Source organism: Dyadobacter sp. SRI_021 (assembly GCF_057586235.1).
The window spans coordinates 1-57,671 of the sequence record NZ_JBYCZM010000013.1 but is presented as its reverse complement, the minus strand read 5'-3'; the positions used below and the strand labels follow the sequence as shown (position 1 = coordinate 57,671).

The 57,671-nt window shown below is 49.2% G+C and carries 45 protein-coding genes, 1 tRNA gene and 1 pseudogene (1 of these 47 running past the window's edge); 21 read left to right on the top strand and 26 right to left on the bottom strand.

All coding sequences use genetic code 11. The annotated features are described in order from the left end of the window. From AC2YIT_RS28105 to AC2YIT_RS28055, 11 genes are all read right to left on the bottom strand, one after another. On the bottom strand, positions 1-859 hold the 5' portion of the coding sequence (locus AC2YIT_RS28105; protein WP_430850389.1) for a DUF1501 domain-containing protein. 623 nt of this gene lie to the left of the window's left edge; only the first 859 of its 1,482 coding nucleotides appear in the window; its start codon is at positions 857-859; its stop codon lies beyond the left edge, outside the window. A gap of 306 nt (positions 860-1,165) precedes the next feature. Continuing rightward, on the bottom strand, positions 1,166-3,919 hold the full coding sequence (locus tag AC2YIT_RS28100) for a DUF1553 domain-containing protein (RefSeq protein ID WP_487281387.1): 2,754 nt from the start codon (positions 3,917-3,919) through the stop codon (positions 1,166-1,168). A 278-nt stretch (positions 3,920-4,197) separates the two neighbouring features. After that, complete coding sequence (locus AC2YIT_RS28095; RefSeq protein WP_487281386.1) at positions 4,198-5,766, bottom strand: RagB/SusD family nutrient uptake outer membrane protein; 1,569 nt, start codon at positions 5,764-5,766, stop codon at positions 4,198-4,200. 26 nt (positions 5,767-5,792) lie between these two features. Next, positions 5,793-9,176, bottom strand: coding sequence for a TonB-dependent receptor (locus AC2YIT_RS28090; protein ID WP_487281385.1), 3,384 nt, complete (start codon positions 9,174-9,176; stop codon positions 5,793-5,795). A gap of 225 nt (positions 9,177-9,401) precedes the next feature. Further along, positions 9,402-10,514 (bottom strand): FecR family protein, encoded by a 1,113-nt coding sequence (locus AC2YIT_RS28085; RefSeq protein ID WP_487281384.1) that lies wholly within the window; start codon positions 10,512-10,514, stop codon positions 9,402-9,404. A gap of 194 nt (positions 10,515-10,708) precedes the next feature. Further along, a complete protein-coding gene (locus tag AC2YIT_RS28080; protein WP_430850399.1) occupies positions 10,709-11,284 on the bottom strand; it encodes an RNA polymerase sigma factor in 576 nt (191 codons plus the stop codon). A gap of 310 nt (positions 11,285-11,594) precedes the next feature. Continuing rightward, the gene (locus AC2YIT_RS28075) at positions 11,595-14,504 is read right to left on the bottom strand and encodes a PVC-type heme-binding CxxCH protein (protein WP_487281383.1); all 2,910 of its coding nucleotides are present in this window, start codon (positions 14,502-14,504) and stop codon (positions 11,595-11,597) included. Positions 14,505-14,605: 101 nt separating this feature from the next. Further along, on the bottom strand, positions 14,606-15,490 hold the full coding sequence (locus AC2YIT_RS28070) for a sugar phosphate isomerase/epimerase family protein (protein WP_487281382.1): 885 nt from the start codon (positions 15,488-15,490) through the stop codon (positions 14,606-14,608). 79 nt (positions 15,491-15,569) lie between these two features. Beyond that, positions 15,570-15,929 (bottom strand): YraN family protein, encoded by a 360-nt coding sequence (locus AC2YIT_RS28065; protein WP_430850405.1) that lies wholly within the window; start codon positions 15,927-15,929, stop codon positions 15,570-15,572. 19 nt (positions 15,930-15,948) lie between these two features. Continuing rightward, the gene (locus AC2YIT_RS28060; RefSeq protein ID WP_430850407.1) at positions 15,949-16,281 is read right to left on the bottom strand and encodes a type II toxin-antitoxin system RelE/ParE family toxin; all 333 of its coding nucleotides are present in this window, start codon (positions 16,279-16,281) and stop codon (positions 15,949-15,951) included. Next, the gene (locus AC2YIT_RS28055) at positions 16,247-16,477 is read right to left on the bottom strand and encodes a hypothetical protein (protein ID WP_430850409.1); all 231 of its coding nucleotides are present in this window, start codon (positions 16,475-16,477) and stop codon (positions 16,247-16,249) included. Before AC2YIT_RS28055 ends, AC2YIT_RS28060 begins: the two co-directional genes overlap by 35 nt. A 182-nt stretch (positions 16,478-16,659) precedes the next feature. On the opposite strand from AC2YIT_RS28055, the gene lipB reads away from it, so the two are divergent. The 10 genes from lipB to AC2YIT_RS28005 all read left to right on the top strand — a co-directional run bounded on the left by lipB (position 16,660) and on the right by AC2YIT_RS28005 (position 28,100). Continuing rightward, the gene (lipB, locus tag AC2YIT_RS28050) at positions 16,660-17,382 is read left to right on the top strand and encodes a lipoyl(octanoyl) transferase LipB (protein WP_487281381.1); all 723 of its coding nucleotides are present in this window, start codon (positions 16,660-16,662) and stop codon (positions 17,380-17,382) included. Continuing rightward, positions 17,382-17,795, top strand: coding sequence for a hypothetical protein (locus AC2YIT_RS28045; protein WP_430850413.1), 414 nt, complete (start codon positions 17,382-17,384; stop codon positions 17,793-17,795). The genes lipB and AC2YIT_RS28045 overlap by 1 nt, the downstream gene beginning before the upstream one ends. A 290-nt stretch (positions 17,796-18,085) precedes the next feature. Further along, a complete protein-coding gene (locus AC2YIT_RS28040; protein WP_487281380.1) occupies positions 18,086-18,820 on the top strand; it encodes a 3'-5' exonuclease in 735 nt (244 codons plus the stop codon). A 10-nt stretch (positions 18,821-18,830) separates the two neighbouring features. Then, on the top strand, positions 18,831-21,218 hold the full coding sequence (rnr, locus tag AC2YIT_RS28035; RefSeq protein WP_487281379.1) for a ribonuclease R: 2,388 nt from the start codon (positions 18,831-18,833) through the stop codon (positions 21,216-21,218). A gap of 54 nt (positions 21,219-21,272) precedes the next feature. Continuing rightward, the gene (locus tag AC2YIT_RS28030; protein ID WP_430850419.1) at positions 21,273-21,644 is read left to right on the top strand and encodes a GxxExxY protein; all 372 of its coding nucleotides are present in this window, start codon (positions 21,273-21,275) and stop codon (positions 21,642-21,644) included. A gap of 88 nt (positions 21,645-21,732) precedes the next feature. Further along, positions 21,733-22,632: a 3-keto-disaccharide hydrolase gene (locus tag AC2YIT_RS28025; RefSeq protein ID WP_430850421.1), complete on the top strand. Its 900-nt coding sequence runs from the start codon at positions 21,733-21,735 to the stop codon at positions 22,630-22,632. A 114-nt stretch (positions 22,633-22,746) separates the two neighbouring features. Beyond that, positions 22,747-24,399: a gliding motility-associated ABC transporter substrate-binding protein GldG gene (gldG, locus tag AC2YIT_RS28020; RefSeq protein WP_430850423.1), complete on the top strand. Its 1,653-nt coding sequence runs from the start codon at positions 22,747-22,749 to the stop codon at positions 24,397-24,399. A 109-nt stretch (positions 24,400-24,508) separates the two neighbouring features. Then, a complete protein-coding gene (gene dnaN, locus AC2YIT_RS28015; protein ID WP_430850425.1) occupies positions 24,509-25,633 on the top strand; it encodes a DNA polymerase III subunit beta in 1,125 nt (374 codons plus the stop codon). 185 nt (positions 25,634-25,818) lie between these two features. After that, complete coding sequence (locus AC2YIT_RS28010) at positions 25,819-26,193, top strand: BlaI/MecI/CopY family transcriptional regulator (protein ID WP_430850427.1); 375 nt, start codon at positions 25,819-25,821, stop codon at positions 26,191-26,193. A 2-nt stretch (positions 26,194-26,195) separates the two neighbouring features. Continuing rightward, a complete protein-coding gene (locus AC2YIT_RS28005) occupies positions 26,196-28,100 on the top strand; it encodes a M56 family metallopeptidase (RefSeq protein ID WP_487281378.1) in 1,905 nt (634 codons plus the stop codon). A gap of 53 nt (positions 28,101-28,153) precedes the next feature. Here AC2YIT_RS28005 and AC2YIT_RS28000 read toward each other — a convergent pair whose 3' ends face one another. Both AC2YIT_RS28000 and AC2YIT_RS27995 read right to left on the bottom strand, forming a co-directional pair. Then, complete coding sequence (locus tag AC2YIT_RS28000) at positions 28,154-29,230, bottom strand: 2Fe-2S iron-sulfur cluster-binding protein (protein ID WP_487281377.1); 1,077 nt, start codon at positions 29,228-29,230, stop codon at positions 28,154-28,156. Positions 29,231-29,360: 130 nt separating this feature from the next. Continuing rightward, positions 29,361-30,575, bottom strand: a complete 1,215-nt coding sequence (locus AC2YIT_RS27995; protein ID WP_430850433.1) for a pyridoxal phosphate-dependent aminotransferase — start codon at positions 30,573-30,575, stop codon at positions 29,361-29,363. A 182-nt stretch (positions 30,576-30,757) separates the two neighbouring features. On the opposite strand from AC2YIT_RS27995, the gene AC2YIT_RS27990 reads away from it, so the two are divergent. Next, the gene (locus AC2YIT_RS27990; RefSeq protein ID WP_487281376.1) at positions 30,758-32,284 is read left to right on the top strand and encodes an RtcB family protein; all 1,527 of its coding nucleotides are present in this window, start codon (positions 30,758-30,760) and stop codon (positions 32,282-32,284) included. 3 nt (positions 32,285-32,287) lie between these two features. Here AC2YIT_RS27990 and AC2YIT_RS27985 read toward each other — a convergent pair whose 3' ends face one another. The 4 genes from AC2YIT_RS27985 to AC2YIT_RS27970 all read right to left on the bottom strand — a co-directional run bounded on the left by AC2YIT_RS27985 (position 32,288) and on the right by AC2YIT_RS27970 (position 35,356). Continuing rightward, positions 32,288-32,497, bottom strand: coding sequence for a prevent-host-death family protein (locus AC2YIT_RS27985; protein ID WP_430850437.1), 210 nt, complete (start codon positions 32,495-32,497; stop codon positions 32,288-32,290). Beyond that, the gene (locus AC2YIT_RS27980; RefSeq protein WP_487281375.1) at positions 32,494-32,754 is read right to left on the bottom strand and encodes a type II toxin-antitoxin system RelE family toxin; all 261 of its coding nucleotides are present in this window, start codon (positions 32,752-32,754) and stop codon (positions 32,494-32,496) included. The genes AC2YIT_RS27985 and AC2YIT_RS27980 overlap by 4 nt, the downstream gene beginning before the upstream one ends. A 28-nt stretch (positions 32,755-32,782) precedes the next feature. Beyond that, entirely contained in the window at positions 32,783-34,030 is a 1,248-nt protein-coding gene (locus AC2YIT_RS27975) for a BamA/TamA family outer membrane protein (protein ID WP_430850441.1), read from the bottom strand. Between the two features lie 114 nt (positions 34,031-34,144). Beyond that, positions 34,145-35,356, bottom strand: coding sequence for an NADP-dependent isocitrate dehydrogenase (locus AC2YIT_RS27970; RefSeq protein WP_291201438.1), 1,212 nt, complete (start codon positions 35,354-35,356; stop codon positions 34,145-34,147). 116 nt (positions 35,357-35,472) lie between these two features. Here AC2YIT_RS27970 and AC2YIT_RS27965 point away from each other — a divergent pair, with 116 nt between their 5' ends. Both AC2YIT_RS27965 and AC2YIT_RS27960 read left to right on the top strand, forming a co-directional pair. Further along, positions 35,473-36,057 carry a 5-formyltetrahydrofolate cyclo-ligase gene (locus AC2YIT_RS27965; RefSeq protein ID WP_487281374.1) on the top strand — a complete coding sequence of 195 codons (585 nt, stop codon included), beginning with the start codon at positions 35,473-35,475 and terminating at the stop codon, positions 36,055-36,057. A 209-nt stretch (positions 36,058-36,266) separates the two neighbouring features. Beyond that, positions 36,267-37,277 carry an aspartate-semialdehyde dehydrogenase gene (locus AC2YIT_RS27960; protein WP_487281373.1) on the top strand — a complete coding sequence of 337 codons (1,011 nt, stop codon included), beginning with the start codon at positions 36,267-36,269 and terminating at the stop codon, positions 37,275-37,277. Positions 37,278-37,348: 71 nt separating this feature from the next. Here AC2YIT_RS27960 and AC2YIT_RS27955 read toward each other — a convergent pair whose 3' ends face one another. Next, complete coding sequence (locus tag AC2YIT_RS27955; RefSeq protein WP_487281372.1) at positions 37,349-38,566, bottom strand: NADH-quinone oxidoreductase subunit D; 1,218 nt, start codon at positions 38,564-38,566, stop codon at positions 37,349-37,351. Positions 38,567-38,568: 2 nt separating this feature from the next. Next, on the bottom strand, positions 38,569-40,137 hold the full coding sequence (locus tag AC2YIT_RS27950; RefSeq protein ID WP_430850449.1) for a glycoside hydrolase family 10-like protein: 1,569 nt from the start codon (positions 40,135-40,137) through the stop codon (positions 38,569-38,571). Between the two features lie 326 nt (positions 40,138-40,463). Here AC2YIT_RS27950 and AC2YIT_RS27945 point away from each other — a divergent pair, with 326 nt between their 5' ends. Beyond that, entirely contained in the window at positions 40,464-42,278 is a 1,815-nt protein-coding gene (locus AC2YIT_RS27945) for a glycosyltransferase (RefSeq protein ID WP_430850451.1), read from the top strand. Positions 42,279-42,326: 48 nt separating this feature from the next. Here AC2YIT_RS27945 and AC2YIT_RS27940 read toward each other — a convergent pair whose 3' ends face one another. Both AC2YIT_RS27940 and AC2YIT_RS27935 read right to left on the bottom strand, forming a co-directional pair. Then, positions 42,327-42,644, bottom strand: a complete 318-nt coding sequence (locus tag AC2YIT_RS27940; protein ID WP_430850453.1) for a type II toxin-antitoxin system VapC family toxin — start codon at positions 42,642-42,644, stop codon at positions 42,327-42,329. Positions 42,645-42,726: 82 nt separating this feature from the next. Then, a complete protein-coding gene (locus AC2YIT_RS27935; protein WP_430850455.1) occupies positions 42,727-42,978 on the bottom strand; it encodes a hypothetical protein in 252 nt (83 codons plus the stop codon). Positions 42,979-43,139: 161 nt separating this feature from the next. On the opposite strand from AC2YIT_RS27935, the gene prmA reads away from it, so the two are divergent. From prmA to AC2YIT_RS27915, 4 genes are all read left to right on the top strand, one after another. Continuing rightward, positions 43,140-43,976: a 50S ribosomal protein L11 methyltransferase gene (gene prmA / locus AC2YIT_RS27930; RefSeq protein WP_487281371.1), complete on the top strand. Its 837-nt coding sequence runs from the start codon at positions 43,140-43,142 to the stop codon at positions 43,974-43,976. A gap of 38 nt (positions 43,977-44,014) precedes the next feature. Beyond that, positions 44,015-48,697 (top strand): hypothetical protein, encoded by a 4,683-nt coding sequence (locus AC2YIT_RS27925; RefSeq protein ID WP_487281370.1) that lies wholly within the window; start codon positions 44,015-44,017, stop codon positions 48,695-48,697. Between the two features lie 154 nt (positions 48,698-48,851). Beyond that, positions 48,852-49,502, top strand: coding sequence for a glycerol-3-phosphate 1-O-acyltransferase PlsY (gene plsY, locus AC2YIT_RS27920; protein WP_487281369.1), 651 nt, complete (start codon positions 48,852-48,854; stop codon positions 49,500-49,502). Between the two features lie 66 nt (positions 49,503-49,568). Further along, positions 49,569-50,975 (top strand): dipeptidase, encoded by a 1,407-nt coding sequence (locus AC2YIT_RS27915; RefSeq protein ID WP_487281368.1) that lies wholly within the window; start codon positions 49,569-49,571, stop codon positions 50,973-50,975. 144 nt (positions 50,976-51,119) lie between these two features. Here AC2YIT_RS27915 and AC2YIT_RS27910 read toward each other — a convergent pair whose 3' ends face one another. After that, positions 51,120-52,346, bottom strand: coding sequence for a tetratricopeptide repeat protein (locus AC2YIT_RS27910; RefSeq protein WP_430850465.1), 1,227 nt, complete (start codon positions 52,344-52,346; stop codon positions 51,120-51,122). A gap of 170 nt (positions 52,347-52,516) precedes the next feature. Between AC2YIT_RS27910 and hpt the strand changes: the two genes are divergently transcribed. The 3 genes from hpt (at position 52,517) to AC2YIT_RS27895 (ending at position 54,652) form a co-directional block, all read left to right on the top strand. Beyond that, entirely contained in the window at positions 52,517-53,044 is a 528-nt protein-coding gene (gene hpt / locus AC2YIT_RS27905; RefSeq protein ID WP_487281367.1) for a hypoxanthine phosphoribosyltransferase, read from the top strand. Positions 53,045-53,083: 39 nt separating this feature from the next. Continuing rightward, positions 53,084-54,484 carry an MBL fold metallo-hydrolase RNA specificity domain-containing protein gene (locus AC2YIT_RS27900; RefSeq protein ID WP_487281366.1) on the top strand — a complete coding sequence of 467 codons (1,401 nt, stop codon included), beginning with the start codon at positions 53,084-53,086 and terminating at the stop codon, positions 54,482-54,484. Between the two features lie 84 nt (positions 54,485-54,568). Then, positions 54,569-54,652, top strand: a tRNA-Leu gene (locus AC2YIT_RS27895). Positions 54,653-55,445: 793 nt separating this feature from the next. Here the strand turns inward: AC2YIT_RS27895 and AC2YIT_RS27890 are convergent. The 4 genes and pseudogenes from AC2YIT_RS27890 to AC2YIT_RS27875 form a co-directional block, all read right to left on the bottom strand. Next, a pseudogene (locus AC2YIT_RS27890) lies at positions 55,446-56,180 on the bottom strand (recombinase family protein); the annotation flags it as partial. Between the two features lie 57 nt (positions 56,181-56,237). Then, a complete protein-coding gene (locus tag AC2YIT_RS27885) occupies positions 56,238-56,399 on the bottom strand; it encodes a hypothetical protein (RefSeq protein ID WP_454523545.1) in 162 nt (53 codons plus the stop codon). 150 nt (positions 56,400-56,549) lie between these two features. Beyond that, the gene (locus AC2YIT_RS27880) at positions 56,550-57,107 is read right to left on the bottom strand and encodes an antirestriction protein ArdA (RefSeq protein ID WP_454523546.1); all 558 of its coding nucleotides are present in this window, start codon (positions 57,105-57,107) and stop codon (positions 56,550-56,552) included. A gap of 274 nt (positions 57,108-57,381) precedes the next feature. Further along, on the bottom strand, positions 57,382-57,671 hold a 290-nt coding region (locus AC2YIT_RS27875), incomplete at its 5' end, for a HEPN domain-containing protein (protein ID WP_487281365.1).

Below are 57,671 nucleotides of genomic sequence, written 5' to 3'. Positions count from 1 at the left end.
GGAAAGCCATTTCATACTGGCTGATCCGCGTCAAAATCTCGGGGTCCTGGACTTCCTCGTAAGTCTGTCGGTTAATTTCGTTGATCGCATCGATCGTCTTTTTACGGATATTCCGGTTCATTCCATTGGGATCGGTCACGTACAGAACGGGGTCGCCGCCGGTACGGCATTGCACGCCCTGATAAACCGATGGCAGAAAACCACTTCCGTACACACTTTTACCCGCATCGGGCTGGCGACCGCCGGAAGCCAGCACGATAAAACCTGGCAGATTGCGGTTTTCGGAACCCAGGCCATACACCGCCCATGCACCTAAACTAGGACGCCCCAATCGCGGGCTGCCCGTGTGCAGGAGTAGCTGTGCAGGCGCGTGGTTGAACTGGTCGGTGTGCATCGCTTTCAGGAATGTGATCTCGTCAGCGACGGTCTGCAAATAGGGCAGGTAATCCGATAACCAGGCACCGGATTGGCCATATTGTGCAAATTTCCCCTGGGGCCCGAGCATTTTAGGCACGCCCTGGATGAATGCAAACTTCTTACCTTCCAGAAACTCGGCAGGGCAGTCCTTTCCATGATATTTGACGAGCTCGGGCTTGTAGTCAAAAAGTTCAAGCTGTGACGGTGCGCCGGCCATGTGAATGTAAATCACCCGCTTGGCTTTCGGCGCAAATTGGGGGATACCGCTCGCAGCAAGCGATTCCGAAGCACCCGCGGCGTCGCCGGCTTTCGACGAGCCGCAGGAGCCCAGCAGCGAGCCAAGGCCTAATGCTCCCAGCCCAAAGCCAGCCGATTGCAAAAAGTGGCGGCGTGTTTGACGCTGCACGTCAGCGTATTGTAGTTCTTTTAGTAGTTTTTCCATTGCAGACTTGGTTACCTTGCCCCCAGGGTTGAAAACCTGGGTTAGGAAATGTGGTTACGGGCCGATGACCCTTTCTTTGCCTTTTTTAAGCCGTCGACTAAAGTCGACGGTAGTAGATAGGTTCTTTCTATTCCACGCTCGCCTGGCGAGTCGCCTTGCTTTTCTCCTTATCAATTCACCGAGGTAATCTCTCCGACCCTCAATCTATTTCCGTTGACTTCAGTCAACGGAAAAGGGCCGAAGCCTAGTCCGAAGTCGGGCCTTAGTTCGAAACGAAACCCGTAACCGGATAGCGTCTACGCAGTTCTACTCCTTCGTTACTACGTTATCCAGATTCAGCAATACGTTCGCTGAAACGGTCAACGCGGCCAGCTCCGGTGACTTCTCTTTTCCATACACCAAAATACTATCCACCTCCGAGGGCCTCTGCCGGTACTCGTTGAGCGCATCTTTATATACTTTCATCAATACATTTAAACTCTTCTGCTCAATAGGTTTCAACGTGAGCAAGCGGTAACCTTCTTTGAGCTGCTGCTCGGGCGTCTTGCCGCGGGTCTTCATCTTGGATGCCAGTTTTTCAGCCGCTTCGAGATACACTGGGTCGTTCAAGGTTACCAATGCCTGCAATGGGGTATTGGTAATGATTCGTCTCGATTGGCAGAATTCACGGCTCGGCGCATCGAAGGTCGTCATCGACGGATACGGGGCCGTTCTTTTCCAATAGGTATAAACTCCCCGGCGGTATTTGTCCTCTCCTTCACTTACTACCCAGCTCTCGCCGCTGTATGGCGACTGCCAGATTTTGTCGGGTTGAGGCGGCATTACACTCGGACCGTACATTTTATTGGAAATAAGCCCGCTGCATGCGAGTGCCTGGTCGCGCACCTGCTCCGCACTCAGGCGTACACGTGGGCCGCGCGAGAGCCACACGTTGTAAGGGTCTTTTTCTTTCCGGTGTCCGTCGGAGCGCGAATCCTGCCGGTACGTGGCCGACATGACAATCGTTTTAAGTAATTTCTTGACGCTCCATTTATAATCATCCATAAACGAGACTGCCAGCCAGTCGAGCAGCTCGGGGTGAGAAGGCTCTGCACCTTGCGAACCGAAATCCTCCACGGTTTCCACAATTCCCCTTCCAAAGAGCTGTTCCCAGAAACGGTTCACGATGACGCGCCCTGTTAATGCATTGTCGCGGCTCACGATCCATTTGGCGAGACCAAGCCGGTCGCGGGAGGCATCTTTTGGGAAAGGAGCAAGGAGTTTAGGGACATCAGGTTTCACTTCAGGACCTTTCACCATCCAATTTCCCCGAACAAACACATTGGTTTTCCGTGCAAAATCACCTTTCCCTTCCCACAGTACAGGCATACTCTCTGTCGGCCGCGTCAATGTGGTGGCGTAGTCGGAGACGATCTGCTCATAGCCCGGCTGACCGGCCCCCGGCAATGCTTTTTGAAATGCTGCCCAGCTAATACGCACCCACTCTTCGGGGGCCTTGGGGCTACTTAATGAGAGGTAAATGTCGTGTTTTCCGCTGGTCTTCATGATCGGGGCCACGATTACCGTGTCACGGGTTGGCACTTTGATGGTCGAAAGAACAGGACCGTCGAGCTTATCCAAATGCAATGTCAGCACCGCGTTTTCTGCCTTTGTACCGATATTCATCAGCACGTTGTCTGCGCCGGTTAGATTTACCTGCGGAATGCGCGCATTGCCCTTGTCTTTCACGCCATAATACGAAATCACCAGCACGGTCGATTGGTCGCCTTTCACAAAGTTGTGCGCATTGATTTTCGGCTCCACCACCTTCATGAACTGCGTTTTCGCTTCCAATTCTTTCGGGTCGTATTTCCGCACCCATTCTTTTACCCGCTCGAAACGAAGAGAATCGTCCCCCTTGTAAAACCGAAGCTTCGGCCATTCGTCCCAAACATCCTCGTCACGCGAGTTGTTGAAGAAGGCTGCGTACTTGTAATATTCGTCGTGCGGAATAGGATCGTAAGGGTGGCTGTGACACTGTATGCAGGCAAATGTAGTTCCTTGCCAAACTTCCCAGGTAGTATTCACCCGGTCAATCAATGCAGCTGTACGAAACTCTTCGTCGTCGGTTCCGCCCTCGTTGTTCGTCATCGTATTCCGGTGGAAACCAGTGGCTATCACGTTTTGCTCAATGGGAAAGCCGTCTTTCTTTTCCGGCAAGAGGTCCCCCGCTAGCTGTTCGATCGTGAACCGGTCGAACGGCTTATCTTCATTGAAAGACTTGACCACATAATCGCGGTAACGCCACATCGTGCGGCCGCCGTCACTTTCGTAGCCCTTCGTATCGGCATAGCGTGCAAGGTCCATCCACATCGACGTCCACTTCTCCCCGTATGCAGGTGATTTAAGCAGTTTGTCCACCACTTTTTCGTAGGCATCGGGCGATTTGTCATTCGAGAAGTCCTGAACGTCTTTTTCTGTCGGAGGGAGCCCGGTAAGATCGAGGCTCACGCGCCGGAGTAGTGTGGCGCGATCAGCTTCTGGCGAGGCTTTCAAGCCTTCTTCTTTCAGCTTTTTGGCAACAAAATGGTCGATTTCATTCTTTGCCCACGCTTTGTCACCGCTACTAAGCAAACCAAACAGGTTGGAAAACGTATTCAGAGATGGTACATCCGGCCTTTCTATCTTCTTATAAGCCCAATGTGTTTCCCATTTCGCGCCCTCATTAATCCATTGTTTCAGGATAGCGATTTCCTTGTCGTTCAGCGGCGTGCCGTTTTTGGGCATTTTCTCGTCGGGATCGTCCGTTAAAATGCGTCGGATCATCTCGCTGGCATCCGCGTCTCCACGCACAACGGGTATCTTGCCCGATTTCCCGGGTTCCAGCATTTCGTGCTCGAATAGAAAACTTACGTCGCCCGCTTTTTTCACGCCGCCATGGCAGCCCATGCAATGCTTGTTAAGAATCGGCTTCACATCGGCATTGTAATCCACCTTCTTTTCCCATGGCAAGCCATTCCACGAAAAGTACATTACCGGCACCGCCACCACCACTAAACCGATCAAAAATCTGGTATGCATTGGTTTAATTTTAAATAATTATTCCCACAAGAATTACAAAAATACCAAGAGGCTTATCAATCCGGAAACAATTGTTTATACAAACTTTTAAAATGTTTACACAAATTGTCATATAACGATTGATATCCCTTAAAAAACTATTCAATATAATCGAAAAACCCCGTCGCGACACGACTTAATGAACAAGCAGCACATTTGAGTTATCCTGCTGATTTCATGGCCAAAAGATTGAATTTAAATAAAATTACCCACTAAATCTGGTCAGCGACGGGTATTCGTTATTGCCAAATGGCATTCTGCTTTACATTGGGATTACCCTGCAGTTCTTTTTGCGGCAGCGGCAGCACGTAATCGCGCTCCTTGGGCGCACGGTCGAGATTGTACTTCTCCGCAAAATGCCTGATTTCCTTGCCGAGATAATCTACCGGCCCCCCCAATTTGCTTTTCCGGCGCAGTTCAGGGTACATTACCTGCTCGAAAACAAATTCCTGCATCCGCTCGTGAATGATGGCATCACGTAAGGCCGATTGACTGAGACCCTTCAATGGAGCCAACCCGGCACGGGCACGTACCTTGTTAATCGAAGCGAATGCGTCGCCCTGACCGCTCTCGTTACACGCCTCCGAGTGCCCCAGCAGGATATCGGCCAAACGAATGTAAATCGTGTTTTTCTCGGTGGCCGCATTGCTTTTATCGAGCTCGACGATCTTTGCTGCCCACGCTTTTCCGAAGATCATCTGTGCCGGATCGTTGGGATTCGCATCCGATTTCACCACGCCCCCGAAGCGCGACAGGTTGTAATCAGCCTTTTCGCTCCAATGTACGATCGGATAAGCGCCGTTGATTTTACCGAAACGGCCCGTCGGGTAACTCTCGATAAACGTTCCCTCAATGCGTTTGTCCTTTGGATCATAACTTGCCCGGAACTCCTGCGTAGCGCTGATCCAGCTCCAACCCGATCCGCCCAGTTCGCTGGGGAAATCTTCCGGGTTGAAATGCATCGAATGTACATTGTATTCGTTCGGGTTGGCCGTAGCCGAAACTTGCGCTTCGAAGATCCTTTCGCCCTGATTCTCATGGGCAAGATCAAAATTGTGGGAGAAATCGGTGAACAGCGTGAGGCCACTGTTGTTAATGATATCCTCGCCGGTAGCCTTTGCTTCGGCCCATTTTTCATCCCAAAGCTGGGTTTTCATTAAAATGGATTTCGCGGCCCATTTCGTCGCGCGGCCAATATCCGCGCCGGTGTAGCTGGCAGGCAATAATTCGGCCGCCGCTTTGGTATCAGCATAAATTTGCGCGATCACCGCTGCTTTCCCTCCGCTATTGGATGGCAGTTCCGAGATATTCTGTGTCGATTTCGTCGTCAACGGCACATTATCGAAATAGCTCAACAAGCTGTAATAGTAGAATGCACGTAAAAACAGTGCTTCCCCTTTGACGCGCTTGATCAAAGCCTCATTCGACGGATCTTTCATAGCATCGGCAGTTTCGATGATCGCATTTGCCCGGTTAATCGAGCGGAAGCAGATGCCCCAGTAGGCCTCGATGTATTCGTCGGCCGGGTTGACATTGCCCAGGTTGTATTGCAGCGGCCCTTTCTCCCATCCCACCTGGTAACCTATCAGACATTCAAATACATAACGATCGTAGAAGTAGCCTGAGTATTGCGAATTGAGGTCGTCGTAAACCGCATTCACGCCCAGCACCAGCTCCGCTGCCGTCTTATAAAAAGTACCGGGATTGATGAAATCGGGCTTCTCCTTCAAGTCCGAACAGCCTGCCGCAGCAAACAGTAATGCCGAAAGTCCCGTCAATCTGATTTTATATAAAAATGACTTTTTCATAACAAACTGATTTTCAATCTGAAATATTAAATACCAAGATTAACGCCCACTGTGAACATGCGCGACCGCGGGTAAGCATCGTAATCATCGCCCCGGTTGAGGTTATTCTGCCCCTGGTTGTTCACTTCGGGATCGAAACCTTTATACTTGGTGATCAGGAAGAGGTTTTGCCCGCTCACATACACGCGCGCACTGCGGATATAGGCACTCTTGACGGGGACCGTATACCCGAGCGAGAGGTTTTGCAGCCGCACGAACGAGCCGTCCTGAATGAAGAATGACGACCGGCGGAAAGAAATGAAATCACGGCGGCCATCGATTACCGGGCGGGGCGCATTCGGGTTTTCAGGTGTCCAGGAATCGGTCAGGATATTGGCGATCTGATTGATTTTCTGCACACCATCGCCCATTTCGGATTGTTGCAGGTTGCGAATCTTGTTACCATGCACGCCGCGGAAGAAAACCGCCAGATCGAAACCTTTGTATTTCAGGCTGGTATTGAAGCCCCAGGTCAGTTTCGGGTTCGGGTCGCCGATGATCTTGAAATCGTCAGTAGTGTATTTACCGTCGCCATTCACGTCTTCATATTTGGGGTAACCCGCCTTAGCTGAATAGCTTTTACCTTCTTCGTCGGATTGGAACAAACCGACATAGTTGTACCCGCTCCAAACGCCGATCGGGTTGCCGCCCTGCACCCAACTGCCAAGCACCCCAAGGTGGCCGCTGGTACTGTTGGAAAAGAATGGAGTGCTCATGCCCAGGTCAAGGATTTTGTTGCGCAGGATAGACACATTACCACTCACATCCCACGTCAATGCGTTGGAACTGATCAGCTTATAGCTCGCGGAAAATTCAAGACCCTTGTTGCTGAGTGAGCCGGAATTCAGCATAATGGTACCAAAACCGGTACTTTGCGGAATGGAAACGTCGAGCAACAAGTCGGTGGTTTTGTTTTTAAATGCGTCGATCGTCAGGCTGAGACGGTTGTTCAGCAATGTGAAATCCAGGCCGACATTGAGCATCGAAGTGCCTTCCCACTTCAAATCCGGGTTCGGGATGCGGTTAGGCCCGTAGCCTGAAACAAGCGTAGGTACACCTCCAAAAACGTAATTGTAGGACACCAATCCAGCTACCGAACGGTAACCGGGTATTTGTGAATTACCCGTCAAGCCATAGCTCGCACGGATCTTGAAATCATCAAAAACCTTCCCTAATCCTGAATTTTTGAAAAAATCTTCATTTACCACACGCCAGCCAATTGCCGCCGAAGGGAAAGTGGCCCATTTGTTGTTAGGCCCGAATTTCGACGAACCATCGCGGCGCAGCGTCACAGTAAGCAGGTAGCGGTCTTTCAAATTGTAATTGATCCGCCCTAGCATCGACATCAGCTCCCATTCCAGGCGTCCTGAATTCGGCACCAACGGCCGGCTGCCGTTTTGCATATTCACCGCGTCAATATCGTCGGACGGAAGCCCACGGGTAGCATTGGATTCAAAATAATTGATTTCCTTTTGATAGGTATAGCCGAGTGTAACGTCGAGGTAATGTCCTTTGGCAACTTCCTTATTATAAGTTAAAATATTCTCATTCAGGATGTTATTTGAATTTCGGTTTGCTTTCTGCAACTCGCGCCCATTCTGGCGGCCGATGTAAGTATAGTTGTTGTAAAAAGTCGTACGGCGCGCATTGACGATGTCCAGCCCAAGGCTCGTGCGGAATTTCAGGCCTTCCAGAATATTCACATTCAATGCCGAAGTACCGAAAAGTCGGTTGGTAAAATCTTTATCATAACCCTCCACGGCCTCTGCCAACGGATTGGTCATGAAACGTTGGTCGTAGCTCGCGTACTGGTATCCTCCGTTCTGATCGTAAACCGGGCCGGTAGGGTCGAGGCCCAAAGCTGTGATGACGATACCACCCGGTCCGCCGCGATCGGTAGGCACATTGCTGCTGCCCGAGCGGTTGAACGACCAACTGTTGGAAAGCGTAGCCTTGCCTTTGAGGAAGTCGTTATCAAGGTTCATCCGGAAACCATAGCGGTTGAAATCCGTATTCTTGATAATCCCCTTGTTATTCAAATAATTACCTACAAATGCATAGCGCATTCCCTTGTTGCCGCCGGTGAACGAAAGTTGGTGATTGGACAACCCGCCGGTACGCGAAATCACATCCCACCAATTGGTACCCGCCCCGATCTGTCCGATTTGCGCGTCGGTGTACCGCGGGTTTCCGCCCTGGCTGCGTTCCAGCATGTTAATGTAACGTGCATAATCGGCACCGTTGAGCACTTCCACTTCGCGTGCGATGGTTTGAAACGAATAGGAACCGTCATAATCCACGCGGCTCTGGCCTTCCTTACCGCGTTTAGTAGTAATCAAAATCACACCATTCGCGCCGCGGGAACCGTAAATGGAGGTCGCCGAGGCATCTTTCAGTATTTCAATAGATTCGATTTCGTTGGGGTTAATAGTCGCCATGGCATTGGTAGGCTGCCGATTGCCGCTCGTACCCAACGCACCATTGTCGGGGTAAATAGGAAAGCCGTCGATCACGTAAAGCGGCTCGCTTCCACTGTTAATGGAGTTCGCGCCGCGCACGCGGATGGAAATGCCGCCTCCCGGCGCGCCCGACGTTTGCGTCACCTGCACGCCCGGCGCCCGCGACTGGATCGCCTGGTCCACCGACGTCACCGGCATTTCGCGGATTGCGTCGCCTTTAATGCTCGCCACAGAGCCCGTCAGATCGCTTTTCCGCACCGAGCCATAACCCACTACTACCACTTCTTCCAGTGCCTGATTATCCGGCTGCATGATTACCGACAAATCCGTTTGACCTCCCACGGTTACCTCCTGCGGCTTGTAGCCCACAAAACTGAAAACCAGCACCGCATTCTGCTCGGACACATCGAGCGCAAAAGTGCCCTCCTGGTCAGTAGTAGTTCCTTTTTGGGTCCCTTTAATGATCACGCTAACGCCCGGCAGGCCCGCATTGTTTTCGTCTACCACTTTTCCTTTGACCAGCGCGACATCTGCGGATTTTCCTGGTTCCATCGGCTCACGCGATTCCAATGGCTCAGGAACCGCGCCGGTCTCGGCCGTCAGCAAAATACGGCCTGCCGTTAGTTCATAGGTTATGTGCAGGGGGTCGAGCAGCGTGCTCAATGCGGTCGACAGCTTCTGCCGGTTGATATGTACATCAATAGTCCGCTCGGCACGGATATTCTTCTGACTGTACGCAAACTTCACGTCGGCCTGCCCTTCGATCTCACGCAGGACATTTCTCAATTCCGCATTCTGTGCATGGATCGTCACCATTCTCTCCATAATCTCCTGCGCTCGCCCCTCGCTCGCAGCGTGGGTAAGCGTCGTGAAAACCACTGCAAAAAGGATTTGAGCAAATGTTATTTTCATGATCATGCATAGTGATGCACACCATTTTAACTGTTGGGTTTTTTGCATATTTTTGAAGGTTCTATTTGTGAAAAACAGGACATCCGCCCGCTTACCGTCTGTCCAGGATCTCGTAAGCAGGCATTTCCGAAGCCGGTAGTGGTGGTACACTATCGGTTTCTTTGTTTTAAGTCGGTGGGGTAGCTTTTATAGTTTCATAGTTAAGGGTTTAGGATTTGCAAAAACTTAGTCACAGCCGCGGCCGTTGATGAGAATGCGTGTTCCTTTCACTTCGTAATCGGCGCCATTGGATTTGCAAACGAGTGCCAGTTTGTCGTACAGCTGCATGTCGGTAAGGTCGCCGGTGAAGCTGCAATGCGCGATACGGTCGTTCGCGAAAACGATCTCTATTCCGTAGGCTTCCTGTAATGCGGCTGCTATCTTTTCCAGCTTTTCGTCGTTGAAAATCATTTTTGCCTCCTCGGCAACCTGCGATGTTTTCACGGGCTCCGGTACGAGACCGGTCATGAGGTGCCGGCTTTCGGCGAAATAGGTTACCCGCTGGTTCGGCGTGAGCACTACGCCATTGTCCTGGTTATCAACGGAATTTTCTTCGCTGAATGCCTCGCGGTTTTCAAAAACCGACACTTTCCCGGTCACAACTTCCACTTCCAGCGCTTTATCCTTCGCATTGTTTTTGATTCTGAAACTGGTTCCGAGTACGCGGGTGATGATTTTGCCGCTGTACACGAGGAAGGGCTGGTCGGGATTGCGGGTGATCTCAAAAAATGCATTGCCTGTAAGCTGCACCGTGCGCTTGTCGCCGGTGAAAGTCACCGGGAACACGATTCTAGCTCCCGGTTCGAGGGTTACTGTGCTGCGGTCGCTTAAAGTCAATCTTTTCGGAACGCCGGTCGTGTTTTCTTCGGTGATCAAGCGGCTTTGGGGCGCCTGCACAAACATCTTTTCCTGCATTACACCTGGCCTGCGGGTGCCTTTACCCAGAAATGCCCAGAAGCCGACCACCAGGAGCACCGCTGCAGCTGTGGCCACGTATACCGTAGCCCTGCGCCACCATTGCTTCACAACAGCCCCCTCTTCGTGATCCGCGGCGGGCGTTCCCGTGGCAGGCGTTCCCACGCCGGGCGCTCCCACGCCGGGCGCCCCCGCAACAGAAGTCTCCGCAGCCAGTTTACCCAGTATTCTCTCCTCCATTTCGCGCTTTTCCTCATCGCTGAGCACCGCCATCCCATCGGCATTGAGGCTTTCATACCACCGGTGAATTCTCAGCTTTTCTTCCTTCGTGCAATTCCCTTTCCGGTATTTCAGAAGCAGGGCTTGCCATTCCTTATTGTTCATTGATGTTTAAATCAGGTCTTCGGAATGATAAGCCGGGAAAATGACGCTATTCCCTAAATAAATTTAGAAAATATTTGAATTGTACAATTGAAAACGCGCTTTGCTCGAAAAGTCCTTGGAAAAAGATAATGAGGGGAGAATGGAGGGAAGGGAGGATGGCGGAAGGGAACTGGGTGCTTTCGATGCGCGGGGTGCTAGATCAATCCGGAGACGGCCAGCATCAGGATCATCACTTCCTTTAAATGCGTCCGCACTACCCGCACGGATTTGGTCAGATGGTATTCAACGGCCTTCTCGGATAACCCGTAACGGGTAGCAATGCGTGAAATGGGCCAGTATTCGAGCTTATGCAAACGGAAAATTTCGCGTGTCTTTTCCGGTAAAATGTGCAAGCATTCGTCGATTACCCGCAGCAGCTCATCCAATGCAAGCTGGTTTTCGGTGTTCAAATCCTGCATGCTTTCGAAAGTGCCGTAGTCGTCGAAGTATTCAAAAGTCCGACCTTTCGTGCGGATATAGTCGATGACCTCGTAGCGAACCGCGGAAAAAAGGTAGTAGTTGAGGTTTTCTATGCGTAGGGTATCCCGTTCCCGCCAGAGCCGCAGAAAAATGTCCTGCACGATCTCTTCAGCCGCTTCCTTGTTGCGGAGCTTGCGGTATGCGACCAGGAACATGTCGTACCAATAGGCTTTATAAACCGCCGTAAATGCTTCGGCATCCCCATTTTGCAATGCGAGGAGCAGGTGGCCGGCCTTGTCGTTATCCACCATTACAGCTTGTTTTTGTTAAAGATCAGGAAACAGGATTCTGGCAAAGTTATATTATTTGCTCTTATTATCCAGTAATTAAAACTTGTAATAAAACGGGAACCGGTTGATAACGCGGAGCAATTCGATTGATCATTTCTGGCATAACTCGCTTGAATTCTACTACAAGTCTTTCGGTGCTCTGCACCTTTGGTCTTCGGTATGCGCTCAGCATCGAAGGCACAGAGCGCCGAAAGACTTGTTGCACATGCGGTATTTCATGTGCCCTAGGTGCAGCGCACGCAGGATTTGTTTGAATCCCGTACGTTTGTTTTTATTTAAATTTCAACAAATACCCCGTCAAATCAGCCAAATCCTGCTCATTGAGACCCAATGCGGTAGGTTCCGGCATCAACGACAACAGCATTTTCTCCCGTGTTTTGATCTGATCCGCCTTGATCGTGTGCTGCTCGCCGGCCGCATCTTTTAACACCACATTCGCGCCGTCGCTCATGAGAAAGCCAAAATAGGTATCGCCTTTTTTGGTCACGATGGTGTAGCTTTCATAACCAAAAACCATGCTCGCCGAGGGGTTCACAATGGCATCGAGTAATCCCGCTTTATCGAATTTTTTGTGGATGGTGGTCAAATCCGGTCCGATTTCGGCACCGGTTTTGCCGTGTTTATGGCAGGCGGCACAAGTTGTGGAGAAGATTTTTTCGCCGTGCTCCGGATCCGCATTCATTCTGGATATGAAATCCGTTTTCAAAACTTTGCCGTTTCTGGGAAAAAACTGGCTTGCGACTACGCGCACATTCTGGTCGGGGTTTTTGAAAATGATCTCGCTCACCGATTTGGCAATCGTGTCGGGCAACTGGCCCTGCACACGCATATCCACGAGAATATTACCGCCATTCACGTCCGACGCCATTTGGCGGGCGGTTTCAATGCGCTGCAGCATCGGTTGCGTTTTATCGCTGACGGTCTTTTTCAGGTCGAGCATGCGCTTATATGCAGGCGTCATCACCTGCGCGGTGGCTTCTTCCCAGTTCATCAGATCGGCCCAATCGTTGCTCTTCCGGAAGTTGATCCAGTAAGATGCCTGCGAAGCTACATCGGGCAAAGTGGATTTGGACAGTGCGATCATCGCCTCTGCCGCTTTTTTATCTTTGATAAAACCAATGGCGGTCAGCGCCTTACGCCGCTCCGACTCCGGAACTTTGGCCGAACCAGCCCGTACTTTCAATTCTTCCACGGCCGATACAGGATGTAATCGCCATGCCAGCGTTGCCCGTTGGGGATTCCAATTCTGAGGATCCGCTTTAAATGTCTCGCGCACATAAGCATACACAGGCGCCTCCTTTTTATCCGCTGCCGTTCCAATGGCTTCCAGCATCCATGGGTCTTTACCGTCGTAGTTTTTAATAAGGTTGATAATACTGCTGAATGCCTCCTCGTAAGGTACATCCCGCAATGCGATCCCGACCTCCCGCCGCACTGACGGGTCAGCGTCTTTTGACATTTGTTCGAAATAAGCATTGGCCTTACCCGTCGATTTCAATGCACGGAAAGCGGCCAGCCGGTGCATTGCATTCGGCGACGATAACAACTTCACCACCTCAGCATTGCCTTGCTCGCCTAATTGCGCCAAAAGCCAAATGGCCCGTGCCTGATGGTATGGATTTTCTACCGTCAGTAACTGTTTAACCTCCGGTACCGCCACCTCGCCTTTTGCCCTTAGCCCTTCAAAACCCAATGCACGGACATTAATAGCAGGGTTTTTCAATGCATTAATTAAACCAGCAGTAGTAGTAAAATCCAATTTTGGCGTTGCGAGCTTCCTGCCTTTTGGCGTAATGCGATAAATGCGTCCGTAACCCTTTTTGTCCTTCATAGCATGACCGCCTACGACGGGATCATACCAATCGGCTACGTAAATGGCCCCGTCGGGTCCGACAGCCACGTCCGACGGCCGGAACCATTTGCGGTAATCCTGGTCGGTTTCATACCATTCATACCGCTCCGAAACTTTCGGAAAAGAGCTGATTAAATCCTGGCGCTTCAACTCAAAACCTGCACCCTGCGGCTTCGGCTGGTAGGCAAATATCACATTGCGCCCAGCCTCGCAGCTCAGCAATGTGCCGCGGTAATTTTTACCCAATTCATCTCCTTCATAAAACACAATTCCTGTGGGCGAACCTGCGCCGGAATTGTCTCCGGCCGGCATTACGCCGGGATCTTCCTGGTGCCAGTGCGTGGCGAAAATATCCTGACCGGGACGGCGATCGGCCTGCCAGTAACGAGTGCCATCCGCCGAAAAGTAGCCCGCATTTCCATTTTCTTGTAAAAAAGAGACCCGGCAGGTGATTACCTGGTCGTCGTTATCGTTCTGCCACATATTGCCGTAGCTGTCCAGGCAGACCTCGTAGCTGTTACGGAAGTTGTGACCGAGCACTTTCAGGCCGGTACCATCCGGATTTATGCGTAATGCAAGCCCACCGACCCAAATGCGGCCGTCGTCCGACTTCTGATTGCCTTCATTTTTCTTGTTGTAGGGCGTCCCTCCAACGTAGAGGCTGCCGCTTCGCAATGTCCAGCCACTTTTGTCAGTGACGTTATGCGGACCTGCATTGCCTGTATTGAAATAGTACTTCCCATCCGGCCCGACGATCAGCGAATGCAACGAATGGTCATGATCGAAACCGCCAAAACCGGTCAGGAAAACCTCCCGCTTGTCGGGTTTATCGTCGCCATTCGTGTCCGTGTACACGAGCAGGTTAGGCGCGCAGGAGACGATTGTTTTATTTCCAATGACCGCAATGCCGAGCGGCGCCGTCAGCAACGAATCTTCGACATATACTTTGGAAGACTCCGCCTTACCATCGCCGTCCTTGTCTTCCAGGATCATCACCCGGTCGCCTTTTTGCCTGTGGCTGAGGCGCTCGGCGGGTTTGGTATTAAAATCCCTGTAATTGACCGCCTCCGTGATCCATACCCTGCCTCTGGCATCAATATCCATGTTCGTGGGATTGTAGAACATCGGTGCTTCGGCCCATAATGTGGCTTCGAGGTCATCTGGTACATACAGGCGCGAGGAATCTTCGCCAACGGACATAGGGGCAGCGGACTGCTTCGGTGGTTCCTGCCCGTTTGGAATCAGAACAATGCTAAAAGTGGAAGCGAGCAAAATGCTTCCTGCTAAAATAGTGCTGCTATTTAGCGGTAATGCGCTGCTAATGTTCATAGTGTTGAAATAAAGGGGGAAAAGGAGAAGAGGAGAAAGGAGGAAAGGGAGAAAGGGTAGCTAATTCGAAGAAGAATCCCTTTCTCCATCCTCCATCTATTCTATTTTAAAAATAACCTTTTGAGGTAATCGAGATTATGCTGGTAACAGGGGATAATTTCGGCGCCTTGCGGCGTGGCACCTTCGATCTGCATCCAACCCTCGTAACCGATGTCTTTTACCGCTTTGGCAACACGAGGCCAGTCGAGCGGACCCTCGCCGAGACGCTGGCCGTTTTCTTTCATATGGATTTCACAGATCAGGTCCTTGCCGAGCATGGGTATTTCCTTGAAAATATCATGGCCAGCGTCGGTCGAATTACGGAAATCGTAATACACTTTCACCGCCTTCGAGCCTACCGCATTGATAATATCCAAATGCTCCTGTCCGCTCAACCACGATTCGATACCCAGGGTAATGCCCTGCTTTTCGGCGTGGGGGGCTACTTTTTTCAGGCGTTCGATCACTACTTTTTTACCGGCATCGTCATTTCGTAAGTCGCCCTCCGAAAAGAACGCAAGCAAAATCACCTTCACGCCCAAAGCTTTGGCTGCATCTACGCTGTTCCATACCCACTCTTCTGTTTTCGGCTGCGATTTGTAAGGTACCCGGTTCAACTCGCCAATAGCCAGGCTCGACACCTTCACACCCGTGCGTGCGGACGCGTCACGGATCGCCTGCAAGGTTGCCGGTGCAGAGAGGCCATTTTCGTCCTTACCGGTATTATAGCTCACCTGAATGCCGTGCAAACCGATTTGCTTCGCCCGGTCGAATGCTTCCGGGCTCAGCTGCCGTCCTACCGACCAGTCACAAGCGCCGATCTGGAATTTCGGTGCCGCCGAACGGTCTGTTTGAAGTGCATTGTTCTCATCAAATGCCGCCGACGCCAACAGCAGCGCACTGCTTTTGAGCATTTCCCGCCGGTTAAGCACCAAATCATCTATCATTACAGTCAGATTTTGAAATACTTAAAGAATATCTTCAAAAATGTTTGTGATTTGGTTTCTACTTATGCTGTGGGTAACGTTACCGGCTGAATGCGTCTTCGATATGCCGGATGTCGGTCGAGCCATCGGGTAATCTGAGGATCGAAACAATGTCAAACCGGACATCATTTTCCCAATCGGTATCAAAAATGTACTGTTCGGCGGCACGCATAACGAGCTTTGCCTTGGTCGCATTCACGAATTCTTCGGGCATCCCGAATGCCGTACCGGTGCGTGTTTTTACCTCGACGAAAATCAGCATATCATCTTTTGACACGATCAGGTCGATTTCGGATTGCCAGCTGCGATAGTTTTTTGCGATGATTTTGAAGCCCTTTTCGAGCAGGAAAGATGCCGCGGTAGCTTCGCCCCAGCGGCCGAGGTCGTTGTGTTGTGCCATAATGTGTGTGTTTAGATGTTTAACTGAGATCAAGAGTAGATAGGAGCTCTTTCAACTCTATCGGAGACAAAGATTCGCGTTCGCTTTTATCGAAGATTGTAAGTAAATAAATGGTGGTCTTTGAAACATGGACGTAATAGATCACACGCGCGCCTCCTGACTTCCCCTTCCCTTTGGAGGCGATAGAAAGCCTTTTCTTGTAACAACTCTGCCCTAATGAAATTCCATTTCCAGGATTCTGGGCGAGGAGCAATACCAGATCCCTGAATTCACCGGACAATGAAGGGTATTTCTTTAGACGCTTTTTAAGTCTGGAATCAAACTCCGGCGTCGTTTTTACAAAGTATCTCATTTAGCAACTCTTCTGCGTCCCGGGCTTCGAGTTTGCCTTCTTTGATCAGTTGCAATTCCTCCAATGCAGTTCTCGTGCTGTCTATCACTTCAAACTGAAATGGCGTAAAAGGCTTTACTTTGACATACGGAAGCCGTCTGAGCAAGCCTAAAACAAACTGCGCTTTTTCGTCTTTAATATCTAGTAAAACCTTCATAACCACAGAATTTAGTTGCACTAACAAATTTAACGAACATTTAGCTAATAAATTAGCGTTGTGAAACCGGGACATGTGTGTACAATATGTTTCATGAACCGGATGCTGCCGGCCTGAACATTTAGACGTCACATCTATAAATTGGTAACGCCCTCGTCCCAGAAATTTTTTGAGCATTGATAATGAATACTCTGATCAATAAAAAAGTAGCATTCCGGAATCTCGGCCTGATCGACTACCAGGAGGCCTGGGACTACCAGGAGAAGATTTTTGCCGAGACGCTGGCGATTAAGACCCAAAATCGCTCGCTCGATGCGGAAAACCAGCAACCGACACCGAATTTCCTGCTTTTCTGCCAACACCCACATGTATATACGTTGGGCAAAAGTGGTAAGGCTGACCATTTGCTGCTGGCAGAAAATGATTTGGCTGCCAAACAAGCCAAATACTACAAAATCAACCGGGGCGGAGATATTACCTACCACGGGCCGGGACAAATCGTGGGTTATCCCATCCTCGACCTCGATAATTTCTTTACGGACATACATGTGTACATGCGCACGCTCGAAGAGGCTATTATTCTCACATTAGCAGAATACGGTATTCAAGCGGGACGCATTGCTGGATTAACGGGTGTTTGGATTGATTTCGAGGAGCAAAAGAATCCAAGGAAGATCTGCGCATTAGGTGTGAAGGCCAGCCGCTGGGTGACGATGCACGGTTTTGCATTAAATGTGAATACGGATTTATCGTATTTCGGGAATATCGTGCCGTGCGGGATCGATGATAAGGCCGTTACGTCGCTGGCGGCGGAGTTGGAAAGGGAGATAGATTTGGAAGAAGTTTCAGTAAAATTAAGAAACCATCTGGCACATTTGTTCAGCATGGAGTTGCAAATAGCATAATGAAGAAGGATATTATTTTTCACCCTGTGAAGGGTATACAAGTCGCGATTGTGCGGAGTACCAACGAGTTGAATGCCGAAGAATGGAACGTGATTGTGATTAACCGCAACGATGAGCCGGTAACGAGCGTCTTCGTGACTTCCAAGGGTTACAGTAACAGTGAATCGGGGACGAATACCGATCAACGGACGTCCACATTAAGGCATTTTTTCCCTGAAATAGCGCCCGGCGGGCACGTGGTAGTCGAGCCCATCATGCCCGATGTCTTTCATTTGAATAATGAATTTTGGGTGAGCTATTTTATTGGCAAGCAGATATTTGATAAGAAGTTTATCTTCGTACCGGACAGCATCATCGAGGAAAACATGATGACGATCGATCCGCTTGGGCTAGAAGGGGTTTTGCACGAGTGATCGGTGCGCGGTATGGCGGCATTGGTTGATGTTCATTGATGGTCAGGTATTGTCATTGGTAGTCATGTATTGTCAATTGTTGTCATTGGTTGCCGATCCAGGTTAGTTTGATAAGTTAGCTGGACTACTGGGTAATAAGTGTGCTGGTTTGGTGTATAGCACCTTGCCATTCTCGGCGTTTTCTATAATATTGAAAATCAATATAGAACTACTTCCTCTCCTGCACATCAAACTACAAATGACTATACCTGACAACACCTGACCACTCCGACAACCAAACGCCACGCACTATGACAGAAGATTTCAAACGCCGCGCTAAAAATTTCCTGCTCCTCGACATTGAAACCGTTTGTTCGCACGCCAGCTACGAAGAGCTCCCCGAGCGAATGCAGAAACTTTGGGACAAAAAGGCCCTGACGCTCAAAAAAGGCGACGAAACCATCAGCAATGCTGATTACTTTTACGACCGCGGCGCGATTTATGCCGAGTTCGGAAAAATCATTTGCATTGCCTTCGGCGCTTACTATTGGAACGAAAAAGATCAGATTGCGTTTAAGGTGAGTAGCTTCGCCGGAAACGACGAAGTTCAGTTGCTGCTGCAATTCAAGGCGCTGATTGAAAAATATCCCGCCGACCAGCTGATTCTCTGCGCCCACAACGGCAAAGAATTCGACTTCCCGTTCATTTGCCGACGGATGCTGATCCACCGCATCGAAATCCCCAAAGCATTACAGATTACGGGTAAAAAACCCTGGGAACTTCTCCACCAGGACACGATGGATCTGTGGAAATTCGGTGACTACAAAAGCTACACCTCCCTTGATTTGCTCGCCGCCGTTTTTGACATTCCCGGAAGCAAAAACGAAATGAGCGGCGACCAGGTAACAAAGGTTTACTACGAAGAAAATGATCTGGCTAAAATTTCGCGATATTGCAGAGAGGACGTAGTAGTGCTGGCACAATTGTATCTTCGGCTACATTGCTTTGATCAAATACCCGAGGGAAATATCCTGCGGGTTGAATAATATTTAATACATGAGAGATAAAAAGAGTAAAAAGAAACTGCAACCCGAAAGAAGAGAGGCCACAACGCCTCACCATATTGTTTCTTACATAGATAATTTGAAGGCCGATATTGCCGCATTCTTCGATCTGAATGCCGAGCACGCATTCCGACCCTTCGATGTGCACGACCATTTCGGGGTGCACGACAAAAAAGTGCGGCTCCTGTTCAATGAAATCCTGCACGAGCTGGAACAGGATGGCCGATTGATGTACCATAAAAACGGCACCTATACGGCAGTTCCGCTCAAAACGAAACCTGCCGGGCTGACCGGCCGGGTGGATCGCGTCAACAAGGGCTTCGCATTCGTCATAATCGACGGCCGCGACGACGATATTTATGTGGATGTGGAATTGCTGAATGGTGCCTGGGACGGTGACATCGTGCAGATACAGCCGCTTTCGAGGAATACGCGTAATTCCCGTTCACGCAATGACTCCGGTCGGAACCGGACTGAGGGACGTGTTACCGAAATCGTGGAACGTTCGAATGCGGAGATAGTAGGTATTATTGAGATTAACCCACGTTTCGCAGTTGTTCAGCCTGATAACAAGAAGCTTTTCGACCCTATATTCCTTGAACCGGACGAAGTAGGTGAGGCACATCACGGCGACAAAGTGATCGTCAGAGTTACCGAATGGCCTACGCGCAGGAGCCAGGCAGAGGGTGAAATCGTATCCGTGCTTGGCAAAGCAGGCGACAATGACGTGGAAATGCACGCGATCCTGGCCGAGTTTGGGCTGCCCTACCACTTCCCTGAAATCGTGGAAGCCGAGGCCAAAAAAATTCCCGATAAGATTGCCAAAAAGGATATTGCCAAACGACGTGACATCCGCGATGTGCTGACGTTCACGATCGACCCTGTCGACGCCAAGGACTTTGACGACGCATTGTCGGTAAGATACCTGGATGAAGATGTAGTAGAAGTGGGCGTGCATATTGCCGACGTTTCGCATTACGTTCTGCCTGGTACCGAGCTTGAAAAAGAGGCATTTCGTCGCGCCACCTCCGTTTATCTGGTAGACAGAACCGTGCCGATGCTGCCCGAAAAATTGTCCAACAACCTTTGCTCGCTGCGCCCAAATGAGGACAGGCTGGCATTTTCTGCGATTTTTGAGATTAATTCAAAAGGTAAGCTGCTAAAAGAATGGTTTGGAAGAACGGTCATCCATTCCGACCGCCGTTTTACCTATGAAGAAGCCCAGGCCGTGCTCGACACCGGCGAAGGTGATTTTCCGAAAGAACTGGATACGCTCAACAAATTGGCGAAAATTTTCCGGAAAGAACGCTTCAAAAAAGGAGCTATCAATTTCGAAACACCGGAAGTACGCTTCCGGCTTGATCCGGAAGGCCGTCCCTTGGGCATTTATACGAAAGAACGCCATGATTCGAACAAACTGATTGAGGAATTCATGCTGCTCGCCAACAAGCGCGTGGCGGAATATGTGTACTCGCTTTCCAAAGGCGAGGATAAAAACACGATGGTGTACCGTATCCACGAGGCACCAGATCCAGATCGTTTACAGACCTTCGCCAATTTTGTGGCCAAACTGGGCCTGAAACTGGAAGTAGAAGAAGAGGGTAAAATTGCCAAGTCGATGAATGCGATGCTGGCAAAAGTGGAAGGGAAGCCCGAGCAAAACCTGATCGAATCCCTGGCTGTGCGTACGATGGCCAAAGCGCGGTACAGCACCGAGGATATCGGCCACTTTGGACTGGCGTTCAGGCGATATTCACACTTCACGTCACCCATTCGTCGCTATCCTGACGTGATGGCGCACAGATTGCTACAACATTACCTGGATGGCGGCGGCAATGTGGATAAGGAAGCATATGAAATAGCGTCGAAGCATTCATCAGAGCGCGAGCGACTGGCTTCCGAGGCGGAACGAGCTTCGATCAAGTACAAGCAAGTCGAGTTCATGAGCATGATGGATCCCGAGAAGGAATTCGACGGTATCATCACGGGCGTAACCGAGTTCGGCATTTTCGTGGAAATCACCGAAACTGCTTCCGAAGGCCTCATTCGCATGACCGACCTGGGCGACGATTATTACGAACTCGATAAGGATAACTACCGCATTATCGGCCAGCATACCAAAAAGATTTATGCATTTGGCGATGCTGTGAAAGTGAAAGTGAAGGAGACTAACCTCGCGCGCAGGAGTATGGATTTGTACCTTGCAGGAACCAAGCCGGGGCGTCGGAGCGAATTCAGCCGCCCGAGTTACGATCGGGATGGCGATCGCCGGCCGCGGGAGAGGAAGCCGAGGGAGCCGCGAGGTTCAGGGCGCGTAAAGCGGGGCAGTGGCGGTACTGGAGGTGGAAGCTCGGCTAAGGTAAAGCGGCGGAGGCGGTAGGTGTTACCTTTTCGACTTTTTTACGTCTAAATGGGATTACTAATCCTATTTAAGATGGAAATCATTTACATAGAAGAGTCTTACGCTGTTATTGGCAAATGCATTGAGGTGCATAGAGAGCTGGGGCACGGCTTTCTCGAAATTGTGTATAAGGATGCGCTGGAAATACTTTTCCGGCAAGCGTGCGTATTTTACGAGCGGGAAAAGGAGTATCCTGTGTTTTTCCGAGGAATTCTATTGCCGCATAAGTTCTTCGCCGACTTCGTCGTATTTGACAAAATTATTCTTGAAATCAAATGTGTTTCTTGCCTGACTGACGAACATGTTGCGCAGACTTTGAATTACTTGAAAGTTTCAGGGAATAAGTTAGGGCTTTTGGTGAATTTTGGACGCGGGAAGTTAGAATACAAGCGGCTTGTACTTTAATTTCATGCCACGAAGACACGAATTAAACACGAAGAGCATTCGTGAATATTCGTGCCTTCGTGGCATTCAAAATAAACGAAGCTACTCAATGATTCGAAAACTAAGCTACCTGCTACTTACATTCGCTATTTCATTTGCCACCAAAGCCCAGAAAAGCAACAAAGACAAAGAAGAATGGCAATCCCTCTTCAACGGCAGGGACCTCACGGGCTGGGACGTGAAAATTGCAGGGCACAAGGTGAATGACAACTACAAAAACACCTTCCTGGTCGAGGATAACATGATCCGCGTAAACTACAAGGAATATGATAAGTTCACGACCGAATACGGCCATATGTACTACAACAAGCCTTATTCACATTATAAAATCAGACTGCAATACCGCTTCACCGGCAACCAGGTACCCGGCGGCGCGTCGTGGAATGTGCGGAACAGCGGCATTATGTTGCATTCGCAATCCGCAGCCAGCCTCGGGCTCGATCAGGATTTCCCGATTTCGCTGGAAATGCAGTACCTCGGTGGCCTCAATGCGGGCGAGCGCAACACGGGTAATCTCTGCACGCCCGGTACGATCGTGGATATCGACGGCAAGCTGGCCGAAGCGCATTGCATTAATTCCTCTTCCAAAACCTACAATGGCGATCAATGGGTGGATGCGGAAGCAATTGTACTCGGCGATTCGATCATTTATCACATGATTGGCGGCGATACAGTACTGGTTTACACCAATCCGCGCATTGGCGGCGGCTATGTCGGCAAAACCCATACTTTTAAGGATGGGAAAGTAAGTAATGAGGCCGAATGGATTAAAAAGGACGGGACAAAACTTGGCAGCGGCTATATTGCATTGCAGGCGGAAAGCCACCCGATCGATTTCCGGAATATCGAATTGCTTAATCTGAAAGGCTGTATGGACCCGAGGGCGACGAATTACAAATCGTATTACGTAGCGGCCGACAATTCAACTTGTAAGTATAAAAAGAAATAACCGGCGTCACGAAGGCAATAAAACCTGATTGATTTTCGGTTTTTTATATTTTTGCAGGAATGGACGGTTCGTCTGAATCGTCCATTCTTCGTTTATAAATCAGCCTTTGTGCTAATGAAAAACACCATTACCCGGTTTGCACTGCTCGTGGTTGTCCTGGCCGGGATCAACTGGCTTGCGTCATCTTTCTTTTTCAGGTGGGACCTTACGGAAGATAAGCGGTACAGTATTTCCGATGCGACCAAGCAGCTTCTCGGAAGCCTGGAAAAGGATGTAATCGTGAATGTGTACCTTAATGGCGACTTTCCTGCGGGCTTCGAACGCCTCGAAAGTGCTACCCGGGAAACCTTGGAGGAATTTAAAACGTACGCCAACGGCCACCTGATTGTCAATTATTCCGATCCTTCGGATGCCACAAGCGAAGAGCAGCGTCAGAAACAATACATGAGCCTGATCGACCGTGGGCTGAACCCCACCAATGTTTTCGCAAACGAGGATGGCAAACGCACCGAAAAAATCATTTTCCCTGGTGTAATCGTGCAGGCGGACACGCTGTCGGTGCCAGTGCAGCTGTTAAAAGGGAATAAAGCGAGTACGCCGGAGGAACAATTGAACCAATCCTACGAGGGCGTGGAGTTTGAACTCGCATCCGCGATACGTGTACTCGCGAACCCGCAGCGCAAAAAAGTAGGGTTTGTCGTTAGCCATACGAAAATTTCTCCTGCCCGTTTGAGCGATATTATTGCCACAATCCAGCAGAGTTACGATGTATTTCTAGATATGAACAATCCGGAATCATACGAAGGACTGGATGCATTGATCGTGATGAAACCCGACAGCGCATTTTCGGAGGACGAAAAATACAAGCTCGATCAATACGTGGTAGGCGGCGGCAAAGCGCTGTTTTTCGTGGACGGCGCTCGCGTGGATAGCGTGAGCCTCGACGGCAATTACGCCCAGCCACTCGACCTGAACCTCGGTGATCTATTTTTTAAATGGGGTATCAGGCTGAATACCAATCTCGTAAAAGATTTGAACTGCGCGCAAATCCTGCTGAATGTGGGTAATGTAGGCGACAATCCCGAAATCCGCCCAATGCCCTGGCGCTTCTTTCCGCTACTAAATAACTTCGGAAAACATACCGTTACCCGTAACCTTAATGCGGTTTATACCCGGTTTCTGAGCTCGATCGATACCGTAGGAGGCGCGAATAGCATTGCTAAAACGCCTTTGCTGATGACCTCGCCTTACACGCAGCTTGTGAATGCGCCCGCGCTCGTAGGCTATAACGAGGCGCGCAAGGACCCGCAGCCGTCGGAATACCGTTCGGGTATTAAGCTTGCCGGCGTTTTGCTCGAAGGATCATTCACATCGCTTTTTCAAAACCGCATTCTGCCCGGTGATCCGCGGGCGGCGAAGTTCAAGGCGAGTGGAAATGCCGGAAAGGTGATTATCTGCTCCGACGGTGACCTGATTGTCAACGATTATGATTATAAAAGGAATGCACCGTTACCGCTCGGTTACGACCGGGTAACCAGGCAAACCTACGGCAACAAGGATTTCGTGCTGCATGCGCTCGATTACGTGACCGACGCCAACGGTTTGATCAATGCCCGGAGCAAACAGATTGCCATCCGGGCTTTGGATAAAATTCAGATCCAGGAAAACAGGAAGTTCTGGCAGGCGCTTAATTTGCTGCTGCCTGTGGTGCTAATCGGCCTTTTCGGCGTAGCGAGATATTACCTTAGAATCAGAAAATTTGGGTGACAACGCGGCTGGCGCTTCCGTAATTTTTTATACTTTTGTTCCCTACATCAAAGTTTTTCCGGAATCTTCCGCATATAAATCTATCAACTAAACACTTACGTCACGAATTATGAAGTTTGTCGTTTCGTCATCAGTTCTACTCAAACAGCTGTCAGCTATAAACGGTGTCGTTTCAACGAACCCAATTGTGCCAATCCTTGAAAATTTCCTTCTTACACTGGAAGGAAATTCACTGACCGTGACTGCATCCGACCTTCAAACCGTAATGATTACGGAAATTGAAGTGGAATCATCCGAAAAAGGAGCTATTGCCATTCCCGCAAAGTTGCTGCTCGATACCCTCCGCGGCTTGCCCGAGCAACCAATTACCTTGCAGGTGAATGCTGAAACATTTGGTACCGAGATTATTTCCGATAACGGCCGTTATAAATTGTCGGGCGAGAACCCGATCGATTTTCCTAAAACACCGGTTGTGAACCGTGGCCAGTCCGTGGATTTCTCCTCAACTGCGTTGGGATCGGCTATTTCAAACACACTGTTCGCAACCAGCACCGACGATCTCCGGCCTGCTATGACGGGGGTTTTCGTGCAAATGGGGGCCGAAAGCGCAACTTTCGTAGCCACCGACGGTCACCGCCTCGTGCGTTACCGCCGTACCGACATTAAATCGGACATTGATACGTCGATGATCATCCAGCGCAAAGCGTTGAACCTGCTGAAAAGCTGTCTGCCTTCCGACGATGTTCCCGTAAAAGCGGAATTCACTTCTTCAAATGCATTTTTCAGCTTCGGTAATATCCGCATGATCTGCCGGTTGATCGACGAGCGTTTCCCGGATTACGAAAACGCGATCCCGACCAACAACCCGAATACGCTCACCATTAACCGTCTGGAAATCCTCAGCTCGCTGCGTCGTATTTCCATTTACTCCAACCGTACTACCCACCAGGTGCGTATGAAAATGTCACTGAACGACCTGGTAATCTCGGCAGAAGACCTCGATTATTCGAACGAAGCCAACGAGCGCTTGATGTGCGAGTACAATGGCGACGATATGGAAATCGGTTTCAATGCCAAATTCCTGATTGAAGTACTGGGTAACCTTTCGAGCAAAACCATCACCTTCGAACTTTCCGCTCCTAACCGCGCCGGACTCATTATCCCGGTGGATCAGGAAGAAAACGAAGACATATTGATGCTCGTAATGCCGGTAATGCTGAACACTTACGTTTAGGATCTAATCATTAGCTATATCAAGTCCGGCCTCTCCGCCGGACTTTTTTTGTTTTATAATCTACTCAAATACAATATATTAGTTAACATCAAGCGTTAACTACGAAAAAAATCGTAATAAAGGTTTGCAAGTACGATTTTTTTCGTAGACATTTGGTACGAAGATTATCGTAATTAACTAATAGCATGTATATCAAGCCCACCGACTCCGAACTGGAAATCCTGAACTACCTCTGGCAGGCAGGTCCAAGTACCGTCCGTGCCGTGCATGATGCCCTTTCCGAAACCAAGGATGTTGGCTACACCACCACCTTGAAGCTTATGCAAATCATGCATGACAAAGGGCTGCTCTACCGCACGGAGCAAGGACGGTCGCACATTTACGTCGCGCTTCTCGGCAAAGAGGAGACGCAGCAAAACTTGGTAGGTAAAATGGTTGAAACCCTCTTCCAGGGTTCTGCTGCACAGATGGTGATGCAAGCGCTGGGAAATCACACTACCTCCAAAGAAGAACTGGATGAAATTCGCGCGTTATTAAATAACCTGGAAAACAACCGTTAGCCATGAAATTCTTCTCAAATCTGTTGCCCAGTCCGGCCGTTTCCGCATTTGGCTGGACGCTCATTCATTCGATCTGGCAGGGAACACTGCTGATGCTGGTTGCTGTCGCCGCATTCTATTTTTTGAGAAAAAAATCAGCCAACATGCATTACCTGGCGGGTGTTGGCTTCCTTTTCGCACAGGTGATCGCTTCTGTCGGAACATTCATTTACTACTATTCTAAAACCACCAGCGCGGTTTCCAATGTAAAAGCCCTGGCGCGCTACACCGCATTATCCACATCCCGCACGTGGGCGGAAGTCTCCCGGGACCTGCCCATTACATTTAAAATACAAATGTGGCTTACCGCCCATTTACACGAGTTGGTTATTTGTTGGCTCATTGGCTCAGGCATTCTGTTACTGCGTTTCGCCGGCGGCTGGGTGTTTACGGAAAGGCTTCGCATTAATGCCAAAATCGTCATGGACAAAGAATGGCGGGCACGTTTCGGAGTGATTATTGCCAAAATGAATATTTCCAAGGCCGTGGAATTCCGTGAAACGGCCAAAGTGCTCACGCCGATGGTGATAGGAACTTTCAGCCCGGTGGTATTGATCCCGGTTGGTTTGCTTTCAGGTTTTTCTACCGCGCAGGTCGAGGCGATCCTCGCACACGAGCTCGCGCACATACGCAGGAACGACTACCTCATTAATATGCTGCAATCGTTCGTGGAAGTGATCTTTTTCTTCCACCCGGCTATATGGTGGCTGTCCGAAAAAGTGCGTGCCGAACGGGAGCATTGCTGCGACGACATTGCGCTGGCCGTTTGCGGCGACAAAATGTCTCTCGCCCACGCCCTCGTGAAAGTGGCCGAATGGCAGGCTACGCCTGGACTTGCTATGGCATTTGCTTCCAAAAAACCATTGCTTTTGCACCGCGTACAGCGTGTTTTAGGTTTAAATCCCAAACCTGTACGCACATTTTCAAGCCTTCCTGCAATGATTTTCGCTATCGGACTAGTGATCGGCATTTCAGCCTATGCAGTGGCGCAAAAGGTTGAAAAGGATAAAGAAAGAAAGGCCGCCAAACACATGACCGTGAAAAAACGGAAGCCAGTGAAAACAGATATCCGCGAGGAACATGAAATGGACGAAATGGCGGAAGTTACTGTGGATGAAGGCGTTCTTGAAAGTATCGAAGCAGATTTGGCCCATGTGGAGATCGATATGGAAGCCCCTGAGATGGATTTCGGCCAAACAGGCAGCGACACGTTGGACAAAAAGCTATGGGAACTTAGTCACAAGATCAGGGCAATGGAGGACGATTTGAAACCCTACCATGCCAGATTGCAGGAACTACATCGCGAACGGGAAAAATACCTTTTTGAAATAGAGCGATTTCAACGCGAAATTGAGAAAATTGAGTGGAAAAAACGCCGCGCGGAAGAAATGAGGTCCGATTTGATGGAAAAAAGATCCGTCATCTTCAATCAGGATGGTAAGGAATCGAAGCTCAGCGATGCGGAGTTAGACAAGCAGCTTGCCGATTTTGAACAACAAATCAAAACTCAGGAACAAGCTATTTCAGAGTTCAATAACCAGATTTCCAACACAACAAAAGAAGTGCTGAAAGCCGAAGAACCCGAACGGAAAATCCAAAGGGAAATCGAGGAGGTAAATTACAAAATCAGCGAGCTCGGAATGAGTATCGGGCAGGAAAACGCGATGTATATGAAAATGCGAGGCGTGGAAGAGCCTCCGCGCGCACCACGCGTTGCACGCAGCAGTCGTCTACGACGTGCAGGAACGCCCCCTCCTCCCCCACCTACTCCAATTGCAGCACCAGCCAAGGTAGTTCCTGCTGTGCCTGCGAAACCCGTACCAGCTCCGAAGCCTCCGCTTCCGCCGAAAAAGGCGCTTAAAGATTAAGCAAAACAGGCAGCGACTGGATCGCTGCCTGTTTCATTTTATATATCGAATCGTTATTCCACTTCAATTACCACGTCGTCACTCATCGGGTGCGTCACGCAGGTAAGGATAAACCCTTCCTTAATCTCCGCTTCCGACAGCGCATCCTCCTCATCCATTTGCACCTTCCCGGACGTACACCGGCCCATACACGCGGTACACATACCCGCCTGGCACGAATACGGCAGGTCGATATCCATATTCAGTGCTGCTTCCAGCACTGTTTCGTGTGGCTTAATGGGTAATTTATATTCAGTTCCTTCGTAAAACAGCGTGATTTCACGCGTTTTAGGTGAATCGTCGTCTTCTATCTCTGGTTCCACCGTCACCTCACCTGGCTTAGCCGAGGTTGCTGTCGCAAAGCTTTCCTTTCGAATCTTGCTCTCCGGCACTGCCAGGATCGATAACGCGCGATGCGCTTCTTCCATCATATCCTCAGGCCCGCACAGGAAATATTCGGCTTCTTTTTTATTCAGCGTAGGAAGCTTTTCGATGATTTTAAGCACATGGCTTTTATTCAATCGCCCGGTTTCACCTTCCCAGCCTTCGTTTGGCTGGCTCAATGTGTGTACAACCGTGAAGCGTTCGCCATATTTAGCCTCCAAAGCCGCGATTTTGTCTTTGAAAATAATGCTATCCTCTCGCCGGCTTCCATAGATCAGGAAAACTTTGCTTTCCGGTTCCACCATCAGGACGGACTTCAAAATCGAAAACAACGGGGTAATGCCGCTTCCGGCGCCGATAAATACTACATGGCGCGTCTGATCATCGGCCTGTTTTGGGAAAAAATGGCCCATAGGCTCCAATGCTTCCAATACGTCACCTTCTTTTAGCGTATCGAGCAGCAGGTTCGAGGCGTAACCGCCTGGTACCCGCTTAATGGTTATCGCCAGCGATACATCGGTATAAGGCGAGCTCGACATCGAGTACGACCTTCTGATTTTTTTATCCTCAAAAGGTAGCAACAAAGTCAGGAACTGCCCCGGCCGGTACTGAACGACTTCGTTGATCGGATGCCAGAAATGGATGGTCGCAGCCTCCTCCGTTTCTTTTTCTATCTCTTTTACTTTTAAAAAATAATATTTGCTCATTGTTGGCTGTAAGCTTTAAGCCATAGGCCCTATGCTTATTTGTTCAAAAACCGGTGCACTAATGCGATGCAAAACAACACAAAAGCCTCACAGGTAACACCTATGAGGCTTTTATGATTTCATATTTGTACTATTTCAAAGTCGCAACGGCGTCTTTGATGCGTTTTACCGCTTCTTCCAATGCTTCATCAGCAGCGGCGGTCGAGATACGGATACAATTTGGTGCACCGAAACCTGAACCTGCTACGGTCGAAACATAAGATTTGTTCAGAATCCAGTTCGCGAAGTCATCCGAGTTATTAATGGTCGTTTCACCATCCGATTTTCCGAAGTAATAGCTCACATCCGGGAATGCATAGAATGCACCTTGCGGAACATTCACCTTGAAGCCCGGGATCTCTTTCAGCAAACCTACCACGAGGTCACGACGGCGGTGGTATGCCTTTGCCATCTCGATAGAAGGCTCTTTCGGGCCGTTGAATGCGGCCGTTGCCGCTTTCTGCGCGATAGAGTTAGTTCCCGAAGTAACCTGGCCTTGCAGCTTCTCAACGCCGTCGGCAATCCATTTTGCCGCTGCGATGAAACCGATCCGCCAGCCTGTCATCGCATAGCCTTTTGCAACACCATTCACGGTAATCACGCGGTCCTTCAATGCAGGGATAGATCCGATGCTGAAATGGCCTTCCTCGGTGAAGTTAATGTATTCGTAGATCTCGTCGGCCAGCACGTACACACCTTCGTGTTTTTCGAGCACCGCCGCAATTTCTCTCAATTCTTTTTCTGAATAAACAGCGCCTGTCGGGTTGTTCGGCGACGCGTACATGACCACTTTAGTACGCGGTGTGATCGCTGCTTCCAATTGCGCGGCAGTTACTTTGAAATCGTTTTCAAATGCACCATCGATGATCACCGATTTACCTTCCGCGAGCTTTACCATTTCGGAATAACTCACCCAGTAAGGTGCGAAAATCACCACTTCGTCGCCCGGATTAACCAGAACCTGGATCACGTTCGCGAGTGAATGCTTGGCACCGGTCGAAACCACGATATTTTCGGGTTTCCAATCTATATTATTGTCGCGCTTTAACTTATCAGCAATGGCCTTTCGCAGATCAGGGTAACCTGCTACGGGTGAGTAACCATGAAAACCATCATCGATGGCCTTTTTAGCGGCCTCGCAAATGTGTGCGGGCGTCTTGAAGTCTGGCTCTCCAACGCTCAGACTGATCACTTTGTGGCCTTGGGCGGCCAGTTCACGGGCCATTTTGGTCATCGCCAGCGTCGAAGATTCTTCGAGGGCGTTGATCCGGTCGGCCAATTGAGTTTGCTCTGCTACTGCGGACATTGCAACGTTTTAATTAAGTTAAAGAAGGTACTGCGAACTGTATCAACAAATTGCCCGCAAAGGTACGGGTTTTTTAGCAGTTGCATTGTATTATGTCAAGAAAGATTTAATGGCATTGCATCAATTAGCAGGCGGCAAACCCGATCTACTTGAAATAGTCGCTTATTCAACGATATTTGTTTATGAACACACCCATCACCATTGAAGAAATCACCTATCTGGCCAACGTGCCGGAAAGCCTGCACTCCGCATTCCTGCGAGTTGCGAACGGCTTGCACGAGCGAGCGAAATACCCGAAAGAGAAGGTATTTCTGATGCTGGTTAAAATGCTGAACGACCCTAAAAAGTACGCTTACTCCAAAAATAAGGTTACAAATCTGGCCAAAACGGTTTATGATCTTAGAAAGGCAGGAACCGAAATTTCCCTGACCGACGACGGTAAGGAACTCATCTATAATGAAGAGGCCGTTCTCACTTTGGAAGAAAAAGAGCCCGCTAAAAAGAACACCTTCAACCTTCGCGAAGACAAGCTGCATTATGCCGTTTTTGGCAAAGAACACATCGAAGAGGGTGCATTGGCACAAATGGAAACGGCCGTTAGCTTACCCATATCGGTCGCTGGTGCATTAATGCCTGATGCACACCAGGGCTACGGTTTACCCATCGGCGGTGTACTCGCCACGGAAGCCGACAAGGTAATCCCCTATGCCGTGGGCGTCGACATTGCCTGCCGCATGTGCATGTCAGTCTTCGATATTCCCACCGATTACCTCAAACGCGAGCCGCATTTCCTGAAAAAGATACTCACCGAAAACACCAAATTCGGCATGGGCGGCGAAACGGCACGGAAATACGACGAAAGTATCATGGACCAGCCCGAGTGGGATGCCACCAAAACAATCCGCTCGTTGAAAGACAAGGCTTACCGGCAGCTAGGGACTTCCGGAACCGGCAACCATTTTGTTGAATGGGGCATTGTAGAAGTATTTGAAAACGACCCACTTTTAAATTTACCCAGAGGCGAATACCTCTCATTACTCTCGCATTCCGGCTCACGCGGTTTTGGCGGGACCGTTGCTAACTATTATTCCAAACTGGCCATGCAAAAAACGGTGCTTCCGAAGCAAGCCGCGCATTTAGCCTGGCTGGATTTAAACACTGAAGAAGGCCAGGAATACTGGATCGCGATGAACCTCGCCGGCGACTACGCCTCCGCCAACCACCACGAAATCCACAACAAAATGGCCAAATCGTTGGGAGAGAAGCCATTAGAAATCATCGAAAACCACCACAATTTTGCCTGGAAAGAGCAGTTAGCAGACGGTCGCGAAGTGATCGTCCACCGTAAAGGCGCCACACCCGCCGGTAGCGACGAACTCGGCATTATTCCCGGCTCGATGAGCCAGCCAGGTTACGTTATCCGCGGTAAAGCCAATGCAGCTTCCATTAACTCCGCTTCACACGGCGCCGGGCGTGTGATGTCGCGCACGAAAGCATTCACGACCACGACACGCAGCCAGATGAATAAAATTCTGCAAGATAATGGTATTCAGCTCATTGGCGGAGATCTGGACGAATCGCCGATGGTTTACAAAAATATTGATGATGTGATAGCGGCGCAATCGGAGCTGGTGCACGTGCTGGCGAAGTTTTCGCCTAAGATTGTCAGGATGGCGGATGCGAATCGGAAGGAAGGGTGGGAGGATTGAGGATTAGTCGATGCCCAATTGTGCTTTTACCTCTTCCAAACTGTGCCAAGTTTTGGTTTCCGCCGTTATCCTAACCGCTCTCATATAATCTGCAAAGTCTTCAAGGCTGTCAAAACCGGAAAGCTCTCGTAGCAATGTCTCGTACTCGTGAATAGGAAGCATAGCAAATTTAGGTTTGCCATCCTCTTCTATAATTTGTGCATTTAAGTTCATAAGTATATATCTCTTCTATGCCCTACATCAACCACTTCTAAAACTTCCAACTCCTTATATTTATTGAAGAGAACCCGGTAGTTACCTATTCTTAAACGATATACCGCCCACAGATGGTTTTGAAGGCATTTGACGTTGCTGTTTGAGTTCGGAGATTTTGCGAGTTCTTGCAGTTGTTCGATGACCTTTTCAGCGTCTCGCTTTGGGATAGATTTAAGACTCTTCAAAGCCCGATCTGTGAATATCAGTCTGTACATCAGGGAGCATAGTGTGTTTTCTATAAAGTTAAAACACCTCCCCCAAATTCACAAACAACCCCCTAGACCCATCCATTCCAAACCCATAATCAATCGCAATATTAGCACCCGAAGTCTTATTCACCTTAATGCGGATGCCCACGCCCCCCGCAGGGGCGATTTTTCGGAAGCTTTTCGATGGCCAGTCGGAGACACTCTGTGCATTAGCGAATAGCACCCCGCCGAAAAGCCCGTTTTTGGTTAATGCAAAGCGGTATTCGGATTCAAAATAGAGCAAATTGGTACTGCGGAAACGACCCTGGATGTAGCCCCGGCCAATATTGGTGGTAGGATCCCAGCCGGTCGCAGGGAGGTCGAGGTAGGGAGGCTTGCCGATAGTGAGCCAGTTGTAATTCCAGAATGCCAGGGTATTCTGGCTGCCGCGTGGCAGGTTGAAGTAACGGCGGACGTCGATCACGACGGATTGCCAATTGTTGGTGCTGCCGAGCGAAGCCATGTTCGGGCGAAATTGTACATTGCTGTAAAAGCCTTTCAGCGGGTTAATCGAGTTGGTCCGGCTGTCGTAAGCAACCGTAACCAGCGGCCCGACTGACGACGATTTGTGGCCCAGTCCATAATCTTTAATGTCCTGGTTCATCTTTTCTTCCTTATCTGTCTGCATGATTTGCCATCTTTTGTCATAGGCAAAACCCAGCCCGACGAAAAACGACTTGCCTATTTTCTTCAAAATCGTCTGATGCAATCGCAAATGTTTGTATTTCAACCCCGTAGCATCACTAAGCTTTGAATCCGAACCCAAGCCGTAGGTATCCTGCGGATATTTGAAAAACCGCCAGTCGACGACGAAATTATAGTTATTATGCCGTGTCCAGATGTTGGCCTGCACGGGAATAGTCATCTGCTTGTATTCGGTGTAAATGAAATTGGTGGTAATGCTGGAAATGTTCGTCGTTTTAGGGTTGCTCGTGTAGAATGCGATGTTCGCATTGAGCGAGCCCGTGAGTCCGGACGAGAGCGTATACCCGCCCGCGGGCACGAGGGAGAAGATCGGCTTGCCGGAACGTATCTTCGGAACGCGTACCGAATCCGATTTGTCCTTCGATTTCCACTGCCTGAGTACGTCGATCAGGTCTTTTTGCATCACTTTTTGCGCGGAATCTGCGATGGTTACCGTGTCCTGGGCGGCAATCTGCCCGGCAATTACATAATTTCTGGCTTGCAAACCATTCACGGTCAGCACAATGAGCGCAGTTACGATGTAAAAAGCCTTGATCACTGGGTCGGGTTCATTAAGTACATTCCCAGTAATATATATTAAAATAGTACCTGCCACAAAAAAAGCCATCGGCTTCTCACGAAACCGATGGCTTTGTACCACTAAATGTGGTTGTTATGCCAAAGCAGCTTTCAGGTTAGCGTCGATGGCTTCCAGGAATTCCTCTGTGTACAGGTAGTGCTCACCGTGTTTCACATCGTTTCCGTAGATACCCACCGCCAAATCTTTGGTCATTTTTCCGCTTTCTACGGTCTCGATACACACTTTTTCAAGCGCTTCTGAGAAGTCTATCAGCGGTTGGTTGTTGTCCAGCTTACCACGGAACGCCAAACCACGGGTCCATGCGAAGATGGAAGCGATCGGGTTAGTGGAAGTAGGCTTGCCTTTCTGGTGCTCACGGTAGTGGCGAGTTACAGTTCCGTGTGCGGCCTCGGCCTCCATGGTTTTGCCATCCGGCGTAACCAATGTAGAAGTCATCAGACCCAGTGAGCCGAAACCTTGCGCAACGGTATCCGACTGAACGTCACCGTCGTAGTTTTTACAAGCCCATACGAAGTTACCTTCCCATTTCAATGCGGAAGCTACCATATCGTCGATCAGACGGTGCTCGTAATGTACTTTTCCTTTGTATTCGTTTTCGTACACTTCCTGGAAGATGTCCTTGAAGCGGCCGTCGTATTTTTTAAGGATCGTGTTTTTGGTAGACAGGTACAAAGGCCATCCTTTGTCCAAAGCCACGTTGAAGCATGAACGCGCAAAGCCGCGGATCGACTCGTCGATATTGTACATACCCATCGCCACACCTGCACCTTTAAACTGGTACACTTCGTGCTCGATTACTTGTCCGTCTTCACCTTCGAATTTGATCGTCAGTTTACCTTTTCCCGGTACAACAAAGTCGGTAGCACGGTATTGGTCGCCGAATGCGTGACGACCTACGATAATTGGCGCCGTCCAGTTAGTAACCAGGCGAGGCACATTGCTCATTACAATCGGCTCACGGAACACAGTACCATCGAGGATGTTACGGATCGTTCCGTTGGGCGATTTCCACATTTGTTTCAGGCCGAATTCTTCAACACGTGCTTCGTCAGGTGTGATAGTCGCACATTTGATACCCACGCCGTACTCTTTGATAGCGTTGGCTGCATCGATAGTCACCTGGTCATTGGTCTCGTCGCGGTACTCGATACCCAAGTCGTAGTATTTGATATCTACGTCAATGTAAGGGAGGATCAGTTTTTCCTTGATAAATTTCCAGATGATGCGGGTCATTTCATCGCCATCCAGTTCTACGACGGGATTGTCAACTTTAATTTTGCTCATGTCTTAAATTCTATACAATAGTTAAAGATTTTGAAATCAGACCGTGAAAGTACGAACAATAGAATAAAAAGGCGAAATTTCCTCCGATTACATCCCCAAAAAGAAGACATTACCCGATGAAAAAGGCCGCATTGCGCAAGGAGTTTTTACAAAAAAGAAAGGAAGCAGATGAACCCTCGCTGATTGAAAAAAATGCCCTCATCGCGCAGAACCTTGAAAAATACCTTCAGAGCAAGACGTTTGGGGTGCTGCACACTTTCCTGCCGCAGCTCAATGCGCGGGAAGTGGATACGTTCGGCATTATCGATATGTTAAGAAAATCGTTTCCGACAATACGCATTGTCGCGCCGTATATCATCCCCGGAACGCGGGAAATGGAGCACTTCCTGATAACTCCCTTCACACATTTGGTCACGAACCAATGGCGGATCCCCGAGCCTGATCCGTTGACTTCTGAGAAAATTTCGCCGGACGAAATCGATATTGTCCTCGTTCCACTCCTTGCGTTTGACCGCAAAGGTTATCGCGTCGGCTACGGCGGCGGCTATTATGACAGATTTCTGCCTCAAACCCGCCTTGACTGCATCAAAGCAGGCCTTTCGCTATTTGAAGAAGTGGATGAAATAGAGGATGTTGATCAATATGACATTCCACTCGACGCCTGCATTACACCTCAGCGTGTGTATGATTTCAGTGATTGATAAGCGAAGTTATTAAAGCCGAAAAGCCTAGTAAACAACTCTGAAATGTCGGCTTTAACCGTTCCTTCCTGAATTTTAATGCATTAATGGTTGATTTTCCGGTATCATTCTAAAAAACTGCGTAAATTTGCGGCACTTTTCGCAAGGGCGTTGTATGTCTGTCGCCAAGAGTAAATCATATTCTATCCATTTTTAATCTTAATGCAAGAATGAAAATCGCAGTAGTAGGCGCTACCGGTCTGGTGGGCGGCGAAATCCTCAAAGTGCTCGAAGAGCGTAATTTCCCGGTGACGGAGCTATTGGCCGTCGCATCTGAAAGGTCTGTTGGCAAGGAAGTTACATTCAAGGGTAAACAGATAAAGGTGATCGGCTTCGAGGATGCGATTGCTGCCAAACCGGAGATCGCGATCTTCTCGGCTGGCGGTGGCACTTCCCTCGCCCTTGCACCGAAATTCGCAGAAGCAGGTATCACCGTTGTAGATAACTCTTCGGCCTGGCGTATGGACCCTACCAAAAAACTGGTGGTTCCGGAAATCAATGCAGGCGAATTGACGAAAGAAGACAAAATTATTGCCAACCCGAACTGCTCGACCATTCAAATGGTCGTGGTGCTGAACCCGTTGCACAAAAAATATAAAATCAAGCGTGTGGTTGTTTCCACTTACCAATCGGTAACCGGAACCGGTAAAGCAGCCGTAGATCAACTGTTCTCGGAACGCGCCGGCGACCACAGCAAAGGTAAAGTATACCCGCACCAGATCGACCTGAACGTATTGCCGCACATCGACGTGTTCCTCGACAATGGTTATACCAAAGAGGAAATGAAAATGACTAACGAGACGAAAAAGATCATGGGCGACGACAGCATCGCGGTAACCGCTACAACGGTTCGTATCCCTACGATCGGTGGTCACTCTGAGGCGGTTAACATCGAGTTCGAAAATGAATACGACCTCGATGAGGTACGCCGGATCCTGAGCGAAACCGAAGGCGTAATCGTACAGGACGATCCGAAAAATGCATTGTACCCAATGCCATTGACGGCGCACGGCAAAGACGAAACTTTCGTAGGCCGCATCCGTCGCGATGAATCTCAGCCTAAAACACTGAACCTCTGGATCGTAGCGGATAACCTGCGCAAAGGAGCTGCCACCAATGCGGTTCAGATCGCTGAGTTCCTGGCGAAACACGATTTAGTTGGCGTTGCCGCAGAAGCGTAATTTTAGAGTTATCGTAAATGAAAAGAGCCGCGGTCATGCGGCTCTTTTCATTTATATACAAATCTAAAAATCTACCTGTCGACCTCGCCCATTACCACATCAATAGACCCAATCACAGCGACAAGGTCAGCCAGCAATGCCCCTTTTGATATTTCGCCAATTACCGAAAGGTTATTGAAAGAACAAGCCCGCGCCTTACAGCGAACAGGAATATCAGAGCGGCCGTCAGTGCGGAAATAGAAACCGAGCTCACCTTTCGGATTCTCTGCGCGAACATAGAAATCCATCGCTTTCGGCCGGATTTTCTTTGGAACGATGGCTTGCGGATCGAAATCGCGGGTCCTTTTATGATCTCCCTGCAATTGTACCAAACTCTGTTCAATGATTTTGACCGATTCCCAGCATTCCACCACGCGCACCCAGGTACGGTCCCAGCAATCGCCTGTTTTACCTAGTTTGCCTTCACCAATGGGTATTTCAAAATCCAGCTCAGGATACACAGAGTAGCCATCGACTTTTCTCAAATCATATCTCAAACCCGAACCGCGCAGCATTGGACCGGTGCAACCATAATTAATGGCCACGTCCAGCGGCAGCACGCCCACATTGGCAGTTCTTTGAATAAATATCTTGTTATCCACTACGAGCTGCTGCAATTCGGTCAGTTTGGGCTTCAGATATTTGATAAACTCCGAACAACGCACCTCAAAGCCGACTGGCAAGTCATAAAACAGCCCACCTATCCATATATAATTGTACAACATCCGCGCACCGCACGTCCATTCGAGGAGGCGCAGGATTTGTTCGCGGTCACGCATCATCCACAGGAAGGGCGTATATGCGCCTATGTCCATCGCGTACGTCCCCAGCGCGACGAAGTGCGAGGCCAGGCGATTCAGCTCGGCCACGACTACACGGATGTATTCAATGCGTTTGGGAATGTCGTTTTCAATGCCCAGCATTCGCTCCACACCCATCACATAAGCATGCTCAGAGTTCATCGCAGCCACATAATCCATGCGGTCCACATAGGGAATGATCTGGTTGAATGGTAATGATTCGGCATGCTTTTCAAAACACCGGTGCAGGTAACCCAAATGCGGCACCACATCAATCACCACCTCACCATCGGTCACTACTTCGAGCCGTAATACACCGTGTGTCGACGGATGCTGCGGGCCCATATTGAGTACCATCTCCTCTGTACGAAGATTTTCGGAGTTGTATTTGGTAGGCGCCGAAGCAATGAAATGCCCGGGTTTATATTCGTATTGGATAGAATTGCTCATACCTAAAACCTGACTAGCTTCTGATCGTGTACTTCCACTCGCAACGGACCGATCGGCCGGCCTTCGTTATGCAGACGATCCACCGCCGTAACATAATAAACGTATCTTTTGCCCGATTCCGCGGTCATATCCACAAATTTCTCCCCTGTATAGCACATACCGAGAATCCGGCGTGGGTCGTGGGCAGTAGCCTTTTCATCGGGTGGGAAGCGATAAATGACATAATACCAAGCCTTATCGCCGTCCGCAGCTTCATCGGGTTGCTCCCACGTAAGTTCAATGCCACGGGAAAGCAATGTGGCTTTCAGGCTTTTCGGGGATAATGGCGGAATTTTATCCTTCCACGGCATGGTAGGAATCAATGCAGGGTATTTGAAAAGGTCCCGTTTCAATGAGTCCACAAAACCGAGACTGTTGGCCCGTAACGATCTCGAACTGAAAAAAATCGACCCATCTGCCTCGCTATCGCGGAAGTAACGGACCTGGTTAGGTATTTCGGCAGGATTTGACCAATGCGAGTCTCTGTCCTTATACCCGACGCGGTAGGCGCCCATACCAATATATAAATGCCTTTCGAAACAGTTCTCGGTCCACCAATCCACCAGGTTTTTATAAGGTACCCTGTTGAACCCGGAAGAGAAATAGACTTGCGGAGCAATGTAGTCGATCCAACCCTCTTTTACCCAGCGGCGGCTGTCGGCGAACAAATCGTCATAAGACGCCAGCGCTCCGAATGTTTTGGAGCCTTCGGCGTCACGGTCCTTATTACGCCACACACCGAACGGACTGATCCCGAATTTAAGTCTCGGATTCAATGCTTCGAGTGCATCGTGGATTTGTTTTACTAATAAATCCACATTATGGCGGCGCCAATCGGCCTTGTTGGTGTAACCGTCGGAATATTTGCGGAAGGTTGCGTCGTCCTGGATCACCTGTCCGGGAGCGGCATACGGATAAAAATAATCGTCGAAATGAATGCCGTCGACATCATAATTTCTGGCGACGTTGACGGTCATGTCGGTAATGAACTTCCGCACTTCCGGGATACCGAAATCAAATAATTTATAACCGTCGTACGTCAGAATCCACTCCGGATGGAGCCGGCTGATATTCTCCGCTGAAACGCTTTTGGAAGATTTATGCACCAGGCGGTTGAGGTTCAGCCAGGCGTGAAATTCGAGGCCCCGCTTATGCGCCTCGGTAATCATGAAGTCGAGCGGGTCCCACATGGGTTCGGGCTTGCGTCCCTGCACGCCCGTAAGCCATTCCGACCACGGTTCGGGACTTTTGGCGTAGAATGCATCCCCCGCGGCGCGCACCTGCACGAACACCGCATTCATCCCAACCCGTTTGTGAAAATCAAGCAGCTCAGAGAACTCCTCCTGCTGCTCCTCGGGGAGAAGGGTCTTGCTGCTTGGCCAATCAATATTGTCGACAGTGGCAATCCAGACCGCTCTAAACTCTCTCTTCGGGGGCAGGTTACTCTCCGTTTCCGCGCTCTGAGCCATGCAACTTTCCAGCAAAAACGTGATAATAACGAAGGAAAGCGCAACAATTTTAATTTTTTTCACTATCTGACCAATGCAAAATGTTAATCCAACCAAAGTAACGTATTTTGGAACAAAGTTAGCCGACAACCGTCTTAATTTCGAGCAATAACGGTTTGATTTGGATCGGCATATGAAAATTGGTGCTGGTTGCCTTTTCTTGACTTAGTTATATTTTGACACTGGAATGATGTTTTAAACCGGCTTTGCCGTTGTGTGCGCAAACATTCAAGTGTTGTAATTCTGAATTATTTTTCTGCATATTTATTGTGTAATAACAAGGATTTTTGTGACATAACCGGACGCAGGATCCCTTTAAATACCCTAGTAACGCTTAAACTGTACCCTAATTGGAACCATTTGTCAAAACCACTAAGAAAAACGTCCTGTTCGAAGTTGCATGGGAGGTTTGTAATCAAGTTGGAGGGATATATACCGTAATAAGGACCAAGGTGCCCGCCATGGTTGAGAAATGGGAAGAGAACTATTTTCTCCTTGGGCCTTATTTCGAAAAGAAAGCGTCTTCCGAATTTGAAATGATTCACGATCTTGACGATTCCCCGGCAGGGCGTGTCGTCAAGCGGATGCGTGACATGGGTTTCGCGGTGCATTATGGCTACTGGCTCGTAACCGGAAAGCCCCGGGTGGTGCTGTTCGATGTCGACAGCATTATGAACCAGCTCGATGCGATCAAATTTAATCTCTGGGAAAAGAACCGGATCCCGACAATCAACGTCGAACACCTTGTCAATCAGACGCTTTGCTTTGGAGAACTGGTACGTATATTCCTGAAAGAATACGCGGAAGAAAATGCCAAACGCGAAGAAATCTCGGTGCAATTCCACGAATGGATGGCAAGTACCGGGCTCCCGGAGCTGAAACGCGAGAATGTCAAGATCGCCATGACGTTCACAACGCACGCGACCATGCTCGGCCGTTACCTGGCACAGAATGTATCGGGTTTTTACAACAAACTCCCTTTCTTCGACTGGGAGCAGGAGGCAAAAAACTACGGTATCCTCGCCCAATGCTCGATCGAACGCCAGGCCGCGTTGAATGCACACGTGCTTACCACGGTGAGCGACGTTACCGCCCGCGAGTGCGAAGTGTTCCTCGGCCGCATGCCCGACCTTGTCACACCAAACGGCCTCAACGTAGTGCGCTTCCAGGCCGTGCATGAGTTCCAGAACCTGCACTTGAAGCATAAGGAACGCATCCACGAATTTGTGATGGGGCATTTCTTTCCCAGCTATTCTTTCGACCTGGATAAGACGCTCTATTTCTTCACATCGGGCCGTTATGAGTATTCCAACAAAGGTTACGACCTCACGCTGGAAGCCCTGGCGCGCCTGAACTGGAAAATGGTACAGGCGAATATGGACATGACGGTGGTGATGTTTATCGTTACCAAGCAGCCCTATACGTCGGTCAATCCTGACGTTTTGCAATCGCGCGCTGTGTTGAATGAGTTGCAGGAAACCTGTACGGCCATTGAGAAGGAAGTCGGGGAAAAGCTGTTCCTCGCCACCGCTTCGGGTGCCGATCACAAAATGCCTGATTTGAACGAGTTTGTGGACGAATACTGGCGGCTGCGCTTAAGAAGGACCATCCAGAGCTGGAAAACTGACAGGCTCCCCGCGTTTGTCACGCACGACCTTAAACAGGAAGACGGCATTACCGATTTCTGTAAGCGCGCCAACCTGGTCAACAACGAGCGCGACCGCGTCAAAATCGTTTACCACCCGGATTTCATCGCTTCGACCAACCCGTTGTTCGGTCTCGATTACGGGCAATTTGTTCGTGGCTGCCATTTGGGCGTGTTCCCGAGTTACTATGAGCCCTGGGGCTACACCCCGCTGGAATGCGTCGTCCGCGGCGTTCCGACAGTCACCAGCGACCTGTCAGGTTTCGGCGACTACATCATGCAAATCATGCGTGACTACGAAAACCGGGGCATTTACGTCATTAACCGCAAATCGCAGACCTTCTCGCAAGCCGCAGACCAACTTGCCGATATCCTCTTCAAGTTCGTGAGAATGCAACGCCGCGACCGCATTATGCAGCGCAACCGGGTTGAAAACATCTCCGATGTGTTTGACTGGATGAATTTGCGATCGTATTATGATACAGCGCATGATTTGGCCGCGAAGCGGCGGAAGCCCTAATAGCATGTAAAAAGCCTGATAGTGTGATGCTATCGGGCTTTTTACATTTCATGCCTCTATGAGTGAAATGATTTCGCTGTAAATCTTGAAATTTCCATCTGCGGAAATAATAGGCATTTTCTCTGAATATGCGGTTGCCAGGATAAGCCGGTCGAACGGATCGCGGTGTTCTTCGTGCAGCGGAATGACATTGTAATTATCGATGTGCGCGGCAGATATTGGTATTAACCCAAAACCATCTGCGAGAATCACCTTCTCTAACTCGTTAATCGAAATCGGCAGGTCGGGGAGTTTGCCGATCTTTTGTTTGATGGCGATTTCCAGAAGGCTCACATGCGAAACAAATATGGCATGGATCGATAGCACATTAATAGTATTGGGAGATAATTTCAGCGGAGAAGTGAGCGCCCATATATAAGCACCTGGGTATCGAGCAAGTACCGCTGCATTATTTATAATCTTTTAAGTCATCCAATGGCGCATTGAAATCCTCTGGAATTTGATAGCCCTTATGAGCCAAACTCCCAAGTCTGACGCGCTTTGCTCTCACTTCTGGTGCCTTTGACTTATCCTCATTCATAAACAACACGACCACCTCCGATTTCTCGACGGTTGGCGGCGTTTCTTCCAAGGTCAGAACGCCGTTTTCGTAAGTTCCCTTCACTGCGGTGTACATATTTCGTTCCTTAGGTTTACTCAAATTTACGAATTTTAAAGATAGGTAACCTAGCTTTGACCTCACGTAAATACGATTAATCCCGGTAATTTTAAATTGGATTTAAAATTACCGGGATTAATCGTCCTGATTCCTGAAATTTTTCAACACCTTCACCCCACAATTTTTACCAATAATCAATTACAATGAATTATATCGAACTGGATTTGAAAGTAGATCCCGAGTTTTCGGAGATATTAATGGCAGAACTGGGTGAGGCAGGATTTGAATCGTTTGTCGAAACCGACGAAGGATTGCTTGCTTACATTCAGGAGGCTGATTTTAACGAACAGGCAATCCACGATTTGACAGCCAAATACCTGGATTTAACGACAATAGCCGCAACCTGGAAATCGTTAGAAAGGAGGAACTGGAACGAGGAATGGGAGAAAAGCTACGAGCCGATCGAGGTAGGTGACCAGGTACGCGTGCGGGCGACATTTCACGAGCCCGATCCCTCTTTTAAATACGATTTGCTGATCCAACCCAAAATGTCGTTCGGCACAGGGCACCACGAAACGACGTGGCTTGTGATGAATGAGCAACTTAGCCTGCCTCATGAGCGTCTTTCGATCATGGATGTAGGCTGCGGGACGGGGATACTGGCGATTCTGGCGCACAAACTGGGCGCTTCGCACTTGCTGGGCTTCGATATCGACGAATGGGCTGTGGAGAACACCCGCGAGAATTTCGCTATGAATGGGCTCGCTGCCGAGTCGGAAGTGTTTCAGGGGACGATCCAGGATGTGCCGGAAGAGAAAATTTTCGGAGGTGTCCTGGCCAATATCAACCGGAATATCCTGCTGGCGGAAATTCCGACCTATGTAAAGCACCTGGAACCTGGCGGCTGGCTTGTCACCAGCGGGTTTTATGAAACCGATCAAGCCGATATTGAAAAATGTGCAGCGGAAAACGGCTTGAAAAAGCTGAGATCCAATACGCGCAACCAATGGGCAACCGTTGTTTTTGAAAAAATCAAATAGTCCATTAGCTAATTGCTGAAAGCTAACAGCTACAAACCATGAAGATATTTCGCTTTGCTATATTGCTTTACCTGCTGACTTTTATCGGAAAAAACGCGACTGCACAAGGGGTCAAACTATCGGATGATCCCGCGCAGTTTATGCCGCAGCTCCGTAAGATTATGGACGGCAGCCGGAGCCCGCAATTCATCCGCTCGACGGCCCAGCTCGATAGCGTCTGGATGTCGGGAATCAATGCGCAGCAGCAGGCGAAATTCATTGGGATTGTCAAAACACAGGTAGCAAAAGGACAAAAAGGAGGACCTTTGCTGGCATTGCTCATTCGAAATACCCAGGCGCTGGCCAAAAAATCGCCGGATAAGCTCGATGGCTTCCTGGATATAGCGGCCAACGCCGGCGAAAAATACGACGCAAAGACTTTCCAAAAAGTACTCCAAACCAGCCTTCCGATTACCGAAAGCAACAAATTATACACCAGCAACTATAATACGCTCTATCTGCTGGGTGGGAATTTCAAATACAGGTTCGACACCAAAGCCGACACGACCGTAGCCAAAGAAACCCAGGCCGCCAACGACGGCTGGGATACGCCCGTTGATTCCAACTTCGTGATCGCGCCTACGAAATCTGTCCCTTTGCCGGTCATCGCAGGGCCGCTGATGGATCTTGAAAACGCCACTTTTGCAATGGTCGCCGGCGGCGATTCGGTTGTTTTCGGACCTGCAAATGGAAGCGTTTCGCTGCGCGATGGGGTATTTGTCGGTAAAAACGGCAAGTTTACCTGGCAAACGGCGGGGGATTCAAGCATTTACGCAGACCTCGATGCCTTTTCTTTTAATATAAATCATCCTAAACTGATTGCCGAGAACAGTACCCTGCATTCGGACAATTACCTGGCGGCTCCGGTAAAGGGAACGGTGGAATATCGCGGCGTCAAGCGCATTAAAGGCCAGCCTGCACAGTATCCGCGCTTCGTTTCGAATGATATCGATGCCAAACTGAAAGAAGTCCGCAAGAATATCGATTACCAGGGCGGCTATTCGCTCATTGGCCTGGACCGGTATAGCTCCGCCTTGAACGACAAGTACTCGACCATTAAAGTCAAATACCAGGATAAACATGCATTCACGGCGCGCAGTAAGCGTTTTGCGCTCAGAGACTCCGTTTTTACGGCCAATTTTGCACTGTTTTCGATGCCGCTGGGCGCGGACTCGCTGACGCATCAAGGCGTCACATTTAAATACAATGACGATGAAGGGCTCGTAAGGCTTGGCCGGATGGACAAAACCGACTACGCCCCACTTCCCTACCGCGATTCTTACCACAAAATGAATATCTGGTCGCAGGCCATGCGCTGGCGTTTCCCAACCGATAAGGTGGAATTTTTGCGGATTAATGGTAAAACAGAGGTACCGGTCCGCCTCGAATCTTTCGACTATTTCAAAAAGGAACGTTTCAGGGAAATCAATAAGGAGTTTGGCTTCCAGCCGCTGATTATGGCTGCGAATTACGCGCAGACAACTAAAAAGACGTCTTTCCTTCCGGAAGAACTGGCCAGCAAATTCAAGCAGAACCCGACGATCATCCGCAATGCATTGCAGAGGCTCGCGCTCGACGACTATTTCATCTACAATAAAGCAACCGATGAATACGCCTTGAGCAAAAAGGGCGTGATGTATGTCCTGGCGAACCTGGACAAAGCCGATTATGACAATTTCCAGGTAAGCGGCCAGTTTGCAGCCAACGACGAGGTTGCCAACGCGACCATTTACCTGCCCGATACCATGCTCACAGTCCTGGGTGTTTCGAGGTTCATCGTCAGCGATTCGCTGAAAATATATGCCGTCCCTTCCGACAAAAGGGTAATCATCGGTAAAAACCGCAATTTCACGCTCAATGGGCAAATGGTTGCATCCAACTACCAGTTCCGCGGCCAGAATATCAAGTTCGATTACAACCAGTTTTTTGTGAATGTAGCGCCATCGGATTCGATCACCTTTACGCCGCGCGACAAGTTTGCCAAAGGGCAGAAAGGCGAAGTCGGTGGGCATGTGAAGTATGAAAAAGGTGGTACGTTCTACCTCAGCGACCCGAAAAACAAGTCGGGGATCCAGAAAGGCATTAAAAAATCACCCAGGCTCGTCGTCCCCGACGGTATGATCGTGTACTTCGACCAGCCGGAACGAGGGACCGTGCTTTATCCGCGGGAAGTCTTTTTCAAGATTCCCAAGATCGATATGGACGGCCTCGACCAGCGTGACGTCATTTTCGAAGGTACATTTAATTCCAACGGCATTATCCCGCCTATTCAGACCATTTTGAAAAGCATGCCCGATAACTCGCTCGGTTTTGACTACAAACCGCCGGTTACTGACATGAAACTGTACGATGGCAAGGCACTGGCGAAGTTTACGGATACATTGACAATGGACAATTCCGGCTTGCATTCGAAAGCGGTATTGAAATACTTGTCGGCCTCGATGAATGCCAAAAATGTATTGCTTACCTCCGATTCGCTCATGGCGACCGGCGATGTAGCGAGCATTAAGGAGGCCACCATCGGTAAAGGCTACTTCCCCGCTGTGGCTTTGAAAGATTATGCCTTGAAATGGTACCCCAATGCGGATAGTATGTTTATCAGTACCACGGGCAAATCTTTCGCATTCCACCAGGGGACTACCAACCTGGAAGGTAGTTTGCTGCTCCGCTCGACGGGTTTATATGGAAATGGTAAGCTGAAACGCGCCGATTCCGAGCTCACTTCGCCGGATATCAAATTCAATAAAGATGGATTTCTGGCTAATAAATCCGCATTTGCGATCAATAGCGCGGATATGAAGTCCACCAAAAAGCTGCTGACCGGTAACAATGTCAATATCGATTTCAACTTCAAAACCGGTATTGCCAACTTCGTGACCGACGAGTCGGGTTTCGGCAATGATTCTTCCGGTATGCAAATCCCGACCGCTTCCTATCAGACACTCATCGGAAGCGCCAAGTGGGACATGACCAAGAAGACGATCCTCATGAAAGGTTTGGGCGAAACCTCCTCTTACACCTCCACCGATCCCGATCAGGAGGGCCTGACTTTTAATGGCTCGGAGGCGATTTATGATATTGAAAAAGTGACTTTGAACATCAGGGGCGTACCTTTCATTCAAACTGCCGACGTGAAAATCATTCCGGACCGCGGCATGGTGGCCGTGGACAGCAAAGGCAAAATCGTACCGTTGAAAAAGGCCCGCATTGAGATTGATACGCTGAATGTCTCGCACCACCTGCGCGACGCCGACATCCGTATCGACTCCCGCAACCACTTCGAAGGCTCGGCCACTTACCAGTACATTACGGCAAGAAAGGACACATTTAATATCAAAATGCAGAATTTCGAGCTCGTGGAAGTAGGTGCCGGCGAGGAAGGCAAGCGCAAGCCAAAAGATAAGGCAGCTACCCCAGGTGTTAAATACTACACCACGGCACGGGCTGATATTAAGGAAGCCGAAAACTTATTCCTTTCGCCCCGTATTCAGTATAAGGGCGCAATTAACCTCGTCGCTTACGAACCGTCGCTGAAACTGGATGGCTTTGTGAAGCCCGTGATCAAGTATCGGAAAGATTTCCAGAGTTCATGGATCGTGTACCAGGATTCTCCGGGCGAATCGGTTTCTATTAAAATCAATAAAGACCTCAAAAATGAGCACGAGATCCCGCTTTCGGTCGGGCTGCATTATAATGAAGCGAAGGGTATGTACATGAGCTTCCTGTCGCCCAAGGATTCGGACGGGGACGAGGATATCTACCAGGCGCAAGGTAACCTGAGCTATGATGAGGATAAAAAAGCATTCCGTGTAAACCCGCCACCGGGTGCCGATGGACTCATCGACGAGGGTAATGCGCTGAGCTTCGACGATAAAACCGGCCTCGCTACATTCGCAGGGCCATTCAAGCTCATGCAAGCCAACTGGCTGCAAACCGTAGGTAGTGCCGAAGTGCAGGTGGATAGCTCGAAATTCCGTTTCAACACGATGTTGCTTTTCAATGTCCCTGCATTGACACCGATTGCCCCAACGCTTGCTGCCAAAATCGTGGAAACGAATCTGGCAGAGTCCAATAGCACGGCCGCAGACGACGATCCCGACCAGCTGAACCGCAAACTGTCCGCACTGATCGGCCCGAAAGGCGTCGACGCTTATATGAAACTCACAGCCGGTGGCTACAAACCGATTTTCGAAGCTTCGCCGTTGCTCGATATGCCTATGGTGCTTTCGAATGTGAACTTGCACTGGTCGCCTGTGCATAATGCGTACTACTCGCAGGGGCCTATCGGCGTATCGCATTTCGGCCGCAACAATATCAATGCGCAAATGACCGGCGTGCTGGAACTCCGCCGCGGCGTGGAAGGTGATGAGTTTAGTCTTTATCTCGAAGCTTCTCCGGACGTATGGTATTATTTTGACCTGAAAGCAGGCGAGCTAGGTGTCGTTTCATCGATGCTCGATTTCAATGACGAGATCGTCGCAAAATCTAAGGCAGTGAAATCCAAGGACATGACCCTCGTAAGCATTGGAACTGAAGAGAAGGATATGTTTGTTAACCGATTCGACGATTTCTACCAGCCGGCGATGAAGAAAGCGAAGCTCGTGAAAACTGCGAAGAAGAAACCGGCAGCCTCCCAAACCGAAGAAAAGAAGAAAAAAGCCGAACCGACAGAAGGATTCTGATGTAATTAGCGGCATTTACAATAGTTTCTGCTAATTTTTGAAAAATTGTGCCCTGAAAGGTAGTTTTACGCGTCATTCGCTTGTAAAATCCTCCAACTATCGTATTTTTGAGAAAAACTTTTTGTAATTTAAATTTATCTTTGAATAGTACAAAATGAGTGTTGCCTTATTAATAGTTGCGATTGTTGCTGCTTATTTGCTGGGTTCCATCCCAAGTTCAGTCTGGTATGGCATTGGGTATTTTGGAATAGATGTCAGGAAACACGGCAGCGGTAACGCGGGTGCCACCAACACGTTCCGGGTATTAGGCAAACGTGCGGGGACAGTTGTAATGCTCATCGACGTACTGAAAGGCTGGACGGCCACTTGTCTCGCTTCGATGCTTTTCTATATGAACGAAATCGGCGAAACCGAGCTCCTGATGTACAAGATCATCTTCGGGATCGTCGCGATTATCGGCCATATCTTCCCAATTTTCGTGAATTTCAAAGGCGGTAAGGGCATTGCCACGCTCCTCGGAATGGTACTCGCCATTCACCCCGAGCTGGCCTCCGTTTGTATTACCATATTTATTCTGACACTAATAGCATCTCAGTACGTATCGCTGAGCTCGATCCTCGCGACACTGGCGTTTCCGGTACTTTCCTGGACCGGCGTTTTCGGACATCCTGAGCCTTTGCTGGTCGTTTTTGGATTTACCATGTTCGTTCTGGTTGTCTTTACGCACCAGAAAAACATCGGCCGGCTGCTGAAAGGCAACGAGAATCGTGTGAACATTTTCGCGAAATCGAAGGCGCGTAGCTGATATTCTTAATCTAACCCTTGTTAATCCCAACCCCTGAGGCACAACCTTAGGGGTTATTTTTTTAACTTGACCGCCGATTCAGTAAAGACTAAAAACAACCATTCAATGCAAGAATATATTGAAAAGAACCGCGACCGGTTTCTCAACGAACTACTCGATTTGCTCCGCATTCCATCCGTAAGCGCCGATTCGAAGTTCAAGCCCGACATGCTCAAAGCCGCGGAATACGTGCGCGACCGCATTGCCGAAGCTGGCGCCGACCGCGCTGAAATTTACGAAACCGAAGGACATCCAGTGGTTTACGGCGAAAAAATCATCGATCCTGCATTGCCAACTGTACTCGTTTACGGCCATTACGACGTACAGCCGGCCGACCCCTACGAACTCTGGAACTCGCCTCCGTTCGAGCCGGTGATTAAGAACGACCGCATTTACGCGCGCGGTGCCTGCGACGACAAGGGCCAGTTTTATATGCATATCAAGGCGATGGAAATCATGCTCGCTACGGGTACGCTTGCGTGTAATGTGAAGGTGATGATTGAAGGGGAAGAGGAAATTGGATCGTCGAATCTTGGGACATTTGTCCGAAAATATAAGGAAATGCTGCAATGCGATACGATCCTTATTTCCGACACCAGTATCATCGCCAACGACGTTCCATCGATCGAAACCGGTCTACGGGGACTGACATATGTCGAGGTAGAAGTAACAGGTGCTAATCGTGATCTGCATTCAGGTGTGTACGGAGGCGGTGTAGCAAATCCGATCAACGTCCTTTGTGAAATGATCGCCTCGCTGAAAGACGAGCATGGGCATATCACCATTCCGGGCTTTTATGACAAAGTTCAGGAACTGAGCGCGTCAGAGCGCGCGGCGCTGAACGCGGCGCCATTTGATTTGGAAGAATACAAAAAAGACCTCGGGATCGACGACGTTGCCGGCGAAAGAGGTTATACAACCATCGAAAGAACCTCGGTACGCCCTACTTTGGACGTAAACGGCATCTGGGGTGGCTATATCGGTGAGGGCGCGAAAACCGTGCTGCCATCAAAAGCTCACGCCAAGATCTCCATGCGCCTCGTGCCTCACCAGAACGATGACGAGATCTGCGAAATCTTTACAAAGCATTTTGAATCCATCGCACCTGCTTCTGTAAAAGTGAAAGTGGTACCGCACCACGGCGGCCTGCCCTACGTAACACCGACCGACTCGGTTGAATACCGCGCGGCCGAACTGGCCATGGAAGAGTCATTTGGCAAGAAGCCCATCCCTACCCGCGGCGGCGGCAGCATTCCTATTGTCGCGCTCTTTGAGCGGGAATTGGGATGTAAGAGCATTCTGATGGGCTTCGGGCTGGATATCGACGCATTGCATTCGCCGAATGAGAGCTATGGGTTGTTCAATTATTACAAGGGCATTGAAACAATCCCGCTATTTTTCAAGCATTATGCGGAGTTGAAAAAACCGATATAGATTTCTTTCGGTGCTCTGCACCTGCTTAATATTCCGGCATAACCATCTTTTCTACAAATCTCGCGGCGCTCTGCGCCTTAACGTAGAAGTGCAGAGCACCGTAAGATTTGTAGGTGCAGCGCACCGTAAGATTTGTCGTTAATATTACCGCCGCCTTCGCTGTTCGCGCTTCATCTTCTTCAAATTCGCAATTGCCGCCTTTGCTTCCTTGTCCTGGCTGGACTTTTTATCGGCGCGATCATCGGCCAGCTTATAGTAGCGCAGGGCTTCGTCGTAATCCTTTTTATACTCGGCGATTTTACCTAAACCTAACAGCGAGGAAACATAGTATCCTGCGTTCAGGGAGTTGGTTTGGGTAGAATAATCAATCGCCTTTTTGTAATACTCGCTGGCCGCGTCATAATTACGGTGGTAATTCATATTGTAATAGGCCAGTACATAAGCAGCGTTCCGGCCGCTTACACCCTCATAACCTGGCATTCCCTGGTTGATTTTTGCAATAATATTCTGCGCAGCCTGCTCCGCCTCCGCCATTTTGCCCGTAACAAATGCCGTCCGGCAGAAATACCGCTCAAAATAGGGATTGTTCGGGAACGTCTGCCACATGTATTTGGCCATCTCGTATGCCTTACTGTACTCGTTTTCCATGCTGTAAATCTGCAAAAGGAAATAACGGGCCTCGACGCGGGTGTAAAATGCATTGTTCCCCACTTTCTCCAACTGCTGCTCACCCAGCTTCTTGTTGCCTTTCGGGAAGAGTGCCAGGATTGGTTTCAGGATCGGGTATTCCTTAGGCACCCATTCGGCATAGTAGTTATAAAGGCCGTCGCCGAACAGCAATTCCGGCGAGAGGTCACCATTACCCTTGCATTGTTCGAAATATTTCAATGATTTTTTCCCCGCAAACGCTGCTTTAGCCCAACTTTCGCGCTCTGCATAGAGCCTACCTTTGAATGCGTAGGCGGCTGCGAGGAAGAATGCAGGTTCAATTTTGTTTTCCTGATCATCGTACAACTCTTCTGCGAGCGTAATGGTTGAATCCATCTGCGCGAGAAAGGTCTTGTCGTACGCTTCGTTTTCTGTGTTCGGTACAATTTTCCACCATTCGGCCAGACCCATCAAAAAATGGGGCATAGGGTGTTTGGGATACCGGTATTTGAGCCACCGGAACTCCGCATCCGCTTCGTAGAACTGGTAATTGTACAATTTATTGATCGCCTCGGTCGACTCGATCTGTACCCCGGGATTCTGGAGAACCATCGCATACTTCTTATCCAGCTCGGCCGAAGAATATAGTTGCGCGGTCGCAATGTGGCTTGTAATGACAGTTAAGCAGCAGAATATGATTATGTTAACAACTGATCTTCTCATAGCAGGGGTAAATCTGTCCTATTAACGCCGGATTTATATTTTGCGTTTGTCAGCAGCCCGGTTTTTAAAAAAAGAGTTAATATTGATCCTCAGAGTATTTAACACGCTCCGGCGCCCGGATTCCAACGGAGTTTTGTCGTCCGTTGGAACTTGATTCGCACTTCAAAATTATGATTAACATTCTGGATAAAACATTTGTCCCCTTTATTTCGCGCGAAACGATCGAAAAACGCATCGCCGAGTTAGCCGCCGGTATTAATTCCGATTATGCGGATTCCTGCCCCGTATTCATCATCGTCCTAAATGGCGCATTTCTGTTCGCGAGCGAGCTGGTCAAGAATATTTCACTGGCTTGCGAGATTAACTTCATACGACTTTCTTCCTATTCCCAAACATCTTCAACGGGGTCAGTACGGGAGATCATCGGGATGGACGCCAGCATTGCGGGTCGGGACGTGATTATCATTGAAGACATTGTCGACACAGGCCTTACCATGTCGCAACTGATCACAAAAGTGAAGGCAATGTCGCCCAAATCCGTTGAAATTGCTACTTTGCTACATAAGCCGGAAGCATTGAAAACGCCCGTGGATATGCGCTATGTCGGCTTCGAAATCGAAAATAAATTTGTGGTTGGCTACGGCCTCGACTACGACGGCATCGGGCGTAATCTCGACGCGATCTACGTTCTTGCCTGATCCCTCTTTTTTCAACAACGTTCTAAATTCCCAACCTTTATGCTTATCCAATTCTTTGGCGCCGCACGCACCGTAACCGGAAGCAAGCACCTCATTACCACCGAAAAAGGAACAAAAATATTGCTCGACTGCGGCCTTTTCCAGGGCATCCAGACCGACGAGTTCAACCAGGAGTTCGGTTTCAAACCCGCCGACGTCGATTACGTGATCCTTTCCCACGCGCACATCGACCACTCAGGACTGCTCCCGCGCCTCGTGCGCAAGGGCTACAAGGGGCCTATTTACTGTACTGCCGCTACCGCCGACCTTTGCCGCATTATGCTGCTCGACAGTGCCCATATCCAGGAAAAAGACCTTGAACGCATCAATAAGCGCCGTAAAAAGCAGGGCCGCCCCCTACTCGAAGAACTATACAACGCCGAAGATGCCGCGCACGCATTATCGCTTTTCAAAACCGTGCGGTACGGGCAGACATTCTTTTTGGGAGAAGAAAACGAGGTGTCTGCAATCCTGACCGACGCCGCGCATTTGCTCGGCAGCGCTGCGGTACATTTGAGCATTCCTGATGGAGGGACATTCAAACAAGTAACGTTTACCGGCGACATTGGCCGCCCCGAGGACCGCATTCTCCGGAAGCCCGAAGAGTTTCCGCAGGCTGACTATATCATCTGCGAATCGACTTACGGCGACCGGCTGCACGAAAAGGAAATCGATATGCACGCCCATTTGCTTCGTATCGTACAGGAGACCTGCATTCGCCGCCGCGGCAAGCTCATTATCCCGGCATTTGCCGTCGACCGCACGCAGGAACTTATTTATGCCCTCGATCAGCTTTCGAGCGCCGGACAACTTCCACAAATCCCGGTGTATATCGACAGCCCGCTAGCGATCCGCGCCACGGCCATTATGAAGGAACACGACGAGTGCTTCAACCCCGAAATTCTCGATTATATTGAAAAAGATGGCGACGCATTTGCATTTCCATATCTCAACTACATATCCGACGTAGAGGATTCCATCGCGCTGAACGATCGGCACGAGCCTTGCATCATCATTTCCGCCTCGGGAATGGCCGAAGCCGGGCGCATTAAGCATCACATCAAAAACAACATCGGCGATCCAAACTCGACCATTTTACTCGTGGGCTACGCATCTGCCAACACGCTCGCGGGCGCGTTGAAGCGTGGCGACAAGCAGGTGAACATTTTCGGCGAGCGCTTCGACGTCAAATGCCGCGTCGAAACGATGGATTCTTTCTCCGGACACGGGGATTACAACGAAATGATCGAATTTCTCTCATGCCAAAAGCCCGAGCGTGTAAAGGAAGTGTTCCTCGTCCACGGCGAGTACGAGACGCAAATTGCATTCAAATTGAGGCTGGAAAAGGCCGGATACCGTAAAATCCACATTCCGGCATTGTACGAAGGCGTAAAAATTTAAATTTTTCAGATTTTTTCACATTCTGAAACCCGAAACGCTTGTAAAGTCCAAAACAAGATTGCTATCTTTGCCCACCGATTTCAAGCCGAAGTGGTGAAACTGGTAGACACGCACGTTTCAGGGGCGTGTGGGGGTTGCCCCATGCGGGTTCGAGTCCCGCCTTCGGCACTAAACGGAACTTTTGCGATAAATCGCTGGAAGTTCCGTTTTTTATTTTAGCTAAATCGCTGTTTATCTGATAGATAAACGAAGCTACCTCGTTGATTTTTCCGGTTCGATAACCGTTTTCTGAAAATATGAGCTTTTCGGGAAATATCGAACCAATAATTTCCCGCTTCATTTTGATATCCGCTCCGATATAGGTCTTATCAAGCCTAGAAAGCACTGCTAGCACCTTCTCAATCATCTTATCAAGGCCCTGAACACCTCCGGCATCGTTTGTCAACTCGGTTAATCTTGCTTCCAGCCTCAGTAGTTTCTCTTCGATCTCGGTTTTGATTGTTTTGTAATCTTTGGGATCGATATCTGAAGACAACAAAAGTTCTCTGGCTTTTGCTAGCTTAGCACTAAGTTCATCGATTTTGTTAAGCAATTGCCGCTTTTCATTTTGAGATGTTTTTGCTTGATCCGAAAACTCGTCGGTAACTAATTGCCGGAATATTTCTGCCGTCGCTTTTCTCGGTGTGAATTTTTGTAGTTCACTAACAAAGGCATCGTTGATGAGCCCCGCCGGGTACCGACATCCACAGGAAGCGACACAGTGGTAGTAGTGGTAACGCCCGTTCCGGCCTTTCGAAGCGCTGGCTGTAAGCATTCGGCTACATTTGGGGCAACCCAAAAAGCCCCGGAGCGGGAACATTTCATTGGACAGCTTTTTCACGTTCGGCCTGTATCTTTTACGCCTTCCATCGATCGCATCCTGCACATCATAAAATAATCCTTCCGAAATCAACGGTTCATGCTGGCCATCTACCAAGCGGTACTCTTCATCTTTATAGCCCCTTACCACGATCTTGCCAAAGTAAACCGGGTTTCCCAACGCGCGCCAAAAACAAGTATTGCTGCATTTGAGCCCCCTCCGCTCCGCCTGCCTTCTCACTTCTTCCACGGAATAGATCCCTTTGGCTACCTCCTCAAATGCCCATTTCATCAGCCCAGCATCCGGCTCGCGTAGCGCAATATACTTTCTTCCACTTTCGGTTATCTTGTTCACATAGCCCACTGGCGCCACACCCATATACCTTCCCTCCTTTTTGGCACGTCGCATCCCATGAAAAGTATTTAAGGCCCTGCGGTCATTCTCCACTTCGGGCGCAGCCAGGTAAAAGGCCAACATCATTTTATTTTCTGGAATTGAAAGATCGAGCGGCTGCTCGATCGCCTGTGGCTCCACTCCTACTTTTCTCAGGATATTGATCATTTGATAGGCGTCGCCTGCGTTCCGGCTGAAACGATCCCATTTAGTAAAAAGCACCAAGTCTGTTTTCCCTTTCGACTTTTTCAGTTCAGCTAGTAAAACCGACCACTGCGGGCGATCAAAGGTCTTGGCTGAATGATCTTCGTAAACGACCTTTCTGACACCTATCCGGTTGATCTCGCAATATTTCCGAAGCACCTCCTCTTGTCCCCTCTGGGAATATCCTTTGTCTGCCTGTTCGTCTGTACTGACCCGCACATAAAGATCCGCTATTTTCATACCTTCAATGTCGATGAATATTGTTATTGACTCCTCCTTATAATGGGTTGGCGCGTATTAGCCAGGCTCTTTAATCACCTGGTCTACTGCTATTTTAACCATTCTCTTCAAAAAATCCAAGATCAACACTGCCTGCTCTGTCGTAATTTCCAGGCCTTCCTGTTTATACAAATGCACCACCTTCTGTGGAGAAATCCCACTTTTACCATTCTGCTCCATACCTCTCCCCTCTTATTTTGAAAATCAGGAAGCTAGTAATGATAGATTGCTTGCAAGTTCTTATCGTTCCGTAGGGAACAATAAGAATGTTTTTAAATGGATTTGGAAAGCAAAAAGGGCCTGAAAGTTCAAAGCCCTTTGAAAGAAGTCTTAATAGTCCGCGAACACATGACCATCATATTCGCTGTACCCTTCCATGAACAAATCTCTTGCGAAGGCCTCGTAGTCAAAATATCTCTCCAGGGTAGATGGCACATCTGATAGCAGTCCCGTTTCTTCAATGTACTGATAAGCATATTCAAGTGTAGCGTCTTTCCCTGATCCGCCAAAGAACCCGTGGTAACTTTCCCGGAAGTTTTCTAGCTGATCTTCCAGCTCGTATCCGTTGGACGGCCAGAAGCTAATCTGCTTGCAGTAAATTTCAAATGCTTCGGCAGCCTCATCGTCCATTTCACCGGTGGCCTCAAAGTATGCGAACGCATTTTTATCAAGGCTGCATTCTGATATCAAAAAATCCGGGATGTTTTCCCAATCCTGGAACATCAGCTCGGGATCAAATTCGTTTCGGTGGAATTCATAGCAGTCTTGCAGAAATTCCTTCAAATTTTCATAATCTGAAAGCTCAAACCACTTGCCAAACAGTGAGCCGCTATTGTATTGACCGTAAGTACCTACGTAAATTCTTGGGGCATTTTCAAGAGTTTTCATGATTGAAAGGCATTTAAGTGCTTTTGGCCCGGCATTATGCTCAGGGCAATCGCTGCCTTCCACTCAATGAAAAAATGACGGGGCTCGTCTCCTTGGTTGCAAGCCCATCCGGCGGTTTAAGGTGCGGATGGCTAATGCGGCCTCAGCTAAAAAGCCGGATGACGAAGTACAGGCTTGCAACCGTCATTTTTTCCTTTGTAACTTTCGTTTGCACTGATCGCATCTTTTAGTGACTCTTTTCGGCAATCTGAGCAACTTAAAAAAAGGCATGTAGTCACCTCTCCACCCAAATTCGATTTGCACTAATTCGCTCTTCGAACACCATTTCGGCTAATTCCAGTAGGCGTAACACCCGAGAGGAAATTGAATGAACTTCTTGTTCGCTGATATGATAGTCCGGATTGTATCTAGCCCCGAGATATGAGTCCTCCAAGAGCTCTAAAAGTCGCTCTTCATCCGGCGAACCACCAGGGAAGATGTCATTTAACTGAGGAGCTAATCTATGATTAAACCTTTTAAGTGATCTGATGGAATGCGTGCGCCGTTCGCTTCCGCAAAGCGCAA

Bases quoted from the DNA above. Each gene is read 5' to 3' on its own strand.
- AC2YIT_RS27985 (WP_430850437.1), bottom strand. From the start codon at position 32,497: ATGAACTTAAATGCACAAATTATAGAAGAGGATGGCAAACCTAAATTT.
- prmA (WP_487281371.1), top strand. From the start codon at position 43,140: ATGAATTATATCGAACTGGATTTGAAAGTAGATCCCGAGTTTTCGGAG.
- gldG (WP_430850423.1), top strand. From the start codon at position 22,747: ATGAAAAACACCATTACCCGGTTTGCACTGCTCGTGGTTGTCCTGGCC.
- AC2YIT_RS28095 (WP_487281386.1), bottom strand. From the start codon at position 5,766: ATGAAAAAGTCATTTTTATATAAAATCAGATTGACGGGACTTTCGGCA.
- AC2YIT_RS27955 (WP_487281372.1), bottom strand. From the start codon at position 38,566: ATGAGCAATTCTATCCAATACGAATATAAACCCGGGCATTTCATTGCT.
- AC2YIT_RS27990 (WP_487281376.1), top strand. From the start codon at position 30,758: ATGAACACACCCATCACCATTGAAGAAATCACCTATCTGGCCAACGTG.
- AC2YIT_RS28030 (WP_430850419.1), top strand. From the start codon at position 21,273: ATGGAAATCATTTACATAGAAGAGTCTTACGCTGTTATTGGCAAATGC.
- AC2YIT_RS28080 (WP_430850399.1), bottom strand. From the start codon at position 11,284: ATGGTGGATAACGACAAGGCCGGCCACCTGCTCCTCGCATTGCAAAAT.
- AC2YIT_RS27980 (WP_487281375.1), bottom strand. From the start codon at position 32,754: ATGTACAGACTGATATTCACAGATCGGGCTTTGAAGAGTCTTAAATCT.
- AC2YIT_RS28045 (WP_430850413.1), top strand. From the start codon at position 17,382: ATGAAGAAGGATATTATTTTTCACCCTGTGAAGGGTATACAAGTCGCG.
- AC2YIT_RS27885 (WP_454523545.1), bottom strand. From the start codon at position 56,399: ATGGAGCAGAATGGTAAAAGTGGGATTTCTCCACAGAAGGTGGTGCAT.
- AC2YIT_RS27965 (WP_487281374.1), top strand. From the start codon at position 35,473: ATGAAAAAGGCCGCATTGCGCAAGGAGTTTTTACAAAAAAGAAAGGAA.
- dnaN (WP_430850425.1), top strand. From the start codon at position 24,509: ATGAAGTTTGTCGTTTCGTCATCAGTTCTACTCAAACAGCTGTCAGCT.
- lipB (WP_487281381.1), top strand. From the start codon at position 16,660: ATGAATACTCTGATCAATAAAAAAGTAGCATTCCGGAATCTCGGCCTG.
- AC2YIT_RS28070 (WP_487281382.1), bottom strand. From the start codon at position 15,490: ATGATAGATGATTTGGTGCTTAACCGGCGGGAAATGCTCAAAAGCAGT.
- plsY (WP_487281369.1), top strand. From the start codon at position 48,852: ATGAGTGTTGCCTTATTAATAGTTGCGATTGTTGCTGCTTATTTGCTG.
- AC2YIT_RS28090 (WP_487281385.1), bottom strand. From the start codon at position 9,176: ATGAAAATAACATTTGCTCAAATCCTTTTTGCAGTGGTTTTCACGACG.
- AC2YIT_RS28085 (WP_487281384.1), bottom strand. From the start codon at position 10,514: ATGAACAATAAGGAATGGCAAGCCCTGCTTCTGAAATACCGGAAAGGG.
- AC2YIT_RS27910 (WP_430850465.1), bottom strand. From the start codon at position 52,346: ATGAGAAGATCAGTTGTTAACATAATCATATTCTGCTGCTTAACTGTC.
- AC2YIT_RS27995 (WP_430850433.1), bottom strand. From the start codon at position 30,575: ATGTCCGCAGTAGCAGAGCAAACTCAATTGGCCGACCGGATCAACGCC.
- rnr (WP_487281379.1), top strand. From the start codon at position 18,831: ATGAGAGATAAAAAGAGTAAAAAGAAACTGCAACCCGAAAGAAGAGAG.
- AC2YIT_RS28060 (WP_430850407.1), bottom strand. From the start codon at position 16,281: ATGAGATACTTTGTAAAAACGACGCCGGAGTTTGATTCCAGACTTAAA.
- AC2YIT_RS28005 (WP_487281378.1), top strand. From the start codon at position 26,196: ATGAAATTCTTCTCAAATCTGTTGCCCAGTCCGGCCGTTTCCGCATTT.
- AC2YIT_RS28075 (WP_487281383.1), bottom strand. From the start codon at position 14,504: ATGAACATTAGCAGCGCATTACCGCTAAATAGCAGCACTATTTTAGCA.
- AC2YIT_RS28055 (WP_430850409.1), bottom strand. From the start codon at position 16,477: ATGAAGGTTTTACTAGATATTAAAGACGAAAAAGCGCAGTTTGTTTTA.
- AC2YIT_RS28010 (WP_430850427.1), top strand. From the start codon at position 25,819: ATGTATATCAAGCCCACCGACTCCGAACTGGAAATCCTGAACTACCTC.
- AC2YIT_RS28025 (WP_430850421.1), top strand. From the start codon at position 21,733: ATGATTCGAAAACTAAGCTACCTGCTACTTACATTCGCTATTTCATTT.
- AC2YIT_RS27960 (WP_487281373.1), top strand. From the start codon at position 36,267: ATGAAAATCGCAGTAGTAGGCGCTACCGGTCTGGTGGGCGGCGAAATC.
- AC2YIT_RS27925 (WP_487281370.1), top strand. From the start codon at position 44,015: ATGAAGATATTTCGCTTTGCTATATTGCTTTACCTGCTGACTTTTATC.
- AC2YIT_RS28100 (WP_487281387.1), bottom strand. From the start codon at position 3,919: ATGCATACCAGATTTTTGATCGGTTTAGTGGTGGTGGCGGTGCCGGTA.
- AC2YIT_RS28065 (WP_430850405.1), bottom strand. From the start codon at position 15,929: ATGGCACAACACAACGACCTCGGCCGCTGGGGCGAAGCTACCGCGGCA.
- AC2YIT_RS27900 (WP_487281366.1), top strand. From the start codon at position 53,084: ATGCTTATCCAATTCTTTGGCGCCGCACGCACCGTAACCGGAAGCAAG.
- AC2YIT_RS28000 (WP_487281377.1), bottom strand. From the start codon at position 29,230: ATGAGCAAATATTATTTTTTAAAAGTAAAAGAGATAGAAAAAGAAACG.
- AC2YIT_RS27880 (WP_454523546.1), bottom strand. From the start codon at position 57,107: ATGAAAACTCTTGAAAATGCCCCAAGAATTTACGTAGGTACTTACGGT.
- hpt (WP_487281367.1), top strand. From the start codon at position 52,517: ATGATTAACATTCTGGATAAAACATTTGTCCCCTTTATTTCGCGCGAA.
- AC2YIT_RS27970 (WP_291201438.1), bottom strand. From the start codon at position 35,356: ATGAGCAAAATTAAAGTTGACAATCCCGTCGTAGAACTGGATGGCGAT.
- AC2YIT_RS28040 (WP_487281380.1), top strand. From the start codon at position 18,086: ATGACAGAAGATTTCAAACGCCGCGCTAAAAATTTCCTGCTCCTCGAC.